Raw genomic sequence first — 57,671 nt, 5'->3', positions numbered from 1 at the left:
GAAGATCAGCTTGAAAAGGCAGAGCAAAAAGATATGACGTTAGATTTTGATATTGACGATTTAACGCCTGTAGTTTATGCTGCTGAAACAATGCAATTGGGACCACTGAAACGTTTTATTGAAAAAGAACAGATGCGAGGGTCTTCTAATATCAATACCTATCTTGTAGTATTGTATAAAAAATATAGTATTCCTGTTTCTGCATTTATCTTGACGATTATTGCTGTATCTGTATCTTCAATGAAGAGAAGAGGAGGAATGGGGGTTAACTTAGCAATTGGTATTGCTTTAGCCTTTATCTATGTGTTTTTTGACAAAATATTTGGTACGCTTGCAGAGGCGTCAAGTATTCCTCCATTATTTGCAGTTTGGTTTCCGAATATAGTATTTGGTATTTTAGCAATCTTTTTGTTACGCAATGCTCGCAGATAATATAAAAAGTTACATCTATCTTCATATAATCGTTTTTATATGGGGATTCACAGCAATTTTAGGGCATTTAATTACCTTAGAAGCGTTGCCATTAGTTTGGTATCGTATTTTAATAGCTGTCGTTACTTTAGGGATTATGTTTTTGTTTAAAAGACAAACACTTCAAGCTTCAAAAGGAAAGATACTTCAGTTTTTTGGAGCAGGATTAGTCATTGCGTTGCATTGGTTGACATTCTTTTGGGCAATTAAAGTTTCTAATATTTCTGTTACATTAGCTTGTTTATCCACAGGAGCTTTTTTTGCTTCTATATTGGAACCAATCTTTTTTAAACGAAGAATAATTGGATACGAAGTATTGTTTGGCTTTATCGTTATCTGTGCCTTAGCTTTAATATTTAGTGTAAGTGGAGAGTATGTAGAGGGGATAGTTTTAGGATTGTCATCTGCTTGTTTGTCAGCCACTTTTTCAATCATTAATAGCAAGTTAGTTAAACATACAGCAGCACCAATTATCACATTTTATGAGATGTTAGGAGGTCTGCTAATACTATCAGTATTTCTTCTTTTTACAGGGAGTTTTACAAGTGAATTTTTTACAGTAAGTTTGACGGATTGGTTTTGGCTTTTCATTTTAGGAGTTTTTTGTACAGCATTTGCTTTCTTAGGCTCTGTTTATATAATGAAGTTTTTAACGCCTTTTACCGTGATGTTGACTATTAATTTAGAACCCGTTTATGGTATTTTATTAGCGGTTTTATTGTTTAAGGATAGTGAAAAAATGAACTCCGAATTTTATGTTGGAGCCTTATTAATACTGAGTACTGTTGTGTTAAATGCGATAGTAAAAAATAGAAAAAAGAGAAAACTTAGTCTCAAATAGCTTATCTATTCGAGGATTGTTTTATCTTTGTAATTCGTAATTGAAATTAAAACTTAATCATAAATGGAATATTTAGATTTTGAACTTCCAATTAAAGAGCTTGAAGAGCAGTTGGGTAAATGTACGTTGATAGGAGAGGAATCTGATGTTGATGTATCAGCGACTTGCAAACAAATTGAGAAGAAATTAGAAGAAACCAAAAAGAGCATATATAAGAATCTAACGGCTTGGCAAAGAGTTCAATTGTCAAGACACCCAAATAGACCTTATACTATGGACTATATCAAAGCATTATGTGGAGATACATTTTTAGAACTTTTCGGAGATAGAAATGTAAAAGACGATAAAGCAATGGTAGGTGGTTTAGGTAAAATCGGTGATCAAAGTTTTATGTTCGTTGGTCAACAAAAAGGTTACAACACTAAAACGAGACAGTTTAGAAACTTCGGAATGGCAAATCCTGAAGGATATAGAAAAGCTCTACGTTTAATGCAAATGGCAGAGAAATTCAATATTCCAATCGTTGCTTTGATTGATACTCCTGGAGCATATCCTGGTTTAGAAGCAGAGGAAAGAGGACAAGGAGAAGCTATTGCACGTAATATTTTCGAAATGTTCCGTATTAAAGTGCCAATCATCTGTATTATTGTAGGTGAAGGTGCTTCAGGAGGAGCTTTAGGAATTGGTGTAGGAGACAAAGTAACGATGCTTGAAAATACTTGGTATTCTGTTATTTCACCAGAGTCATGTTCTTCAATTTTATGGAGAAGCTGGGAATATAAAGAGCAAGCAGCAGAGTCTTTAAAATTAACTTCTTTTGATATGAAGAAAAATAAGTTAGTTGACGATATTATTAAAGAACCTCTTGGAGGAGCTCATACTAATAGAGAAGAGACTTTTGCAAGTGTTAAGAAATACATTGTAGACACTTATGCTTCTTTACAGAAAGTACCAACAGAAAAGCTTTTAGCTAATCGTATGGAGAAATATTTTGAAATGGGAGAATACAGAGACTAATTCAAAATTTAGATAATAAAACTGAATCCGAGACATTGTCTCGGATTTTTTATTTTAATACCCTGACTATATAATTAACTATTTGATTTATATATTTGGGTTGAGTAATACTTAAAAAAGGTGTAATTTTGCGATATGGAGCAAGCTAAAGATTTTAGACCAATGAAGTCTTTTTCTAAGGAGATCGTTTCTCTGGAAAAAGGAAAGTTACCACCTCAAGCAGTTGATTTAGAGGAGGCTGTATTGGGTGCAATGATGATTGATAAAAAAGGTATTGATGAGGTAATTGATATTTTACAGCCAGATGCTTTTTATAAAGATGCTCATAAGCATATTTTTGAAGCGATTGATCAGTTATTCGTAGGTAACCAACCTATTGACTTGTTAACTGTTTCTACGCAACTTCGTAAAAATGGAAAACTTGATTTAGTAGGAGGGGATTACTATTTGGTTAGCTTAACTCAGAAAATTACGTCTTCAGCACATATCGAATTTCACTCACGTATCATTTTACAGAAGTTCATTCAGAGAAGTTTAATTCGCATTTCAAATGAAATTATTGAGAATGCATACGACGAGACAAGTGATGTGTTTGATTTATTAGATCAAGCAGAGTCTAAGTTGTATGAAGTTACTCAAGGAAATATTAAAAAGAGTTCAGAGACAGCTCAGTCTCTTGTTGCTCAGGCAAAAAAGAGAATTGAAGAAATTAGTACAAAAGAGGGGTTAAGTGGGCTTCCAACAGGATTCCATAAACTTGATGCACTTACATCTGGATGGCAACCAAGTGACTTGATCATTATTGCTGCTCGTCCTGGTATGGGTAAGACAGCTTTTGTCTTGTCTATGGCACGTAATATCGCGATTGATTCAGGAGCTGGTGTAGCTGTGTTTTCATTAGAGATGTCTTCTGTACAGTTGATTACTCGTTTGATTTCATCTGAAACAGGTCTTTCATCAGAAAAACTACGTACAGGTAAATTAGAAAAGCACGAGTGGGAACAATTAAACGTGAAGGTAAAGGACTTAGAACGTGCACCTTTATTTATTGATGATACGCCTTCATTGTCTATTTTCGATTTACGTGCAAAAGCAAGACGTTTAGCTTCACAACACGGTATTAAGTTGATTATTATTGACTATTTGCAGTTAATGACTGCAGGAGGTAATTCTAAAGGAGGAGGAAACCGTGAGCAAGAGATTTCTACTATTTCACGTACTTTGAAAGCATTAGCAAAAGAGCTTGATGTTCCTGTTATTGCCTTATCTCAGTTATCGCGTGCTGTGGAAACGCGTGGTACGTCAAAAAGACCTTTATTATCCGATTTAAGGGAGTCTGGGGCGATTGAGCAAGATGCGGATATTGTATCGTTTATTTATCGACCAGAGTACTATAAAATTGAAGAATGGGATGATGAAGAAAGAAGTCCAACTGCAGGACAAGCTGAATTTATTGTAGCAAAACACAGAAATGGTGGATTAGATAACATAAGACTGAAGTTCTTAGGACAATTTGGTAAGTTTGATAATCTTGAGGAAGATAGTTTTGGAACAGGCTTTATTTCATCAGCAATGAATGAAGAAGGGAACCAAGGTTATGGGCAAAACCTAACTAATACTCTCCCTCCAGCTTCACAAGTATTTAATAGTCCAGCGAACAATAATTTTAACGATGATGATGTTCCTTTTTAAAAGGAGTAATTATAATAGACTAAAAAAGGCAGATATCATATGATATCTGCCTTTTTTAGTTTGCTTCTGTTGATTCTACATCAACTATAAATTCTTTATTTGCTGTATCCCAATTGAAATATTTATAACAAGTTTCAATGTAAGATTTTTTGTCATTTTTATAAGTGTCAAAATAAGCATGCTCCCATAAATCTATTCCTAATAAAGGTTTACCTAATTGCAATTCAGGCATATTAGGACTATCATTGTTTAATGTGGTTACAACACTTAATTTTCCATTAGGTAAAATAGTAAGCCATATCCAACCTGATCCAACTAAAGCATTTCCTTTATTAACGAATTCGCTTTTTAATTCGTTTATTGAGCCAAAAGATTCAACAATCAGTTTAGCTAAGGTTTCATTCGGTTTACTTTCACTTTTTGGATTAATTGATTGCCAAAAAATATTGTGATTGTAATAAGCACCAGAAAAGTTTTTCAAATTAGAGTATCTACTATCGATACGCGTTATTAAAGTACTTATCTCATCTTTTTCAAAAGGAGTTCCGTGTACGGCTGTATTTAGTCGATTTGCATAGTCTAAATGAACTTTGTCAAAATGAATGAAAGCAGTTTCAGGTTTTACTATAACTTCAAAATCATTGAAGTTATATGGTAATCCGCGCATTTCAAAAGGACCTTGCTTAGTTTTGATAGTAGCAGGATCGGGGAAATCACTTTTCTGAATATTAAAAGCTTCTCTTTCTGGTATTTCAACTTCTGTTAGGTCGTTTTTATGTCCACAAGAAGAAAATAACAATAAGTTAGAACAAAATAAAATTGCAATATTTCGTTTAAGCTTAATCATTTTTAAATATCTCTTTAGCTATTTTAATATACTCCTCTTTAGCTTCAGTCATTGATAAATGACTTACTTGTGTCCACGCATTAAACTTAAAGGCCTTTTTAATGTCAAATGACATTTCTTCAAAGTCTTTATGACTTAATCCGTTTGTAGCTTGTTTGTAATAGGCATATATGCGTAACATTACATCAGCAGGAAGGTTTTTAGCTTCCTCTGAAATACGTTTATATGCTTCTTTAAATTCTATATCTAAATTGCTCATTATTTATTTTTGTGCAATTACTGTTTTATTTCCAACTGCTTTTTGATCTAAAGCTACTTCAATTTTTGTTCCAATAGGGAAGTATAAATCTACTCTTGAGCCAAATTTAATAAATCCAGCATCAGTACCTTGAACGACTTTCATACCTGGCTTAGCATAATTTACAATACGTCTTGCTAAAGCACCGGCGATTTGTCTATACATAATTTCTCCAAATACTGGGTTTTCTACTACAACAGTAGTGCGTTCGTTTTCTTCACTTGCTTTAGGATGCCAAGCAACTAAATATTTACCAGCGTGGTATTGACTGTATTTAATTAATCCACTCAGCCCATAACGCGTTACGTGTACGTTTAAAGGAGACATAAAGATAGAAACCATAAGTCTTTTTTCCTTAAAATATTCTGGTTCGTACACCTCTTCAATTACAACTACTTTTCCATCAACAGGTGCTAAAACAGTATTGTCATTTGGAGTAACACTTCTATTAGGGTTTCTGAAAAATTGAAGTATTAAGATTAAGAATATAAGTACAATTGATTGTACGATCATTCTTATCCAGTCGATATCAATTAATACATCAGCTAAAACGACTAATCCTACAGCTACTACTAATGAGTAAAAAATAATTTTCGTTCCTTCTTTGTGAAACATAGGTTATAATATTTGATAAATTAAATACAAAAATGGTGCTACAAATATAACACTGTCAAGGCGATCTAATATACCACCATGACCTGGCATTATTGAACCGCTATCTTTGACACCAGCTTCTCTTTTGAAGTGTGATTCTACTAAATCACCAATGGTTCCAAAAATGCTGACAAAAATAGCACTACTTATCCAAACTATCATACTAAAAAAGTCAAAAAATTGACTTAATATGATACTTGCTATGATACTGAACACTAAACCACCTACAAAACCCTCAATAGTTTTCTTTGGTGAAATTCTTTCAAATAGTTTATTTCTCCCAATTTTCTTTCCAACGATATAGGCAAATGTATCATTTGTCCATATTAAAATCATCATTCCAATTATAATATTAGGGGTATATTCACCTCTAACGAAAGGTAGATATAATATAGCTGTAAAAGTTGCTATAATGTAACCTAAAAAGATTATGATTTTAATAGGGAATGATCTATTAGGTTTTCGTGTAGTGAATAATTCCGCTAATAAGGCTAATAAGATTACTACAGCAAAGATTGCGATAGCATTTATAGGCATAATATCTCTGTCCCAAAACACACACGAAATAGCTATTAAAGCTATTATCATAGATAAGGACTTAGGTAACTTTATAAGTTTTGCAAATTCAAAAGAAGCAACAAACATAAAGAAACCGAAAAGGATTTCAAAAGTAAGGGGAGAGTATAGAGTTGCTCCTATCAATAGCGCAATGTAGATTACACCTGATATTGCACGAGTAACTGATTCTGACATATTATAAATCTTCTAAAAGTAATAGGTATAAATTTTTAGGCGATCTACCATAGCTAAGGAAATCCGCTTCAACAGGTGCTTCTTTAAAGCAGTTGAAGGCTGTGATATTGCTTGGTAGTGCACTTCCGTATTTTCGTTTTATTTCTCGCAGGCCATCACTTTTAGTTCTTGTTATTTGACTTGTTTTAGCTATTATAATCAAGTTTAAAGGTAAATGGTGTGCTTTGTTATCTTTTAATTGTTTACCAGAGAATAGTATAGAGCCATCTTCAGCAATTAAACTCTCGCACGTAGAGAAAAAGAATGTAGGTTGTTTAACGTTGATATACTTAACGTTATTTTCATCTAAAAGAGGATATAACTGTGTTTCATAGCTTAATGCTTCTGTTTCAAACCAGTCATTTTCTAAAAGTATATTTACAAAAGTTTCTGTTAAATCTTCATTTGATTCACAATAAAGAAACTTTCCACCATTTTCTTTAAAATTAACAGTAAATAGTTCATCTACCGGCATCTTCTCCTCTGGAAGATACTGACTTCTTTCTGGAGTAGACTGCTCTACTTCAGGAACTGAAGGCTGAAAAACTTTAATTAATTTCTTTAAAAAATTCATGTCAACTTTACTCCGATGAAATAATTTGGTTATAAGTATTCAAAGATAAAAAAAATCTTAACTTAAAGTTGCCTTTAGGTTAAGATTTTTAGTATTTGTGCTTTATGTAGAAGATTATTCTTCTGTTTGCTCGGGTTTGTTTTCTTCTGAGATATTTATTTCAACTGCCCCTTCTTTGTCAAATGGGCGTTTGCCAAATATATCTTCTAAGTCTTGTTTAAAGATTACTTCTTTTTCACAAAGTAAATCAGCTAATTGAATTAACTTTTCTCTGTTTTGAGATAAGATAGATTGTGCACGTTCGTACTGTCCTTCAATTAAAGATGAAATCTCTTGGTCAATGATTCTTGCAGTTTCTTCAGAATATGGTTTACCAAAACCGTATTCATTTTGTCCTGATGAATCATAGTAAGTAATATTTCCTAATTTTTCATTCAATCCGTAGATGGTAACCATTGCTTTTGCTTGTTTAGTTACTTTCTCTAAGTCGCTTAATGCACCAGTTGATATTTTATCAAAGATAATTTTTTCAGCAGCACGTCCTCCCATTGTAGCACACATCTCGTCTAACATTTGTTCTGTTCTAACGATTTGTCTTTCCGCAGGTAAGTACCAAGCAGCACCTAAACTTTGTCCACGAGGAACGATTGTTACTTTTACTAATGGAGCAGCATGTTCACACATCCAACTTACAGTAGCGTGTCCAGCCTCATGAATAGCGATAGCATATTTTTCTTCTGGAGAGATAATTTTGTTTTTCTTTTCTAAACCACCAATGATACGGTCAACTGCATCAAGGAAATCTTGCATATCAACTTGCTTTTTGTCTTTACGAGCAGCAGTTAATGCAGCCTCATTACAAACATTGGCAATATCAGCACCAGAGAATCCTGGAGTTTGTTTAGATAAGAAATCAATATCTAAGTTATCTACTTTTTTAATGTTTCTTAAGTGAACGTTGAAGATAGCTTCACGTTCTTTAACGTCTGGTAGATCAACATAAATTTGTCTGTCAAAACGTCCTGCTCTTAAAAGAGCTTTATCCAATATTTCAGCACGGTTAGTTGCAGCTAATACAATAACATTAGTATTAGAACCAAAACCATCCATTTCTGTTAATAATTGGTTTAATGTGTTTTCTCTTTCGTCGTTTGAACCAGAGAAGTTGCTTTTACCACGTGCACGACCAACAGCATCAATCTCATCAATAAAGATAATTGAAGGAGATTTTTCTTTCGCTTGTTTAAACAAGTCTCTTACACGAGAAGCACCAACTCCTACAAACATTTCAACGAAGTCAGAACCAGAAAGTGAAAAGAAAGGAACTTTCGCTTCACCTGCAACCGCTTTCGCTAATAATGTCTTACCAGTACCTGGAGGTCCTACTAAAAGAGCTCCTTTTGGAATTTTACCTCCAATAGAAGTATATTTTTCTGGGTTTTTAAGAAATTCTACAATTTCTACAATTTCTTCTTTAGCCCCTTCCAATCCTGCAACATCTTTAAAGCTTACTCTGATGTCGTTTTTCTCATCAAAAAGTTTTGCTTTAGATTTACCAATCGAAAAGATTTGGCCACCGCCACCAGCGCCACCGCCACCAGACATTCTTCTCATCATAAATAACCAGAAACCTATGATGATAACAATCGGCAAGAAGCTAATTAATAAGTCTCCCCAATTACTGTCAGGTTCTGATTTATATTCTACTAATTTATCTTCACTTTTAGCTTTGTCAAGCTTCGTTTGAAAAATCTCAGAATTACCAATGTCAGTTAGGAATTGTGGTCCTGTGTTTCCTTTACCAAGGATACTTTTCTTTTGTAAATCTTTGAATTCCTCTTGTTGTAACGCTTCTTCAGTTAAATAAACTTTTGCTACTGTGCGATTGAAATCAACTTTTTCTACATATCCCTGTTCTAAATAGTCATATAATTTTGATAAACCCAATTGTCTTGAGTCTCCAAAATTACTTCCATTAGTCAGGAAGTTAATTACAAGAATAATCACTAAGAGACTTCCATAAAGTATCCAAGGATTAAATCTTGATTTTTTTGGATTAGGTTTCATATTATCAGACATGAAAAATAATTTTAGTGATTAATATTGGCTTTCAACAGTGGTGATTTTAGCATCTCCCCATAGACTTTCGATGTTATAGTATTCACGTATATGTTTTTGAAATACATGAACTACAACATTTACATAATCCATTAATATCCACTCTGCTTGTACTTCACCTTCGATATGCCAAGGTTTGTCGTGAAGTTCTTTTGATACTATTTTTTGTGTAGCACCAGCTATGGCATTGACTTGTGTGTTTGAATTTCCCTCACAAATAATGAAATAATCACAAGGAGTATTGTCAATCTCTCTTAAGTCTAATATTTTAATGTTCTCTCCTTTAACTGATTCAATTCCTTTGATAATGTTTGCGATCAATTCGTCGTTGTTGATATTCTTGTCTGCCATTTATTTTATTTCTTATTTATTCGCGATTAAATGTAATGTTAGCTAAATTTGGTTCCAAATATAATGAAACCGTTCTGAATAGACTATAATAATTTTGTATGAATATTATCAAACTCGATGCCATAGGGTCTACTAATACCTATTTGAAAGACTTACTTACAGTTTCTAACTTAGAAAACCTCACCGTTGTTTCGGCAGAAAATCAATTCGCTGGTAAAGGACAAAGGGGAAGTACTTGGACTTCTGAAGTGGGTAGTAGTCTAAGCTTTAGTGTTTTAATGAAGGATATCTTGTCTTCTCCAGAATACGTTTTTGATTTAAACGTGATGGTCGCTTTGAGTGTTTATCAAGCTTTAAAAAAAACTTATAACCTGCCATTTTATATAAAATGGCCAAACGACATTTTGTCATATAATAAGAAAATATGTGGCATATTGATAGAGAACATCATTAAAGCTAATGGAGAGACTCAATCTATTGTCGGTATAGGTGTCAATGTTAATCAAGAAAGCTTTGATGATTTTCCACAAGCAAGTTCAATATTTAAGTTAACTGGTGATAAAACTGATAAAGATGTTCTCTTATATACTATAGTGAATGAATTGAAATATTATAGCGAACAATATCTTAGTAAAGGTGGTGACTTTTTATGGGACGAATACCATTCTCATTTATATCGTATAAATACGCCTACCGTATTTGAAAATATTGATAATACTCGTTTTATGGGTATTATAAAAGGAGTAACTAAATATGGATTGCTTTGTATTCAGTTAGAGGATGATAGCATTCAAGAATTTGGGATGAAAGAAATAAAAATGTTGTATTAAAGAGATTTTTAATTTCCTTTTGAGAGTTCTTCTCTTACTCTAAAGACTCAATAAAATACTTTTCTGTATTAATATAAAAGCATCATTTTTACATTGAAAAAAGTCAATACTTTATTTTGTAAGTGTGTATTTTAGTAAGGAAATTATAGTTTCGTTGGACAATGCTCTGAGTATTGTCCGACTATTGTTCGACAAAATGTTTCTCAGCTCAGTAATGTCGGACAATAGTCGGATGATTGTCAGACAATAGTGCTCTAAGCCTTGTAAATGTTAGGGTTAGTTATCTATCTGGATTTGAGGAGGTGTTTTTCTTTTAATTACGTAAGTTGTTGGTTTATAGTTTGTTATTTCTGTTTTTTATATAGCGATGATAAGTAAGTCTTTTTTACTACTTTTTTAGCTAAAATGAGTTGAAAAAAGGTTTTTTTAGACTGTTTTTAGTCAAAAAGAGAAAAGTTTTAATTAAAGAAAATAGATTATTCTTTAATTATCTAAGATAAATAGACTTGTGTATAATGTTTTTTACTTAGAAGAAATGTAGTGTAAAGAGCTTTAATAATCTTATGAGAAGAACGAAAGTTTGTATTTCTTATTTTGGTAATGATTTATAGTTAATCTCATTTACTAAGTAGATAATACAGTTATGATGCAAAAAAAACAGAGATTAATATAGTAGACTACTATATTAATCTCTGTTTTGTAAGAAATAATGTTATTTTTCTGAAACGAACTTTAAAGAAATTGAATTCATACAATATCTTTCGCCAGTTGTTTCTTGTGGACCATCAGGAAATACGTGACCTAAGTGCCCGTGGCAAGTAGAGCAGACAACTTCCGTTCTAATCATACCGTGAGTTGTATCTCTAATATATTCAACAGAACCTTTGATTGCTTTGTCAAATGAAGGCCAACCACAGTGACTATCAAATTTAGTGTCCGAATCAAAAAGTTTTTGATTACATCCAGCACAGTGATAGCTTCCTTTTTCAAATAAATCATTGTACTCTCCTGTAAAAGGTCTTTCTGTACCCTTTTGTCTTAATACATAGTATTGTTCTGGAGTCAATGCTTGTTGCCATTGTTCTTCAGTCGTAGTTGTATCTTTCTTCATAATTGGTGTATTTTGATACGTTGTGTTTTTACAAGCTATCAAAGATAATATCATAAATAAGAAAAGGTAATATTTCATTATTCTATATCTTGAATAAAGTCTTTAATTCTTTCTATTACTTTTTTATCACCAAGAATCTTTCTATGACCTAAAGTCTGTGTTACCATTAATTGTGCGTCAACAGCATTCTTTTTAATTTGATAAGCAGCCTTTACGGGTACATCTAAATCATCTTCGTCGTGTATGATCAATAGAGGTATTTTAATTGTTTTAGCAGCATTGTGTACGCAATAGCTTTCCATTGTTTGATTAAACTGTTTCTCAAAACGTTGTTTAATTAATTTAGAAATAACTGGTTTTAGTTTAATTTGTTCAACGAAGTCATCTATTACATCTTCAACCACGTCACCACTTCCAATGATTACTGCTTTTTTAGCTTTAAAGCCATCTTTTAAAGCATTCATAGTAGTCATTCCGCCAAGAGAGTGTCCGATTACTAAATCAAAGGGACCGAATTGTTTTTCTACTTCAAAGGCAGAAGCAATAAATTCAGTCATATTTGTTTTCGTTTTTGGCGATTTCCCGTGTCCAGGTGCATCAAAACTTACGATGTCATAGCCCTGTCTCATTAGCATATTAGCTATTGTGATTAATTGCGTACCTCTACCATTCCATCCGTGAATCAAAAGAGCTTTTTTCGTAGCAGCTTTATTTGTACCATATTGGTATACAAAAATATCTTTCTTTAATTTAGGTACAGCTATTTCAGTTACAACACTTTTATCAAGCATTTCCTTCTCTCTTTTTGGTGGTTTAAATTTAAGAGGAGTAATAAATAAATTTTGAGCAAAACGAGTTGCTAAATTATTTGAAAATAGTTGTAGTGTTTTTCCTATTACTATTATGCTTTTAGGTATTTCAAGCGATTGTTTTGTTTTTTGATTTTGCATTATAATAATCTTGTAATGCTGTAAAATTACAAAATTAAAGTACTATGCAAGCCTACTATTTGGTGATATTCTCATTTATTGCAGTTTAAAGCGTTATCATTTCCAAATTTGGATATTTATTATGTTATAAATGAATCAGTTTTGTTTAAATAAAGGTGTTTTAAAGATAATTATTTGCCGATATTGATATCATACTGAGTAAGTAAGACAATAATAAATGCGAAGTAAAAGTTTTTTATATTGCTAAATCCTATTATTTTTGACAAAAAAATAGGTGGTATGAAAAAAGTATTTTTTGTAGCAGGTAGTGCTTTATTATTGGCAGCTTGTGCTACTAATCCTTTTACAGGAAAAAAAACAATGGCGTTTCAGTCAAATGCAAATTTATTTCCTATGGCTTTCCAACAATATGATGATTTCTTGAAAGAGAATAAAGCTGTTAAAGGAACAAAAGATGCAAAACGTATTGAAGAAGTAGGAACAAGAATTAAAGCTGCAGCCGAGAAATGGTTAACAGCAAATGGTCATGGTTCTTATTTAAATGACTATCGTTGGGAATACAATTTGGTAGATAATAAAGAGTTAAACGCTTGGTGTATGCCTGGTGGTAAGATTGTATTTTATACAGGAATATTACCAGTCTGTAAAACAGATGCTGGTATTGCAACTGTAATGGGGCACGAAGTATCTCACGCATTAGCAAATCACGGACAACAACGTATGAGTGCAAGTATGCTTCAGCAAGGTGGTGCAATCGCACTTGATTTGTTAACTCAAAACTCAAGTCCTATTGCAAAACAAACTTGGGCAGCAGCTTATGGATATGGATCACAAGTAGGAGGAATGTTACCTTTTAGTCGTGCTAATGAAACAGAAGCTGATAAAATAGGATTAACATTAATGGCAATTGCGGGATATAATCCAGAAGAATCTGTAGAGTTTTGGTCTCGTATGGCTGCTAAAACAGGAGGAGATGGAGGTTCTTCATTTATGAGTACTCACCCGAGTAACCATGAGCGTATTGAAAACCTTAAAAAATTAATTCCAGAAGCAAAAGCAGAAGCTGCAAAATTTGGTGTATATTTCAACAAGTAATATTTTATTAAATAAGCTACCTAATTAGGTAGCTTATTTTTTTGTTAAGCACTTGTACTATGACTCAATTTGTAAAAGGAGATAAGAAGTTGTTAAATGCTTGGGCATTTTACGACTGGGCTAATTCTGTATATGCACTTGTTATTTCGTCATCTATTTTTCCCCTCTACTATGGAGCTTTGTTTAGGGAGAGAGAGTTAGATCGTTTTCTTATTTTCGGACTTGATATTAAAAGTGAGTCTATTATCAGTTATATCACAGCAATTGGTTTTTTAATTGTTTGTATCATCTCTCCATTTTTATCAGGAATAGCAGATTACCTTGGGAATAAGAAATTCTTTATGAAGCTTTTTTGTGGAATAGGATCTATTTCTTGTATGCTTCTCTATTTTTTTAGCTTAGACTATATTCTACTCAGTTTATTGTTTTATATGTTCGGACTTATCGGTTTTTGGGGGAGTCTTGTTTTTTACAACTCTTATTTACCTGATATAGCCTTTCAAAACCAACAAGATAATATTAGTGCTAAAGGCTATGCTATGGGGTATGTAGGAAGTGTCATTTTACTATTGCTCAATTTGTTGTTAATAATGAAACACGAAACTTTTGGTTTTGATTCAGCTATGACTGCAATGCGCTATTCTTTTTTATTAGTTGGAATTTGGTGGATAGGCTTTAGTATCTACACCTTTAAATACTTGCCAGATTTTAAGAATGATAAAAAAATAACTAAATCCGTTTTTTTTAAGGGCTTTAGAGAATTAAAGAAAGTATGGGAGGAGTTACGTGGGTATAGTTCGTTGAAACGATATTTAGTTGCTTTTTTTGTTTATAGTATGGCGGTACAGACAGTAATGGTTATTGCTGCTTATTTTGGAGAAAAAGAAATCGCTTGGGAGACAGATAGTCAGCGTACTACAGGGTTAATATTAAGTATTTTAGTAATTCAATTAGTGGCTATACTTGGAGCATATGCAACTTCGGGGATGTCAAAAAAAATAGGGAATATTTATACGCTTTGTGTTTTAAATGCGTTATGGATATTTATATGTGTTTATGCTTATACTATTGAAACGCCAAATGAGTTTTATGTTGCAGCAGGATTTGTTGGGCTTGTAATGGGAGGAATTCAATCATTATCTCGTTCTACATATTCTAAATTGCTTCCTGATACAACTGATACAACCTCTTTTTTTAGCTTTTATGATGTAACAGAAAAGTTAGGTATTGTATTAGGAATGGCAATGTATGGCTTGGTGAGTGATATAACTGGCAAAATGCAAAATGCGATATTATTCTTAATTGTTTTCTTTGCAATAGGCTTTGTTTTACTGTTAAGAGTGCCAAATAAGAGAATGATTTAATAGATGATAGTAATTTTATTGTAAATTTGTTAAAGTTTTTTATAAAAGAAAGAATTGAAAGATGAAAAAAGGATATAAATATATTGTAGCAAGTTGTTTATTAATAGCAGGTTTAGGTTTTGTTTCTTGTGATAATGAAAAGATAGACCCTTTGTTAGAAAACAATGTTATGGTAGGTAAACCATTAGTAAATCTAAATATCGAAGGAGAGAACTATATGGAGCGTGAGAAAATTATAGCTACTGTAGATAAAAATAGAGAATTTACTTTAAGAGTTGACAATTTAGGAGAAACAGGAGAGGATTACTTGATTGTGAATATTAAGAAGTTTGTACAAGGGAATTTTCCTACTAATGTAAATGAATCAACTTATTATTCAAAAAAAGATGATACTGAGTACACTACAAAAGATACACTTCGTCCTAATTGGGTAACAGGTATTATTTCTATGTCATATATTAATAAAAATGCAAGAGTAGTTAATGGAGGAATTGATATTAAAAGTATGATTCCATTGAATTCAGATAACCCTAATTTAAAGGCATTCCCTATTACGGGTGATTTTTCAAACATCCCGTATTCGAGATTAGAAAAAACATATTTTGATGCTTTTATTGGTGATGAGCCAATGCAAAATTCAAAAGAGAATATTGCGATAGATGATAATAGTCTTGTGATTTCAGGAACAGATGAAGTTGGTAAAACACAGTCTCTTTTTATTACGTTTACAAAGGGTTTGGCTTTAAAGTCTAATACTAAGTATGAACAAGATACTTTTAAGGCTGTATATACTTCACCTGAAGGAGTTAAATATGTTTCTTTAGAAGAAAATAGAAAGGATTCATATTTGATTGTTGAAGATGTTGAAAATGATACTCAAAATTTGGTAGAGCCTTTACGATTAAAAGGAACTTTTGATTTGGTTCTTTTTAAAGAAGATGATAAGGATGTGAGTATCAGGGTAACAGAAGGGGAATTCTCTTTTTTGAAGGTTGAAAAAACAAATGAAACGAAATAGCTTGTTTCCTAATAGGTTAAGTTGTTAAATCCTTACACTATTTGTAAGGATTTTTTTATGGCATAAAGATTGGAATGTTAAATAGAGATTATAACTTATAAATTAATTTTTTGTTGGTTATCAGTTAGTTACGTTGTATGGTGTAGGATTAATACACAATATTATATGGCTATAACTGACAAAATGACGTAAATATAAATATGGCGGATCAAAAAATAATAACACTGGACAATTTGTCGTTACAAGATTTTGTTGATGGAGATTCTGAATTTATTCCAATTATGACTTCAGAAGATGAAGAGGAAATGAATAATGAAGAAATGCCTTTAGAAATCCCTATTTTACCATTGAGAAATATGGTATTGTTTCCAGGGGTTGTAATTCCTATTACAGCAGGAAGAGATAAATCAATTGAATTACTGAATAAAGCAAACAAGGGAGATAAAATAATAGGTGTTGTAGCCCAGAAGGATGAAGATGTAGATGACCCTACGGTTAACGATATTTATCATACAGGAACAGTTGCACGTATCATCAAATTATTAAAGCTACCTGATGGAAATATCACTGTGATTTTACAAGGTAAAAAACGTTTTGATATTGTTGAAATGGTAGAAGAGGAGCCTTTTATGAAGGCAACTATCAAAGAACGAGTTGAAACTCAACCTAAAAAAGGAGATAAAGAGTTTGTAGCTATTGTAGATTCGATAAAAGAACTTTCGTTAGAAATCATAAAAGAGAATCCTAATATCCCTTCAGAAGCTTCATTTGCAATTAACAATATTGATAGTAAGTCTTTTTTAATCAATTTTATTTCTTCAAACATTAGTTTGACAGTTGAACAAAAGCAAAACTTATTGTGTATTGATAATTTGAAAGATAGAGGACTTGATACTTTAAAAGAAATGAATTTAGAATTGCAGAAACTTGTTTTACGCAATCATATTCAAAGTAAAGTTCGCATTGATCTTGATCAACAGCAAAAAGAGTATTTCTTACATCAACAAATGAAAACTATTCAAGAAGAGCTTGGAGGCTTTTCAAATGAAGAAGAGTTTGAGGAAATGCGTAAAAAAGCTAAGAATAAGAAATGGAGTAAAGAGGTAAAAGAACGCTTTGAGAAGGAATTAATGAAATTTCAAAGAATGAATCCTCAAGTTGCTGAGTTTGGTATTCAACGCAATTATTTAGAGTTGTTATTGGAGTTACCTTGGGGGGAGTATTCTAAAGATAACTTTGACTTAAAAAATGCAGATAAAGTTTTAAATAAAGACCATTACGGAATTGAAGACGTTAAAAAGCGTGTTCTTGAACATATGGCAGTTCTTAAATTAAGAAATGATTTAAAATCACCTATTTTATGTTTATACGGACCTCCGGGGGTTGGTAAAACATCTATCGGGCGTTCTATTGCGAATGCTTTAGGTAGGGAGTATGTTCGTATTTCTTTAGGTGGATTGAGAGATGAAGCTGAAATTAGAGGACACAGAAAGACGTATATTGGTGCTATGCCAGGACGTATTATACAAAGTATTAAAAAGGCTAAAACGTCAAACCCTGTTTTCTTATTAGATGAAATTGATAAATTGTCATCAAGTCATAATGGAGACCCTTCTTCTGCTTTGTTAGAAGTATTGGATCCTGAACAAAACTCTGATTTCTATGATAACTTCTTAGAAATGGGGTATGATTTGTCTAAAGTTATGTTTATTGCTACTTCTAATAACTTAGGAACTATTCAACCTGCATTGCGTGATCGTATGGAGATTATTGAAATGACAGGATATACGATTGAAGAGAAGGTAGAAATAGGGAAACAGCATTTGTTGCCAAAACAATTGAAAGAGCACGGTTTAACAACTAAAGACTTGTCAATTGGCAAGAAACAAATGGAGTTTATCGTTTCAAATTATACAAGAGAATCTGGTGTACGTGGTTTAGATAAACAGCTTGCACACGTTGCTCGTGGTGTTGCTAAGAGCATTGTAATGGAAGAAGAGTACAATGTAAAAATGACAGAAGCTGATATTCGTAAGATATTAGGAACACCTCGTTTTGAAAGCGATAAATATGAGAATAATGATGTAGCAGGAGTTGTAACTGGTTTAGCTTGGACAAGTGTTGGTGGTGATATTCTGTATATTGAGTCTATTGTTTCTAAAGGAAAAGGTGATTTGTCTATTACGGGTAATTTAGGAACCGTAATGAAAGAGTCTGCTACAATTGCACTTGAGTATATTAAGGCTCACGCAGATGAATTAGGTATTGCTCAAGAGACTCTTGATAATTATAAAATACATATTCACGTTCCTGAAGGAGCAACACCAAAAGATGGACCAAGTGCTGGTATTACAATGTTAACCTCTATGGTGTCTTCTTTTACACAGAAAAAAGTAAAGAAGAACTTAGCGATGACAGGAGAGATTACATTGAGAGGGAAAGTATTACCTGTAGGAGGAATAAAAGAAAAAATACTTGCAGCTAAAAGAGCTAATATCAAGGAAATTATCTTGTGTAAAGACAATAGAAAAGATATTGATGAAATAAAAGAAGAGTATTTAAAAGGATTAACATTCCACTATGTAGATCGTATGGAAGAAGTAATTGAATTAGCAATTACTGATCAAAAAGTAAAGAATGCAAAGAAGTTTGAAGCTGTAAAAGCAAAATAACCTCTTTATGCTATATATTTAAAAGCACCAGATAATTCATCTGGTGCTTTTTTTGTTTAATGAGCTGGTGTTATTCTCATATTTTAGTGCGTAATTTTTTATATTACTTTACCTTTGTAAACAATTGTCAAAATCTTTATTAGAAAGCATTAGTAGCAACTAAGAATATTGCATAAAATGAACTATTGTTTGTTTGTAGTTATATTGATATTAAAAGTGTGAAAACGTGATTTAATCTGTTATATTTGACATTAAGTAAAAACAGAAATTAATTTTAAATTTTTCAATTTGAAAAAGATCACCATAGCGATTGATGGCTTTTCATCTACGGGGAAAAGTACATTGGCAAAATCATTGGCAAAATCACTGAGTTACGTTTATATTGATACAGGAGCTATGTATCGTGCAGTAACTTTATACGCCATGAGAAAAGGCTTTATTAAAGAAGGTCATTTTGACAAAGAGGCATTGATAGATTCCCTTCATTTAATTGAACTTCATTTTGAATATAATCCAGAGCGTGGGTTTGCTGAAATTTATTTAAATCACAGTAATGTAGAGGACATCATTAGAACATTGGAAGTATCTAATTTTGTAAGTCAAATTGCTGAAATACCAGAAGTGCGTAGAAAATTAGTTGAACAACAACAAAACTTAGGTAAATCTAAAGGTGTTGTTATGGATGGTAGAGATATTGGTACTGTCGTTTTTCCAGATGCAGAATTAAAGATATTTATGACTGCTTCTCCTGAGATTAGGGCTCAACGTCGTTTTGATGAGTTAATTGTGAAAGATGAGACAATCAAATTTGAAGATGTTTTTAAAAATGTTGTAGAAAGAGATAAAATTGATACAACAAGAGCAGATTCTCCACTTGTAATGGCTGTAGATGCAGTTGAGGTTGATAACTCAAACCTTACTCGTGAGGAACAATTCGACTTAATTTTAGAATTAGCGCAAAATAAAATTAAGTAGAGAGTTGATTTAAAGTACTTTGTAAACTATAAATAAAAGTATTTTATCTTTAAATTTGTTAAGACTGATATAATAAAACAGAAATGAATATAAAAATTAAATTGACGTTTATGAGCTTCATGCAATTCTTTGTATGGGGAGCATGGTTAATCACAATAGGGAACTATTGGTTTGGAACAAAAGAGTGGAGTGGTAGTCAATTCGGTATCATTTTCGCAACAATGGGAATTGCTTCTATTTTTATGCCAACACTTGCAGGGATAGTAGCAGATAAATGGATTAATACGGAAAGATTATATGGTATCTTGCATATTCTTTATGGGGTTACTTTATTCGGTTTAGTTCAAGTTGACGATCCAGGAACGTTCTTTTGGGTGATGTTAGTAGCAATGTGTTGTTATATGCCTACTATTGCTTTGAGTAATTCTATTTCTTATGATGTATTAAAAGGAAATGGTTTTGACGTTGTTAAAGACTTCCCACCGATTCGTGTGTTTGGTACAATAGGATTTATTGCTGCAATGTGGATGACAAACCTTACAGGTAATAAAGCAACCGAGTATCAGTTTTATATAGCAGGTGTAGGAGCAATTCTTTTAGGATTGTATTCTTTTACATTACCTAAATGTGAACCAAAAGGAGAGAAAGAAAGTGGTTCATTAATGGAGATGTTAGGATTAAATGCTTTTAAATTGTTTGGAAACTACAAGATGGCATTGTTCTTCTTCTTCTCAATGTTCTTAGGAGCTGCTTTGCAACTAACAAATGCTTATGGAGATGTTTTCTTAGATGAGTTTAAGTTTTTCCCAAAGTATGCTGATTCATTGGTTGTAAAGTATTCTACAATCATTATGTCAATTTCTCAGGTTTCTGAAACGTTATTCATTTTAGCTATTCCTTTCTTCCTTAAAAAATATGGTATCAAAACAGTAATGTTGTTATCAATGTTTGCTTGGGTATTAAGATTCGGTTTCTTAGGATTAGGAGATCCAGGTACAGGATTATGGATGATTATTATGTCTTGTGTTGTCTATGGAATGGCATTTGACTTCTTTAATATATCAGGTTCTTTATTTGTTGAGGGATCTACTGATTCTTCAATGCGTTCATCGGCTCAAGGGTTATTTATGATGATGACTAATGGGTTTGGTGCTGTATTAGGTAACTTAGTAGCAGGACGTCTTATTGATGTATACTTCTTACAACGCTTTACAGATGTAAGTAGTTTAGCTACCTATTTAGATACAACAACAGATAATAAAACATTATTATCTATGATTGCAGAGAAGGGATCTTCTGTTTTAACTGACGGTACATTAAGTACAGTAATTGAAATTAGAGATTGGGAACATATCTGGTTGACTTTTGCTGCTTATGCGTTGACTATTGCAATTCTATTTGCAGTTACATTTAAACATAAACACAATCCTGAAGAGATTAATATGTAATCTTTATAGGAGTTTAGATATTGAAAAGGCTTGCTGATTTTTACAATTAGCAATCCTTTTTTAATGAGATAAAATAAAACTAAAAAGCCTCGTAAACTTATGTTTACGAGGCTTTTTTATGTGATAGAATCTACTATAGACCCTTGCGTTTAGCAGCTCTTTTAGCTTCAACAGCTCTATTTCTTGGTTTAGTTTTTCTTGGTTTACGTTTACCAGGACCTCCTAAGTTTACTTTTTGGTTTTTGTCTTTCTTTTCGTGGAAAGCAGCGCCTTTTTCAATAGGCTTTTTAACTTTTACAAGTTGCTTTGCTTTTAGTTTTGATTTTTCAAACTCCATTAATTTATCAGAGATCTCGACTTCCTCAGGAATTTCCATTTCTCTAAGTTCTCTTTCCATCAATTCTTCAGCAGCCAATCTCATTTCTTCCTCTTTAGGGTCAACGAATGAAATAGCGATACCTTCTTTGTCTGCACGACCTGTACGTCCAATACGGTGAATATATTGCTCAGGAGACTCTGTAAACTGTAAGTTAACAACGTGTGAGATATCAGAAATATCTAATCCACGCGCCATAATATCAGTTGTTAATAATCCTCTTAACTCACTTGCTTGGAATTCAGCCATAGAACGCATACGGAAGTTCTGAGACTTATTAGAGTGAATAACAGTAAATTCTTCAGGGAAAGCTTCTTCTAATTTCTCCATTACTACATCAGCAAGACGTTTACTGTTGATGAAAATAAGAACACGGTTATATACCTCTTTGTCACTTAATAGATGCATTAATAAATTCATCTTAGTAGTGAAGTTAGGAACTACATAAACTTGTTGGTCTATTTTTTCTAATGGAGTACCTGAAGCGGCTAAAGAAACTTCTTCAGGGAATTCAAAGTAGTCATCAAGAATTTCATCAACTTCTTCTGTCATTGTAGCAGAAAACAAGATGTTTTGTTTCTTGTTTTTCATCATTGCTAAAATAGATGTTAGCTGAGTACGGAAACCTAAGTTTAAGATCTCGTCAAATTCATCAATAACTAACTTCTGTAAGTTGTCAAAGCGAAGTACCCCGTCTAATGCAAGGTCCATCATACGTCCAGGTGTTCCTACAAGGATGTCCACCCCTTCGTAAACAGCTTTACGTTGTGTATTGATATTTGTACCTCCGTACACTCCAAGTGTACGAACTGACATATATTTAGTAAGTTTCTCTGTTTCTTCAACTACTTGCACCACTAACTCACGTGTAGGTACAATGATTACAACTCTTGGAGTTTCAAATTTGGCAAACTTCCATTGCTTTAAAATAGGTAATAAGTAAGCGAATGTCTTACCTGTACCAGTTTGTGCAATACCCATCATATCTCTACCTGATAATATAACAGGAAAAGATTTAGCTTGAATAGGGGTAGGAGATTTGAAATTTAGCTCGTTAAGGGCTTTATCTAAAGCTTTCGGTAGATTAAATTGCTCGAAAGTATTCATACATCTTTGATATTTGGGCAAAGATACATTTTATTTTTTTGCCATATCAAAAAGTTGCACAAGCAATTATAGTTAAAAATATCCTTTTATAACTGATTTAAGGGCTATTCGCAATTCTTTTTGTATTTGAAAACTGAAAACACAAGAAATCTCCCTTAAAGTTAAATAAAAGGGATACTGTGTTTTTATTGTAGAAATAAGATGTGTGATTAGATGATTTTCTTAATAACACGTAGTTTATGGGTATGTCTACCAGAGTCAATATTATAGATACCTAAATGGTCTAATCTATCAATGCGCACTTTTCCGTGTGCGTGAATGATATAATTGTTTTCCATAATAATTCCTACGTGAACGATATTACCTTCTGCATTGTCAAAGAAAGCTAAATCACCTATTTCGCTCTCTTCAATAAAGCTAAGAGCTTCACCAATAGCAGCTTGTTGAGAGGCATCACGTGGTATTTTATAACCGTTAATACGGTAAACCATTTGTGTAAAACCAGAACAGTCAATTCCAAAAGGAGTCTTTCCTCCCCATAAATAAGGGGAATTTAAGTACATAAACGCAGTTTTTAGGAACGTTTGTTTGGTAAACTGACCAGTGATAGTCATTCCTTCATATGAGAATTGGTCTGTATTGATATTGGTCTTTTTTAAGCCAGTAAGACAACTTCCTAAAGGAATCGCCATAAGTTGGCTATTTTGAGACGAAATGAAGTCTACCAAATCAGCAGAAAGAATAGGAGAGGTGTTTTGAAGATAGATAAAATCCTCTTCAGAAATCTCTTGATATTGTTTATTATCTATCCAACCTTGGTATTTGTCAAAGGCTAATTCTATTTTAGACCACTTTTCAGTAGTTTCTAAAATAGTAAAATGTTCTCCGAATAAAACTTGTGTAACCATTTCACTTCGGTCAGTTGGTTCTGAGCGAAGGGGTACGATAGCAAGGTTGCAATATGCAAACATATTTGTAATTTGAATTATTGTACAAAAATAAAAGATGAGTTTGAACAAATCAAACTCATCTTCGATATATTGTGAAAATATATTTTATGCTCTTTCAATAACTAAAGCAGAAGCACCACCACCACCATTACAAATAGCAGCTGCACCAACTTTAGCATTGTTTTGTTCTAATACGCTTAATAAAGTAACGATAATACGTGCACCTGAACATCCAAGAGGGTGTCCTAATGAAACAGCACCACCATTTACGTTTACTTTTTCTGGGTCGATATTAAGTAATTTTGTGTTTACAATACCAACAACAGAGAACGCCTCGTTAAATTCGAAGAAGTCAACATCTTCAACAGAAACGTTTGCTTTTTTAAGAGCAAGAGGTAAAGCTTTAGCAGGAGCAGTTGTAAACCACTCAGGCTCGTGAGCAGCATCAGCATATCCTTTGATATAAGCTAATGGTTTTAAACCTAAGCTCAATGCTTTTTCTTCACTCATAAGGACTACAGCAGCAGCTCCATCATTGATAGTAGAAGCATTTGCAGCAGTTACAGTACCTTCTTTAGTAAAAGCAGGACGTAAAGACGTTATTTTGTCAAGTTTCACATTTGTGTACTCCTCATCTTTAGAAACGATGATTGGTTCACCTCTGCGTTGAGGTACAGCAACAGGAACTATTTCATTGTCAAATTTACCAGCATCCCAAGCTTTAGCTGAGCGCTCGTATGATTTGATTGCAAAAGCATCTTGTTCTTCTCTTGAGATATTGTGAGTAGAAGCACATAAATCAGCAGAAACACCCATAGCGTTTTTGTCGTATGCATCTACAAGACCATCATTTTGTAATCCGTCAATTAAAGTAGCAGGACCAAATTTGTTTCCATTACGCATATGGATGTAATGAGGAATCATACTCATATTCTCCATACCACCAGCAACAACAACATCTGCATCACCTGCTAAGATAGCTTGAGTAGCTTGCATAATAGCCTTCATACCTGACGCACAAACTTTATTTATTGTAGTACAAGGTACTTCATTAGATAAACCGGCATTTAATGCAGCTTGACGAGCAGGTGCTTGACCTTCTCCTGCTTGCACTACGTTCCCCATAATTACTTCATCCACTAATTTAGGATCAAGATTAATCTTATCTAAAGCACCTTTTATAGCAGTTGCTCCTAATGTAGTAGCAGGAACAGTTGATAAACTTCCTAAGAAACTACCAAGCGGTGTTCTTGCAGCTGAAACAATAACTACTTTTTTACTCATAATTTTTAGTATTAATTAAGTTGATTTACAATTTTGGTTGTTTTGCCCTATTAAGTAGGGCGCAAAAAAGTTTTGGGAAAATACATAAAATTTCTCGATTAAGAGAAATAAAAAATTAAATAATAAAAAAATGTTTTTTTCTTTAAATCATATCCTGTTGATAATTAATTAGTTTGTTTTTTTATTGAAAAAAAATGCTTTTTTTTCTTGGTAAAGCTTGCATAGTATGAAAAGTAGTGCTAAGTTTGCATCCGCATTAGAGAAGTAATTATCTAAGCAACGGAGAGGTGCCGGAGTGGTAACGGAGCAGATTGCTAATCTGTCATCGGGTAACCGATGCCAGGGTTCGAGTCCCTGTCTCTCCGCTTATTTTCGGGGTGTAGCGTAGCCCGGTCATCGCGCCTGGTTTGGGACCAGGAGGTCGCAGGTTCGAATCCTGCCACCCCGACGAAATAACTTAGACAATAAAATATACTAAAGATGACCCAATCGGGGTGTAGCGTAGCCCGGTCATCGCGCCTGGTTTGGGACCAGGAGGTCGCAGGTTCGAATCCTGCCACCCCGACAAAAAATCCCAGTGATTTGGTAAGGTCCAATAGCTCAGCTGGATAGAGCAACTGCCTTCTAAGCAGTAGGTCTCAGGTTCGAATCCTGATTGGATCACAGTAAAAGCCCTTGTTTTCAAGGGCTTTTTTGTTTTTTATACTTTTCTATTTTATATCACTTTTATATCGTTAGGTTAACTACTTCCCTTAAAGTGACTATTGCTCCACGTCAATCTTAGCATTGTCTTTATTGTTACTATGCAGTAATTTTATTTTTGCCTTCCATAAAAATTGTCTTATTTAGCTTTCTAACAAATTGAGAATATGTACACCACAGAAGAAAAATATATCAAAGTAGGAGAGAAGAATGTATTTGTAAAACATCTTAAGCAAAGTACTCCTTCATCAGGACACTTTACTTTAGTTATGTTGCACGATTCGCTTGGATGTGTAACTCTGTGGAGAGATTGGCCAGAAATGCTTGCAAATAGCCTTAATTGTGATGTTGTTGCTTACGACCGTATTGGTTATGGACAATCGGATAAGATGGATACGCCTGTAAGATCGAAAGATTACTTAAAACAAGAAGCTGTATTCTTGAATTTAATGTTAGAAGAAATGAACTTGTCGCGCATCTGTACATTTGGACATAGTGATGGGGCTTCAGTAGCTTTATTATTTGCTGCTATGTATCCTACAAAAACAATGTGTACAGTAGCTGAAGCGGGACATATATTTGTTGAAGAACTTACTTTATCAGGAGTTAGAGCGGCACAAGTTGCTTATGAAACTACTAATTTAAAAGATAGGTTAGTGAAATATCACGGAGATAGAGTGGATGATATTATGAAAGCCTGGGTAGATACTTGGTTGTCTCCTTCTTATAAGGACTGGACAGTGGCTGAAGAAATGAAAGCAATTAGCTCCCCTTTATTGTTTATACAAGGTCGTGATGACGAGTATGGAACATTAGAGCAAGTCAATGTAACCATTGCGAATGCACAAGGACTGACAAGAACTAAAATATTTGATAATATAGGGCATACACCCCACAAAGAGTGTAAAGAAGAAACGTTAGAGGTTATTACTTCTTTTTTAAAAGAAGTAATAAATGGTAAGTTATAACGATTTTAATTGTTCTATTTTGTCGTGAAATAGTTTTTCTAATCGTGGGTCAACACTGTTTAGATATCCTTTTCGTAAGCTATTTAAGTACATTTCTAAATCTGTAACTTTACAACCATCAGCAATATAAAAAGGAGTTTCAATATTCTTTTTTCTGATTTGCTCAAAAGCAGTTGTTACATATTGTTGTTTGTCCATAGTCTTGTAAAATGAAATCTTATTCACCACAAATATACAGCAGTTTTATAAGACAATACAATAATTGAATGAATAAGCTTATAAGCTAATGAATCATAAAGGAAAAGGCACTTCTAAATGAAGTGCCTTTTGTTATTTTTAGATCCCTTTTGTAGGAATTTCAATATCGTATGTTTTACCTTTTACCTTTAAGTTTGTGTTCACTAACCAAGGATTGTATAGTTTAAGTAGTTTATAGTTGATTCCTTGTTCTTTTGCAAAAAGAGCTAAATCATCAATATCATAATCAACACTTACTTTTTTAGTAGGTACAATGTGGTATCTTTCATCAACAGGCACTTCAAAACCATATTTGATAGGATTACTCATAATCTCTTTCAATGCTAAAATTCTGAAAACGTAGCGAGATGTCTCTTGGTTTAAGAATAAATCATAGTAATTGTCTACGTATTGACTATCCATCGCACGTTGCATTCCCGCCATTCCTCTGTTATAAGCCGCCGCAACCATTGTCCAGTTTCCAAATCGTCTTTTCGCATCTTTGAAATACTGACAAGCCGCTTCAGTAGCTTTAATTAAGTCATATCTCTCGTCGATTGTTTCATCTACAAGCATTCCGTAGTCTTTAGCAGTACCTTTCATAAATTGCCAAAAACCACTTGCTCCAGCTGGTGAAACCGCATTTGCTAAAGCACTTTCAATAACACACAAGTATTTGAAATCGTCTGGAACTCCATTCTTTTTTAAGATTGGCTCAATGATAGGGAAGAATCTCTCTGCTCTTTTTATAGTGATGATAGTACTACCGTGTAGGTTTGTGTTTACTATCATTTCTCTGTCAAACCTTTCCTTAACATCTGTAATGTGTAGAGGAACTCTTTCGCCTGCAAACTCAGCGTTTTTAGGTAAGTTAAATACTTGCTCATTTCCATAAGCACTGTCTTCATTAGTAGTTAATTGTTTACCTAATGAAGTAGAAAATATAAACGTAGAGGAAACAATAACCACTGCCGCTAATGAAATTACTGTTCTAACTGTCTTATTCATTTATTTTAAATGTATTAGTTTGTCTAAATGTTCGTTAAACCATTTGTACTTGATGATAATCATTGCGTGATTACCATTGGGTATAGTAATGGCGTTTTTTATGTTTTTAATTGGAAAGACTTCATCTTTTGTACCGTGAATTTGAATGACATTTTCTAAAGGCTCTTTTTGCTTCCAATTTAGAATTTCTCTGATACACCATTTAAGATAGTCTTTATCTCTTAAAGGTAAGTATTTGTTATATAATTCCAATCGTTTTTTCTTTTTCTCAGGAACGAACTTTTTGTAAATAGCCAATGCATTGTCAGTGTAGCCGGTAGGTATTAACTTATAAAGTTTACTGTTCTTTAAAAAATGGAAAAATCTTGAAAATTCTGTATTAGAACGTACACTTGATATAATAATTGTTTTGTGTACAGAAATTATTTTACTTATTTCTTGAGCGATAATTCCGCCAAAGGACACACCAATTAGCACAGGATTTTCGTGTTTGATAAAAGGCAAATATCTTTTGACATAATCGTCTAAACTCTCACTCATTTCAATAGGTAACCATTCTAAAAAGATTAAATCGTATTTAGAATTATCTAAAGTTATTTTGTCGAAAATTACTGAGGTAGAGGACATACCAGGAAAGAAGTAAATAGGTATTTTGTTCATTTTAAACAAATTAAACGGAATTTACGAGGTATATTGGAATATATTCCCGAACTTTGCTAAATATAGAAATTATAGGGACTTTAAAAAAGAAATACGCCGTATTTATTTTTTTATTTTACTTCTCCACATATTACCTAATGGAATAAGTCGTCTATAATGGTTTTGGGAAACTTTAAAACTTACAGATATAATGGAAATCAAAGACAATGAGTTGCTACGTCAGTTCGAGTATGAATCTGAAAATGGGTTACTTAGTGTAGAGTATTCACTACAAGAAAGAAAAATTTTCCTTACGAAACTTAAAGGTTTGGAAAATGTAGTTCAAGGTCAGGCAGTTGACTTTTTAAAAGGAATTTTGGACTTAGTACGCGAGAAGAAGTTGAGAGTCGTACCTACGCATCCGAAGATTGTATCCTTCTTTAGAAAAAATCCAGTGTACAAAGAAATGTTACCTCCGGGGATTAGAATCTAATTATACAACCAAATAAAGATTAATTACACTTACATTTATAAATCCAGAGGATTAAAAAAGCCCTATATATACGTATATAGGGCTTTTTTAGTTATTGTTATTAGATGAAGTCTATTCTTACAATACCGTCATCATCTATTTTAGTCAATTTCACTTTGTGTAGTGTGTTTACCAATTCAGGGTTCCAAGGACACTTAACTTTTACATAGTTTTCTGTAAATCCGTGGATATATCCTTCTTTGTTTTCACTTTCAAAAAGAACCGTTTTCTCTTTTCCGATTTGTGATTCGTAAAAAGCACGTCTTTTCTTAACAGAAAGTCCGCGTAACATTTTACTTCTCTTATTACGTGCGTTCATTGGAACTACTTCTTCCATATCAACCGCTTCAGTGTTATCTCTTTCAGAGTACGTAAACACGTGTAAATAAGAAATATCAAGTTCGTTTAAGAAATTATATGTTTCTAAGAACTTCTCGTCTGTTTCACCAGGGAAACCAACAATTACGTCAACACCAATACAACAGTCTGGCATTACTTCTTTGATACGAGTAACACGCTCTACATATAACTCTCTTAAATAACGGCGTTTCATCTTTTTCAAGATATCATTACAACCCGATTGAAGAGGAATGTGGAAGTGAGGTACAAACGTTCTGCTTTGAGAAACGAAATCAATCGTTTCATTTTTCAATAAGTTTGGTTCAATAGATGAAATACGCAATCTTTCGATTCCTTCCACTTCATCCAAAGCTTGTACTAACTCAAGAAACGTATGTTCGTGTTTTTTATTTCCAAACTCACCTTTACCATAATCACCGATATTAACACCAGTAAGTACAATTTCTTTAATGTCTTGTGCTGCAATCTCACTCGCATTTTTCAAAACATTATCCATTGTATCACTTCTTGAGATACCTCTTGCTAAAGGAATAGTACAATAAGTACATTTATAATCACAACCGTCTTGTACCTTTAAGAAAGCTCTTGTTCTATCACCAATAGAATAACTACCTACATAAAAATCAGCTTCAGAGATTTCACAAGAGTGAACTTCTCCCATATCATTTTTAGAAAGGTCATTGATATAATCGGTAATTTTGAACTTCTCAGTAGCACCAAGCACTAAGTCAACTCCGTCTACAGCTACTAATTCCTCAGGTTTTAACTGAGCATAACATCCAACGGCAGCAACAAAGGCTTTGTTATTTTTCTTTTGAGCTTTTTTTACAATTTGTTTAAACTGTTTGTCTGCATTTTCTGTTACAGAACAAGTATTGATAACGTAGATATCTGCCACTTCATCAAACTCCACTCTGTCAAAACCTTCCTCTGCAAAGTTTCTTGCAATGGTAGATGTTTCAGAAAAGTTAAGTTTACAACCTAAGGTATAAAAAGCTACTTTTTTTCTATTTTCCATATTGATTACTTACTATAGTAGTAACTTTGAATTATATTTACTTTTTTCGATAATAAAAAGGTTTGCAAATTTACATACAAAATTCGGTTTGATGAAATCAATAATTTATTACGTTTCAATATTTTGTGTCGGTGTATTGGCTCTTTCGTGTCAAAATAAAACGACTAAAGATATAGATAAGGTAGTTTTTAGATATAATGAAAGTGCTAATATTCAAACATTAGACCCCGCTTTTGCACGCAGTATGGCCATAATTTGGCCTTGTAATCAATTGTTTAATGGGTTAGTACAATTAGATGATAGTCTGCACGTACAGCCCGATGTGGCTAAATCGTGGACAATTAGTGAAGACGGAAAAACATATCAGTTTACACTTCGAAAAGACGTTCGCTTTCACAAACATCCAAATTTTGGTGTAGATAGTACGCGTACAGTTACAGCTAATGACTTCGAATATAGCTTTTATCGTTTGTTAGACAGTAATGTCGTATCTCCAGGAGCGTGGATTTTTCAAAAGGTAGATTCGTTTAAAACAATTAACGATACTGTATTTCAAATTAACTTAAAAGAAGCATTTCCCGGATTTTTAGGGTTGCTGTCAATGCGTTACGCATCAGTTGTACCTAAAGAAGTGGTGGAAGATAAAAGTTATGATTTCCGATCACATCCTATTGGAACAGGTCCTTTCTATTTTAAGTTTTGGGAAGAGAATGTAAAACTTGTATTGCGTAAGAATACAGACTATTTTGAATATGATCAAGATGGCGTTAGATTACCTTATTTAGAGGCTGTTTCTGTTACTTTTTTACCAGACAAACAAAGTGGTTTTCTCCAGTTTATACAAGGTAATTTAGACTTTATTTCAGGATTAGACCCGTCGTATAAAGATGAGTTGATTACTGTAGATGGGAAGTTACAGGAGAAATACAATGAGCGAATTCAAATGGAAACTGGGCCATATTTGAATACAGAGTATCTTGGTTTTAACCTTGACGTACCTGGGCCGACACAAGATAAGCGTATTCGAAAAGCGTTAAACATTGGCTTTGACAGACATAAAATGCTGTTGTATTTGCGCAATGGTATGGGGGAGAGTAACGTTGGAGGTATTATTCCAACAGGACTTGAAGGAAATATAAAAGTAGATAAACTTTATGATGTAGCCCAAGCGAAGTTATTAGTGGACTCGTACAAAAAAGAAACAGGACAAAAAAGAGTAGAGGTTGTTTTATCAACTAACGCTACTTATATAGATATTGGTGAGTATTTACAGCGCGAGTGGAAGAAAATAGGCGTAGATGTAGTGGTAGATGTAACCCCACCTGCCACGTTAAGACAAGGAATGGCATCGGGTAAGGTAGCCTTTTTTAGAGGGAGTTGGATTGCCGATTATCCTGATGCGGAAAACTATTTGTCACTTTTTTATTCGCAAAACAAAGCTCCTAACGGACCTAATTATACGCGCTTTGCCAATATAGAATACGATAAATTATATGCAAGTGCTTTTAAAGAGGTTGATAATAGTAAAAGACAAGCTATTTATGAAAAAATGGATGCTATTGTAGCCGATGAGGTACCCGCTATTATTTTGTTTTACGACAAAGCAGCAAGGTTCTCTCAGCAAGATATAAAAGGACTGGGAATTAATCCGATGAATAATCTCTTTTTAAAGAAAGTTAGAAAGGATTAATAGAAGTGTTCACAACAATAGTGTTACTCTGAAAACAAGAAAGTAGTAGATTATAAGAAAATAGCATCCTATTCCATAGGGTGCTATTTTTGTTTTAAAGAGCTTATGTCGTATTGTTTTAGCTTGATTAACTGGGAATATAAGTAGTTTTATTCTTAAATAAAAGTGCTTGACCCGTCCTAAAATAACTGTACAGTTTTAAAACAGTTAAAAATGGAAAATAGTAATCAAACAAGACAAAAAAAGACAGATCGTTATCACTTGAAATTTATTGAAAAAGTAATTCAAGAAATAGAAAATGGAGCTACCCAAAGTTCAGTTACTCTCAAGTATGATTTAAGGCAACCAACGGTGAGTCGTTGGATCAAGAAATATGGAAGTATAGAGTTTCATCAAACACGCAGGAATAAAATTTATTCAGAAAGCTTAAAACGTCAAGTAGTTCATAGTATTACAGAACACAAAATGACTATAAAAGAAGCTTGTATAGCGTATGGAATCGAAAGTAAAAGTACAATAACAAATTGGTTGTTAGTTAATTACAATAAAAACAAAGATCTTTGTAAAGAAATTAACATTCCAATTCTTATGGAAGAAAAAACAACTAATTTAGAATCTTTAGAAGTAAAAGCTTTAAAAAAGGCTTTAGCTGAAGCACAATTTAAGATAGTAGCATTAAATACTTTGATTGATGTAGCAGAAAAAAAATTGGATATTGATATTAGAAAAAAGTCTGGTTCCAAGCAGTTGAAGAAGTAAAACTCTTATATCCTACCAAGGGAATAGACAAAATATGTAAACTGTTTGGGAAAACACGAAGTGCTTATTATCAGTCAATTAATAAATATGAGCGGCAATCAATAAAAGATGATATCATCTTACAAGAAGTATTGAAAATCAGAACCAGCCTTCCTAAGGTAGGTACTCGAAAACTTCAGTATATGCTCCAAGAACGCTTAGCTACACATAAGATAAGCATAGGCAGAGATTATTTATTTGATTTATTAGATAGTCAAAAAATGTTGATTAGGCAGCGCAAACGAAAAGCATACACAACAGATTCTAGAGCATGGAGAGGTCAATATTTGGACTTGTATAATGGTGTAAAGGTTATTAGACCAGAGCAATTTTGGGTAAGTGATATTACATATATACGACTAAATAATGCTTGGGGATATCTGAGTTTAATCACAGATGCTTATTCACATAAAATAATGGGATATAGTTTTAATCTAGATTTGACTACAAAAGGGTGTTTGAAAGCCTTAACAATGGCGTTAAAAAATAGAATGTATACAGAAAAACTTATTCATCATTCTGATAGAGGATGCCAATACTGTAGCGCTACTTACACTCAGTTATTAATAGATAACGATATATCAATAAGTACTACACAAAGTGGAGAGCCAAGAGATAACGCAATAGCAGAGCGAGTAAATGGCATAATTAAAGGAGAGTTTAATCTAAACTACTCAAGTTTAGGGTATCAAAAAACTAAGGAAAAAATAGGTAATAGCATAGAAGCTTATAATCAAATTAGACCTCACAATAGTTGTGATAGATTAACTCCTAATCAAGCGCACCTAAAAACAGGGGTGCTTCCTAAAAGATGGAAGAATTATTACAAGAATAAAACAGAGAAAAAAGAACTTGTACAGCAGTAATAGGATTACTGAAATAACTGTACAGTACAAAACAGGATTATCAACTATAGCTGTACAGCTATAGTAGGACGAGACAAATTTTATTTTGAGTGCTTGTATAGTGTATGTATAGTCTATGTATACCCAATGTATAGAAACTATGTTGAATTATAGATTGGATATACAAAAAATATAGATAGTATATAGAAGTACCTTGTATATGAACAAGAAAAAACAAGCTTGATAATAAGGGAGGAATTGTTTTGTAATATTTATCAAAAAGAGAGTGTTTTTTCTACATTTTTATAAATACGATATTATAGAACAAAGAAGGAATAATTCACCCATAATTAAATTCTCAAAACGAGAATACATATTTGATCAAAAATTGATATAAAGCCTAATGAAATTGCTTGAAAATAGGTTATAAATGGTGAATAGATGTCTTAAAATATATTTCAATTTCTTAAATTTGCAATTATCACTTCAGGTGATAACATCTTACAAACACCACAAACACCTTACGACAAATGAATAACGAATTAGTTGCTCTAATCGTTGATGACGAGCCAAAAGTAGCAGAAGTTTTAAAAACAATTATTGAAAAGAAAGTTAAGTATTATGAACGTATTGTAGTACATACAGTATCATCAGTTCAAGAAGCTGTAAAGGCAATTGATAATTATTCTCCGAATATAGTTTTTTTAGACATTCATATGCCAGAAGAAAATGGTTTTGAATTATTTAAGTATGTTAATAAAGACACTTTCCAAGTTGTTTTTACTACGGCTTATGAAAAGTATGCTATTGACGCTATTAATGAGTACAATTGCTTAAAGTATTTAATGAAACCAATTAATATTGCTGATGTTCAGAATGTTTTTGATAAATATAAAGAGATAGAGGGATTTCAGTTTTACTATAAAGTAGTGAAAAGTAATCAAAAAAGGCATATTGTTAAAGTTGAAGATATTGTTTATTGTAAAGCTTCGGATAACTATTGTGAAATTTACTTGAAAGATCAAAAACATTTGCTGTCAAAAACATTGAAAGCTATTGAAGTGAAGCTTAAACATAAAAACCTTGTTCGAGTAAATAGATCTTATATTGTTAACTTAGATAAGGTAGAGTATATAGATAAAAACGACAACAATAGAGTGTATTTTAAGGCTAATGCTTTTGTTAATAGTGATTTAGATGAAAATGAGGTTTCTGTTGCTGCTTCAGCAATGAAAGGGTTAGCTGCTTTTAACTTATGAGATTTTTTTTAGCTATTTATTTGTTTTTTGTTTCTATGATTTCTTTTGCTCAAGGAATTGTAACGAAACAGTACACAATTGATAATGGATTAATAGCTAATGATGTTAGAGCACTTTGTGTGGATTCAAAGGGAGTTTTATGGATTGGCTCGAGGTCTGGATTGGCACAAAAGATACAAGGAAACGTAAAACCTAATGAGGATGCTGCAGAATATCGCTATACCAATATATCGGATATTCTTGAGGATGCTGAAGGAAATATGTGGATTGGTAGTTATGGACAAGGGGTTTTATTTCGTGGAAAAACAGAGAAACGAATAATTACAAAAAAAGACGGATTATTATCTGATCGAATTAGGAAGATATTTTCGTATAAAAATGTCATCTATGTTGCTACTTCAGAAGGGGTATCTGTAATTTATAAAGGTAGTTTTAAAATAGTGAACCCTTCTTTTGAAAAGAGTTTGCAACATCCTTTTGAGGTAAGTGGTTTTTTTGAGTTTGATGATATAATTTATTTAACCACAATAAATGACGGTGTCTTTACAGTTAATAATAATAAACTAATAAAAGTAGATGATCAGCGAAGAATTTTTGCCGTTCATCAAAAAGATGGTTTAGTATTTTATGGGTGTCAGACTGGTTTGTTTGTAAAGGATTTTAAAAAGAAACAGTTAGTCGCTCAAATAGAAATACCAAGTATTCGTGACATACAGGAGGTTAATAATCAAGTGTATTTTGTAAGTGCAAATGTTTACGAAAGTGGTGGTGGTGTATTTCGATGGGACGGCGAGTCTTTAGAAGAGATTACAAAAGTATTTGGTATTGATGCTACAGATTTATATTCGATAAGTCTGGATAAGAAAAATGATTTTTTATACTTAGGAACAAAGAGTCAAGGTTTATTTCAAGTTGATTTGTTCTCACCTTTAATGCATAATAGTTCTGTAGGACACGTTATGGCTGTTGGTGAGTTAGATCGTCGTGTCTTTATTTTTTCAGATAGGGGGCTAATCATAACTCAAGATGACAAGGAAATTAAAAACGTAGCTTTAAATGTTTTTAAAAGTTATCAAGAACAACATTATAAAAAGTATAGTGATATTGCTACTATTTCAAATCACTTTTTTGAAATAGATTACAATTTGAAAGCTGAAAATATTGTCTTTTATAAAGCAGTCAAAAATAGAAGTGACTTGTGGGTAAGTACAAATATTGGAATCTTCAAGCTTGATCGCAATGGCTATATTATGTCTTATTATCCTATTCATACGTATGAGTATGGTTTTTATAAAAACAATTTAGTAGAAACAAATCCTTATGGAGGAGTTCGTGTATATCGAGATCTTGATAAGATGGATTATGATTACCATTTTAGGATAGAGAGTGTTGATATTCCTCGTGATGTAATTGATATTGCCCATACTACAAATAAAATGTTTTTTGCAGGTGCTTTAGATGGTTTATATGTATATGAAGAAGGTAAGTTTACTTCTCTAAAAGGAAAAGGACTGTTTGCAGAAAGTAGGCTTAAGGAATTAGCTGTAGGTGATAATGAAGTTTTGTATGTAGCTACTGATTTTAATGATATATATGGACTTGAGACAAAGAGTGGTAAATATGAAGTAGTGGAGTTTATTTCTAATAGTGAGATAAACGGGAGCAATATAAATTTATTAGAGTTTGCAGATAAAAAACTGTTAATAGGAACTAATAAAGGATTGACTGTTATAGAAAATGACAATAAGTTCTTCTTTAATAAAGAGCAGGGATTTGGTAGAGGAGAAATAACTTCAGATTTATTATTGGGTAATCTATTGTATATCGGTAGTGGAAAAGGACTTTCTACATTAGATGTTAGTTATTTTAAAAAGAAGAATATCAGCCTACAGGTTAGTATTTCTAAAATAGTAATAAATGGTGTTGAAAAATCAAAGGAAGGAAAGCCTTATTACGATATAAAAATGCTTGAATTAAAAGCTAATCAAAATAATTTACAAATCGGTTTTGATGTTTTAGGGGCTAAATTTCCAGATAAACTTCACTTTCAATATAGGTTAAAACCTTCTGAAAATTGGGTGAATGTAAAAAGTAATAGGTTAGATTTGCATTATCTACAGTCCGGAATTTATCCGATAGATATTAAAATATATGACTACGATAGTGGGAGTGAATTAATTTATCCCTTGTTGTTTTTAGATATTCAAGCGCCATTTTACACTAAACTTTGGTTTTATATTGTTGCTACACTTGTTGTAATTGGAATCTTTTTCCTTTTTTACAAAGCAAGATTAGTACAGATAAAGAAAGAAGAGGCAGTTAAAAGGAAGAAATATGAGTATGAAAAGCGTCTTGCTGAAGTGAAATTAATGTCAGTTAGAAGTCAGTTCAATTCCCATTTTATTTTCAATGTGCTGAGCTTTATTCAATATTATATAATAAAAGAAGAAGTTGATGATGCACTTTATTATTTAGATTGTTTTGCAAAATTAATTCGAAAAACATTAACGATTTCTTCAAAAGAGAGAATTACTTTAAAAGAAGAATGTGAGTATTTAAAAGACTATGTACTCATAGAGAATATGCGTTTGGATGGTAGGGTAACATTTAGTGTAGAGGAAGTTGATGAAGGGGTTAGTGATATTTTATTACCACCAATGTTATTACAACCATTCGTAGAGAATAGTTTAATTCACGCTTTTCCAAAGTCAATAGAATCACCTCTAATTAGAATTGTTATTACAAGACAAAATAAAGATGTGATAATTAATATAATTGACAATGGTATAGGTAGTGCTTCTCAGAAGAAGTCAACTCACGTATCTCACGGAATGACTATTGTTCGTGAGCGTATGTCCTTGATTCAAGAATATTTAGACGAAGATTTAACTGTAGAAAGAACAACAGAAGGAACTGTTGTGAAGTTAATATTGAAAGAAGTTATTATCTAAATGAAGAAATATATTTTTACAGCTATTTTATTGTTATACTTAATTGCGAATGTTTATGTGTTTTCAGGATATTCATCAATTTTAGTAGAATCTTCTCTTGCGGCTAAAGTGCTTTTTATGCTTATCGCAGTTTTCTTGACTTTTAGTATTCTATTGTTTTTTGCAATAGGAAAACGAATACCTGTTTATTTAGCTTCTACTTTGTATAAAGTTGGAACAGGTTGGTTTATGCTTATCATTCAAGCTTTTTTACTTACGGTTTTCTTTGATTTCGGGAGATTGATGAATGGGCTATTTATACATTCAAACCATTGGGTATTTGATAGTTTATCTCCCCAAAGAGGAATGTTACTAATAGGGGGAACGTTATTTATTGCTTTATTAGGACATATAAATTACTTACAAAAGAAGCGAGTTGAGCTTAATTTAGAGGTTGATAAAGAGTTGCCAAACGATTTAAAGATCGTTGTTTTGACAGATATGCATATGGGATATGCAATTGAAAATAAAGAATTAAGCAGCTGGGTAAAATTGGTTAATAAAGAAAAAGCTGATTTTATATTGGTGGCAGGTGATTTAATCGATGTGAGTTTACTTCCTTTACAGTATTATCAGCTTGACAACGTATTGAAACAGTTTAAAAGCAAATACGGAACCTTTGCTTGTGTTGGTAATCACGAGTATCTGTCAGGAATAGAAAGAAGCATAGAGTTTCTTAAATCGGCTAATATTACTGTTTTAAGAGATAGTGTTATTCATTTTGAGGATTTAAACCTTAATGTAATAGGTAGAGATGATAAAACAAATCTCAAAAGGAAGAAGATGTCAGTATTGGTTGAAAATATGCAAGATAATACCGTTAATATACTATTAGATCATCAGCCTTATCAGCTTGAAGAGGCTGCAGAGAATAAAATTGATTTACAATTTTCAGGACATACCCATAGAGGCCAAGTTTGGCCGATTTCTTGGATTACAGATCGTTTGTTTGAAAACTCTTATGGTTACTCTAAAAAGGATGATACACAATATTATGTTAGTTCAGGAATTGGCATTTGGGGAGGACGTTATAGAGTGGGGACAAGGTCTGAGTATGTTGTAGTAAATTTAAAAGGTAAAAACAGCAAGAAATAGGTGGAAAATAAGAGTTTTTCATTATCGTAAAATAAAAGCCTATTTTTGTAAAAAAATTAAAGATTGTGAATTATTTATCAGTTGAGAATATAGCGAAATCCTTTGGTGCACGTACACTTTTTGAGGATGTTTCTTTTGGAATTAACAAGGACCAGAAAATTGCGTTCGTTGCTAAAAATGGTACAGGAAAAACTACAATATTAAAAATATTGACTGGTGAAGACTTTCCAGATGCAGGACAAGTTGTGATGAGAAAAGGAATTCGTATGGAATTCTTGTCACAAGAGCCAAATTTACAAGATGAATTAACAATTGAAGAAAGTATTTTTGCTTCAGATAATGAGTCGCTAAAGGTAATCGAAGAGTATGAAAAGGCTTTAGAAAATCCAGACGATGCGGATGCTTATCAAAAAGCTTTTGAAAAGATGGAAGCGCATAATGCGTGGGACTTTGAAACACAGTATAAGCAAATATTGTTTAAACTGAAATTAGAGGACTTAAAAGCTAAGGTAAAGACCTTATCTGGAGGACAACGCAAGCGTTTAGCATTAGCTATAATCTTGATTAATAAACCAGATTTATTAATTTTAGATGAGCCTACCAACCACTTAGATCTTGAAATGATTGAATGGTTAGAGAATTACTTCGCTAAAGAGAATATTACTTTGTTTATGGTTACGCACGACCGTTTTTTCTTAGAGCGCGTGTGTAATGAGATTATTGAGTTAGACAATGGTAAGATTTATCAGTATAAAGGAAACTATTCGTACTATTTAGAGAAAAAAGATGAGCGTATTGCGGCTGAAAATGCAAGCATTGATAAAGCGCAAAACCTGTTTGTGAAAGAGTTATCTTGGATGAGAAGACAGCCAAAAGCACGTACAACAAAATCTAAATCTCGTATTGATGATTTCTTTGTAATTAAAGAAAAAGCACATAGTAGAAGAATAGAGCATCAGGTAGAGCTTGAAATCAATATGGAGCGTATGGGAAGTAAGATTGTAGAACTTCACAAGCTTCATAAGAAATTTAATGATAAAGTCATTTTAAATGATTTTAGTTATTCATTTCAAAAAGGAGATAGAATCGGTATCATTGGTAAGAATGGTTCAGGTAAATCAACGTTCCTTAATATATTGACACAAGGATTACAACCAGATGCAGGTAAAGTAGTTATTGGTGAAACAATAAAAATAGGATACTATACACAGGGAGGTATCGTAGCTAAACCAGAGCAAAAGGTTATTGATGTTATTAAAGAGTATGGAGAGTTTATTCCTCTTGCTAAAGGAAGAACTATTTCTGCAGGGCAATTGTTAGAACGCTTCCTATTTGATAGAAAAAAGCAGCACGATTTTGTAGAAAAGTTAAGTGGAGGAGAGTTAAAGCGACTTTATTTATGTACAGTTCTTATCCAGAACCCTAACTTTTTAATTCTGGATGAGCCTACAAATGATTTAGATATCGTTACATTAAACGTTTTAGAAAGTTTTTTATTAGATTATCCGGGGTGTTTAGTGGTTGTATCTCACGATAGATATTTCATGGATAAGATTGTAGATCATATGTTTGTCTTTAGAGGAGAAGGGGAGATTGAAGATTTTCCTGGTAACTACTCTGATTATCGTGCATACGAAGATAGTATAGAACCTTTAAAAGACGACGCTCCTAAAGAGAAAGTAAATTGGAAAGAAGCACAAGTTAAAAATGGTTTGACTTTTCAAGAGCAGAAAGAATACCAAAAATTAGAAAGAGAAATTGGTAATCTTGAAACTAAAAAAGCGAAAATAGAAGCATTGTTTTCAGAAGGAAAGGTAGACGAAAGTCAAATTGACGAGAAAGCAAATGAACTTCAAAAAGTTTTAAACGAATTAGAAGAAAAAGAAGAAAAATGGTTCGAACTTTCTGCTAAAATGGAAGGGTAAAAACACAAAGAAATAAAAATGTAAAAAGCGTGATAAAAATTGTTTATCACGCTTTTTTTTGTGCTTTTTACTAAAAAAAAGCGTTACTGCCTCCTTTAATTTAGGATATAATTGTGATTTAAACAAGAGTTTTTAATATAAAATTATTTAATATAAGTTATTGTTTTTCAGGTAGTTGTATTGTTTGTAAGTGTTAAAGTTTGGAAATAAGTGCTAAATAAATAGGTGCTTGGTAAAATAGAAGTAACTTTGCCCTCAGAAATTTCAAGTGGTGACAGGGCTTGAGAAATTAGTTTTAATGAGAAAAAAATGTTCTTTTTTTATCGGTCTTGTTTTATTAACAGGAGGTGTTGTATCAGGTTTCAAAAAGTATGAAACTATGTTATTAGAAGAGTACAAAATAGTACCTGAATCACCCTTATCATATGAGTTTCCAACAAGTGAAGAAGAGTCGGAAACTGCAAATGGAAAGTTAGTAGCAATACCGTTTATCGGAAAGAGTTATGTCGGTTTTAAACAGGCATTGGCAGTGCGAGAATCTTACGGATTATACAAAATTGTAAATTCTTATGGGTACATGGGAAAATATCAATTTGGAAAATTAGCACTACGTTCAATTGGTATTACTGATACAAGTGATTTTCTTGATAATCCTTTGAAACAAGAGAAAGCATTTGATGCTTTAGTTTCAAAAAATAAATGGATATTAAGAAAAGAGATTGAAAAATTTGACGGAAAACGTATAGGAGGAATCTCAATTACAGAATCAGGTATTTTAGCTGCGGCTCACTTAGGTGGGGCAGGTTCTGTAAAAAAGTTTTTAAACAGCAATGGTTTAAATAGCTTTGAAGATGGGTTCGGTACTTCAATACGTACTTATTTAAAAACTTTTAGTGGATATGATACATCTGAAATTACAGCAGTAAAAGATGCAATGGTTTCACTATAGTTTAACAAACAATATTTAAAAAGAGAGAGTTACAAATGTGATTTTCTCTTTTTTTTTGTTTTGTAAAAAAAACTTTTTACATTTGTCACTCAATACAAAGAGAAAAATGAATTTAATTCTTACAAATACTTGGTGGTGGACTAAACTTACGTCAGACGTCGTGAGCAGTCCTTGCTATGTATATATGAGTTAATAAGAAATAATATATATAATTGAAAAAGGCTTGTCGAACGACAAGCCTTTTTTTTTGCCTTAAACTGAAATTAAAAAAAATATAGAATATGAAATATCAAGTAGATCAAAACGGTTTTTATGGAAATTATGGTGGAGCATTTATTCCGGAAGCTTTAAATCCAATTATTACAAAGTTGCAAAATGAGTATGTGCAAATTATTCAAGAGCCAAGTTTTCAGAAAGAAATGGAGGAGTTGTTAAAAGATTATGTAGGGCGTCCGACTCCACTGTACTTTGCAAAGGGACTTTCAAAAAAATACAATACAAAAGTTTACCTTAAGCGTGAGGATTTATGTCATACTGGTGCTCATAAGATTAATAATACAATCGGACAGATTTTATTAGCTAAGAAACTTGGTAAAAATAAGATTGTAGCAGAAACAGGAGCAGGTCAACACGGTGTAGCAACAGCTACTGTATGTGCTTTGATGGGAATGGAGTGTATTGTTTATATGGGAGCTTTAGATATTGCAAGACAAGCACCTAATGTAGCGCGTATGAAAATGCTTGGAGCTGAGGTTCGTGCTGCGGAATCAGGGGCTAAAACATTAAAAGAAGCTGTTGATGAGGCATTAATGTACTGGGTAGAAAATCCAGATGATACGTTTTACCTAATTGGTTCGGCAGTAGGTCCACACCCTTATCCTGATATGGTAAGTCGTTTTCAATCTGTTATATCTAAAGAAATTCGCAAGCAATTATTAGAGAAAGAAGGCAAAGAAGAACCAGATTATATTATTGCTTGTGTTGGAGGAGGTAGTAACGCAGTTGGTGCTTTTTACCACTTCTTAGAAGATAGTAATGTTAAGCTGATTGTAGCTGAAGGTGGTGGAGAAGGTGCAGATACCGATAAAACAGCAGCAACGTCATTTGTAGGTAAAGCAGGTGTGTTACACGGAAGTAAAACATTGTTTATGCAAGATGAGCAAGGGGAGCCCTTAGAAGCATATTCTGTATCAGCTGGTTTAGACTATCCAGGATTTGGTCCGTTATATGCGCATATGAAAGAACAAAATAGAGCAGAGTTTTATGCTATTAAAGATGACGAAGCAATGCAAGCAGGTTTAAACTTATGTAAAGATGAAGGGATTATTCCGGCAATTGAAAGTTCACACGCCTTAGCTGTGTTAGAACAGAGAAAGTTTAAAGAAGATGATATTGTGGTAATTAACTTATCAGGTAGAGGAGATAAGGACTTAGATAATTATAGAAGTTACTTTAATTTTTAATAAGAGATACAATTATGACTTATTTAGAGATTAGTACTTGAAGAGTACACAGTCGTTGTTTACAAACATAAAAGCCAATATTTACGTAGTAGATATTGGCTTTTAAATTTTATAAATAGTAAAATTATAGTTTAATTTTTCCAACCATTAGTTTAGGGTCTACCCATTTGTCAAATTCTTCAGCAGTTACATAACCCAATCTAACAGCCTCTTCTTTTAGAGTACTACCATTTTTATGAGCCGTCTGTGCTATTTCAGCCGCTTTATAGTATCCTATTTTGGTATTTAGTGCTGTAACCAACATCAAAGAGTTGTTTAACAATTCTTGTATACGTGGTGTATTAGGTTCAATACCAGCGGCACAATGAATGTCGAAAGAAATACAAGCATCGCCTATTAGCTTAGCAGATTGTAAAAAGTTTGCAGCCATTACAGGTTTAAATACATTTAGTTCAAAATGACCTTGTGTACCACAAAAAGCTATAGTAGTATCGTTTCCTAAGACCTGAGCAGCTACCATTGTAAGAGCTTCACATTGTGTAGGATTTACTTTTCCTGGCATAATAGAAGAACCAGGTTCGTTAGCTGGAATTAAGATTTCTCCTATACCCGAACGAGGACCAGAAGCTAATAAGCGAATATCATTGGCAATTTTAAAAAGTGAAACAGCCAATTGTTTAAGTGCTCCGTGTGTTTCTACAATAGCATCATGAGCCGCTAACGCTTCAAATTTATTAGGAGCCGTTTTAAAAGGAAGTTTAGTGAAGTCAGCAATGTATTGTGCTACTTTTTGGTCGTATCCTTCAGGAGTATTCAATCCTGTTCCAACTGCGGTACCACCTAATGCTAATTCAGATAAGTGATCTAATGTGTTATTTAGAGCTTTTAACCCATAATCTAATTGAGCTACATATCCCGATAGTTCTTGTCCTAAAGTTAAAGGAGTAGCATCCATAAGATGAGTTCGTCCGATTTTTACAACATCTTTATACAAAATAGATCTGCTGTGTAATGTATTTCTCAATTGTGTAACTCCAGGTATTGTATGCTCAATCACCGCTTTATATGCAGCAATATGCATAGCGGTAGGATAAGTATCATTAGATGATTGGGATTTGTTTACATCATCATTAGCTTTAATTACAGTCTCTCCCTTTCCAATTTCAAAACCAGCTAATACTTGTGCGCGATTAGCAATAACTTCATTCACATTCATATTGGATTGTGTACCAGAACCTGTTTGCCAGATTACCAGGGGGAAGTGTTCGTTTAATTTATTAGCAATTATTTCATCACATACTTGTGCAATAGCGTCTCTTTTATTTTGAGTTAAAACTCCTAAATCAAAGTTTGCAAAAGCAGCCGCCTTTTTTAAAAAAGCAAAAGCTTCTATGATTTCGTGTGGCATAGATGCCTCAGGACCAATTTTAAAGTTGTTTTTAGAACGTTCTGTTTGCGCTCCCCAATATTTATCATTAGGAACATTAACCTCTCCAATCGTATCCTTTTCTATTCTGTAGTCCATAGTTGTAGTATTTAGAATGATTATGTATAAATGTAGTGATTTTATTTAGGATAATTCTAAAGAAGGATAAAAAATAAAGCTTGAATAGGTCATATTTATAAAAATAGTTATATTTGAAGCGTATATACAAAAATTAATTCTGAAAAACATGTTTGAATTTCAACAGTATTTAGGTTTCATTGTTGCCATGACTGTTATAACAATGGCATTTTGGCTTTTAATATTTTTAGTTGGATTTGCTAGCTATTGGGCAGTAGGTGGAACTAGAGAATTCTTAAAAGAAAAGAAAGCTAAAAGACAGCAATTAGAAGAAGGTCAGATGTAATCATCTGATTAAAAAAAATAAAGGCTCATAATATTTATATTATGAGCCTTTTTTATTTGTCTACCTTTATTGTAGAAGAGTATTAATAGGAATACATTTGAAAATAAAGCAAAAAAAAACCGAAGATTTAATCTTCGGTTAAAACAAATAGATTGAAAAATCAATTAGTTAGTCTTAAATAACATTTGTTTTTATTGTCTTTATTTATGCTTACATCATCATCATTTCTCCTTGATCACTTTCTCCTTCACCACCTCTTTGTTGCTTTTTACGATCATTTTTAGTTTGATTAAATCTATAAGTAAATGATAAGCTCACTTGACGACCTCTCCATTGCATTTCACTATGAGAGAAAGATTGTGGTAAGTTAATATCCATTTCTCTTTTTCTTGAGTTGAAGATATCACTTACATTTACAGTAATAGTTGCTTTTTCTTTTAAGAAATCCTTACTCAAAGAAGTATTCGCTGATAAATTACCTAATACTTTTCCTTGCGCTGTATTAAACGGTGATCTGTACATACCATTTGCTTGCCAATCAATTTTGTATGGTAGCGTTACTTTCGATGATATTCTTGTAAACCAAGCAAATGTATTTTTGTCAAAGTTTTGAGTTTGACTTGTACCATCTAAGTCAGTAAATGTATAATCTCCTTTTGTTTCAGAGTTGTATAAGTTGAAGTTACCATTAAGTCTCCACCATTTGTAAGGTGAATAATTTAAAGTAAAGTCTAAACCATATCTGTTTTCTGTAGCTAAGTTAATAGGAGAACTAACTGTAATAGGTGTTCCATTAGCTGTAGTTCCATTAATTCTCTTAACGAATTGGAACGTATCATCTGTTCTGTTGAAATAAGCAGAAGCACTTAATGTAAATCCACTCCATCTTGTTATAAATCCTAAATCAAAAGCATTTGTTTTTGCAGGATCTAAATCAGGGTTACCTTGGAAGTAGTTAATATCACTGGTATAGTTAGAGAAAGGATTTAAAAAGAATCCTCTTGGGCGCATAATACGTCTACTATAACTTGCACTAACACTACTTGATGGCGAGATTTCATAATTTAAAAATACACTTGGAAAGAAGTCATTGTATTTTTTATTGTTGTAATCATTGCTTGACAATTGGTTTACATCAATATTGCTTGATTCCCAACGAAGTCCAACCATATAGTTAATCTTGTCTGTAATCTTATTACCATACTGCGTATAAAATGCATTTACTTGCTCTTTATACTCTAATATGTTAGACATATTTTTAGTGTCAATCCATTGATTATTTACAAGATTTGTAAATTTATAGTCGTTTCTTGTATTTTTAAATGTACCTAAATATCCTGCTTCAAAATGCCCGTTTTCACCAACAGGAAGAGTATAGTCTAAACGTACAATACCAGATTTATATTTATCATCGTTAGAATTTCTTTCAAATGATGTTTTATTTAAAAACTCATTGATATCTGATATATGCGATGTGTCATCACTCTTATCTTGAGAGATAGTCCCTTCAACAGTTAATTTGTGGTCATCTTTTTTGAATTTCTTTTCAAATGAAGTTGTGTACTCAACACTGTTCCAAGTTGATTTAGTGTTTTGTAATCTCTCGCGATTATATTGTAGCTCGTGATTAGCATCGTAGTATTGATAATCTACACTATTAGGAGCAGTACCATTATTTCTACGTACACTAACGCTATTCGACCAAGTAAATGAAGGAGTGATGTAATAGTCTAAACCAAACATTCCGTTGTAAACTTGTCTTTCTTTTTTATTGTCTTTGTACTCATTAATGAATTGCGTAGTATTTCCGTTAGCGTCAAAATATTGGTTGTCGTTAACTCCATATCCTTTGCTTTTACTATCTCTATACCCAAGTGTTGTATAGAAGTTGTATTTTTCACCTCTAATATTTAAGTTTCCACTTAAACCATAGTTACGAGGATCTCCAACAGTTCCAGTAATATTACCATTTAAACCTTGCGCTTTTCCTTTTTTCAAGATGATATTAATAATACCAGCACCACCTTCTGCCTCATAACGAGCAGATGGATTAGTAATAACCTCTACTTTGTCAATAGACTCAGCAGACAGAATACGCATAGCTTCTTGAATGTTATTTGCAAGTCCTGTTGGCTTACCATCAATAAGTACCTTTACATTTTCGTTTCCACGTAAACTTACAGCACCCTCACTGTCAACAGTAATTGACGGCACATTGTCTAAAACATCTCCAGCAGTTCCTCCTTTGACAATCATATCTTGTCCAACATTATAAACTTTTTTGTCTAATTTAATGTCAACAGTAGATTTTTCCGCTATAACCACAACTTCACTAAGTAATTCTGTATCACCAGTTACTTTTTGTGTTCCCATATTTGTATTGCCATTGACAATAATATTATGAAGTTCGATAGTTTTAAATCCTAAGTACTCGATTTTTACAAAGTATGTACCATCAGGAACAGTAAAAGAATAGTTCCCTTTTGCATCTGTCATTCCACCAGATACAATATTTTCATTTTTCTCATTTTGAGCAAAAATACTGGCATACTCTAAAGGAAGGTTTGTTGCCGCTTCTACTACAGTACCAGATAAAGTACTTGATTTTGAGTTCTGCGCTAATGCTGTTATTCCTATAAACAGTGAAAACAGCATCAGGAGAACTTTTGTAGTTTTTAATCTTTTCATTATAGTCGATCGTTTAATACAACTTAGACTATAATTTGTGTTGAAGGTTTAACAGGTGTATTGTTAATTTTGTGTTAACAACACTAAAGTATTTCGTGAATCTTTTCTGTTGGTCGTGCTATTACAGCTTTTCCTCCATTAACAACAATAGGTCTTTCAATTAGTTTAGGATTGTTAACCATTGCTTCAATAATTTCTTCATCACTTAAGGTTTCATCTCCAAAAGTATCTTTCCATAAAGCGTCTTTTGTACGTACTAACTCAATTGGATTGTAGTTAAGTTTTTTAAGAATTGTCTTTACATCTGATTCTGTAAGGTCAGCTTCTAAATATTTTATAATTTTGTAAGCTACGCCTTGTTGTTCCATGAAAGCAATACTTTCGCGTGATTTGCTACAACGCGGATTGTGGTAAATTGTTATCATAAATAAGGAATTTATATCAAATATAGTACATTTTTTGAAATATGGGATTTATTGAGCAATTATTGAGAAAAAATAATAAACAAAAGTTATGGCATTATTTACCATTTTCTTTGTTTTTTTTGGGAATTATGTTTTTGAATTGGGTGTCAATTCGATTTTCTCGGGTTTCTACGAACGAAATTATAAAGATGAATATCGAAAAATATGGTAAAAACATTAATTTTTTGATAACAATAGGACCTTTGGTCTTTATGTTAGTGTTTCTTATTGTATGGGTATTAGCTGTTCATAAACAAAGTTTAAAAAGTTTAACCACCTCTCGTTTTAAAGTAGATTTGAAGAGAGTATTGTTTTCTTTTAGTTTATGGAGTTTGGTTATTATTGGTTTTTTTGTGTATTCCTTTATAGATAGTCCAGCTGATTTTGAGTTTAATTTAAAGATTGGACCCTTTTTAGTGTTCTTCATTTTTGCAATTATTTTAATTCCATTGCAAACGAGTTTTGAAGAATACTTTATGCGTGCTTATTTAATGCAGGGAATAGGATTGGCAACTCGCAGTAGAGCTATAGCTTTATTTGCTACATCTATTATTTTTGGATTAATGCATTTAGGAAATCCAGAAGTAGAGAAGGTAGGCTTGATTATAATGACTTATTATATCGGTACTGGTTTTTTCCTTGGTATTATAACCTTAATGGATGATGGTATAGAGTTGGCATTAGGATTCCATGCAGCAAATAATTTAATTGGAGTGTTATTAGTTACAGCAGATTGGACAGCTTTTCAAACTAATTCAATATTCGTTAATGTAAATCAGGATAATGAAATTGCAATATGGGAATATATTATACAATTAGGGGTAGTATTACCACTTGTTGTGTTCATTTTTGCTAAGAAGTATGGTTGGAAAAACTGGAAGCATCAGTTGTTTGGAAAGGTAATTGAACAGAATTAATTATGAGTTTAAATTATATACACCCAGAGTTTAGATTAAATGATCAATCTTATGGAATAGATGAACTATGTTCGTTGGCTAATAAGATGATTTTAAGTACAGAAGAATACTTAGTTGATTTAGGGAATCTGATCTTACAATGGTTTGATAATCGTGATTTTGTTATCTTAACAACTTCAGGAACGACGGGACCTCCAAAGCAGATTCAGTTAAAAAAGGAGGCAATGGTTTGCTCAGCCAAAGCAACTGGTACTTTTTTTGATATTAAATCTGGTGACACAGCACTTTTGTGTATGTCAACAAAGTTCGTAGGAGGAAAACTAATGTTTATCAGAGCTCTTTTATTAGGATGGCAGTTGGATGTGATAGCACCATCGTCTTCTCCTTTAAAGGGTAATGAAAAGGTTTATGATTTCGTTGCAATGGTTCCAATGCAGGTAGAAAACTCAATTGAAGAGTTGAGTAATGTAAAGAAGATAATTATTGGAGGAGCTAAAGTAAATGCAGCATTAACTGAGAAGTTAATACCACTAAGTACCCAAGTTTATGAAACGTATGGGATGACTGAAACGATTACTCATATTGCAGCTAAGCGAGTAGGAACTGAAGTGTTTTCTGTTTTATCACACGCAACTGTGATGCAAGATGACCGAGGTTGTTTAGTTATTGATGCGCCAGCTGTCAATTCTGAATTAGTGATTACCAATGATTTGGTTGAATTGATAGATAATTCTCATTTTAAATGGATGGGGAGAGCAGATAATGTAATTAATAGTGGGGGTGTGAAACTTTTTCCTGAGCAAATAGAAGAAAAGTTGTCAAAAAGAATTCCTTATCGTTTCTTTGTTATTGGAAAAGAGGATGATTATCTGGGAAATAAACTTGTGTTGGTGATTGAAAGTACACCTTATAACCTATCAGAAGATGTGTATAGTGAACTTTCAAAATTTGAAAAACCAAGAGAAGTTCAGTTTGTAGAGAAGTTTATTGAAACTGAATCAGGTAAAATCATCAGGAATAAGAATATTCATTAAATTCAATTACTAAATGAAGAGAAATAATGTGTGTAACCTTATCCTTAGTTGGGTAGTGGCTTGTATGGTGTCTTTCGGTGGAACAGCTTACGCAAAAAAGATTATTAGAACAGGAGATAATACTAATCAGATTTCAAAAGAAATGCTGACTCGTATTTTAGAGAAGAATAGAGTGTATAAAACAGAAGGTGTTGTAGCTGACTATATTCCAGAATTAGGAAAGATGAATCCAAACTTAATGGCGTTCTCTGTTGTTAAACCAAATGGAGAAGTAGTTAATGTTGGTGATGTATCTCAAAAATTCACGATGCAAAGTATTTCTAAGATTATTTCATTGATGATTGCAGTTCAAGAGAAAGGTGAGAGTGAAGTGTTTTCTCGTATGGGATATTACGGAACTGACAAGCCTTTTAATCACTATGCAAATTTAGAAACAAAAGGTAAACCATTAAACCCAATGATGAATGCAGGGGCTATTTTAACTACTGCTTTATTAGAAGGAGAGAAAGATGTACCGTTTCAAAAGATTCTTGATTTAGTACGCTATATAACTAAAAATGATAAAATAGACTATAGTCACGAAGTATTTATGTCTGAAAAGGAAACAGGACACCGCAATAGAGGTATTTTCTATTTACTAAAGAATAACGGACTGATTGAGGGAGAAGAGGATAAATTAGACAACTATTTCAAACAATGTTCTATTGAGGTTACAGCAGAGGACTTAGCTAAAATTGGTTATTTCTTTGCTAATCAGTGTACACGTTTTGACGGAGATGACAAGTATAAAGATTCGGCTATGTCTCGTTTAGTTCAATCGCAAATGCTTGTGGCTGGAATGTACGATTTTAGTGGAGAATATGCTCGTACTGTTGGTTTACCAAGTAAGTCTGGAGTTGGTGGAGGAATTTCAGTTAGTGTTCCAGGTAAGATAGGAATAGGTACTTTTAGTCCTGGCTTAGATAAACAAGGAAACTCAATCGTTGGTTACCATATGATTTTGGATTTAGTAAATGAGCTAAACTTAAATTTATTTCAATAGACAAAGAGAAGGCTTCTGTCTTTAGTTAAGAATATATAAGGCTGTATCAATTAATGATATAGCCTTTTTTTGTTTGTAAGAACAAGAGGTATAAATCTTGTACTTTAAATCTTCAACTACTCAATCTAAATAGGAGGTTGCTATAAAAGGATAAGATAAAGCTGTAACAATGATAATATAGCCTTTTGGGCTATTGAGTGATATCAGGACATAATGAGTTTAGGAATAGCTTATGTATGCTTTAATTCAACCTGTAGTTGAAACTTGTATTAGTAGCCGCTTATTAGCATAAGTATAATAAAACAATAAGGCTGTTTCATTCACTGAAACAGCCTTATTGTTTTTATAAGTTTTCAACTTGTATAAATTGCTATGGTGCAATTGTAGTAAACAAATACGTTGCAAATAATACCAATAAAACAATACCGTGTTGAATATTCGTTCTTCCTGAGCTAATAGAAATATAAACCGTTGCTAAAGAAGTAATCAATAGTAATGTTGATTTTGCATCAATCCCTAATGCAACTGTCATTCCTGAGATGTAGGCAACAATGGCTACAGCAGGAATTGTTAGTCCAATAGAAGCTAAAGCAGATCCAATAGCTAAGTTTAAACTTGTTTGTAGTTGATCTCTTTTAGCTGCTTTGTACGCTGCTAATCCTTCTGGTAATAAAATTACTCCCGCAATGATAATACCTACTAAAGAAATTGGCGCACCAGCATCAACAACAGCACTTTCAATAACTGGTGATAGCTTTTTAGAAAGTAAAACTACAGAAACTAAAGCAATAATAAGTACGATAAAGGCAACAACTGTTGTTGGAATATTTACATCTTCATGATGGTCATCGTTATCTTGATTTTCGTTATTGTTGTTAGTATTGTCTTCTTCAGCAACAAAGTAATTTCTGTGTCGAACAGTTTGTACTGCTAAGAAACCAGCGTAAAGAATAAGAGAAACTATAGCAACAAAGATTAACTGATTATTTGTATAACTATTTCCAGGTTGACTGGTAGTATAGTTTGGTAGAATTAACGTAAGAGTTGAAATAGCAATTAAGGTAATTAAACCAGTGCTCACCCCTTGCTTGATGAAATTTTGTTCTTTGTGGTGGTATCCTCCAACCCAAAAACAAATCCCCATTATACCTGTAAGAATAATCATTATTGCAGCGAATACTGTATCTCTTGCTAAGAACGAGGGTTCATCATTACCTTCACTTAGCATAATAGAAACAATAAGTGATACTTCAATTACTGTGATAGCTAATGCTAAAATAATAGTACCATAAGGTTCTCCAACTCTATGTGCAACAGTTTCTGCTTGGTGAACTGCAGACAAAACAGAACCAATTAAAAATACTCCTAATAGAATATCTGTAAAGACTGTATCTGGTAAAGAAGATTTAAAGAAGATTAATAATAGAGCAACTATTGGAACAATAATACTCCATAGAGGTACTTTAATAGATGAAAGTAATTTTTTTAAATTCATAGGCTAATTATATCAAATGTTTATTTTGAGGTAAAAATAATGTTTTTGATTTAAAAAGTCAATATTTTTATTTTAATATAAATAATATTTATTAATGATAGTTAAAAGAATTGAATTTGTGTTAATTCAATAATTATGCTAAAACCTTGCTTAATGGAATGTTTTTTTAAATACTATGGTTTTAGTATTATAGAAGCAGTAGAGGAGTATTCACATTATTTTTGAGGTTGAATTTCTGAATAGAGATAATGTTGTGTTAGTGTAGAAAATCAGATTGTAGAAGGTGAAGGAGTTTTCTAATGAGTTAATTTAGAAATTTGCTACGGAATCCAGTAGTGGTAAACAAGAGAGAAGGCTTGATATAATGTAGATCCGAATTCTTTTTTGCGAGGTACTATTTTGATTTATATAAAAGAAGGTTATGAATTATAGTAGAAAATACTTCATCAAGTGATTAAAGGAATATGTTCGGTATTATCAATTAAGTATTTCGTTTGTAAGGGAATGAACATAAAAAAAGGCTACCTCCTTTTGGAAGTAGCCTTTGGTATAAAGATATTAATCTTTTAATTCTTCTTAGAATTGCTCTCTACCTGAGAAGTGGAAAGCACCTTCGATAGCAGCGTTTTCGTCGCTATCAGAACCGTGTACTGCGTTCTCACCAATAGATTTAGCGTATTTTTTACGGATAGTACCTTCAGCAGCTTCAGCTGGGTTAGTAGCTCCGATTAATTTTCTGAAATCTTCAACAGCGTTGTCTTTTTCTAAGATAGCTGCTACGATTGGACCTCTAGACATGAATTCAACTAATTCACCGTAGAATGGTCTTTCTGCGTGTACTTCGTAGAATTTTTGAGCGTCTCTAACAGTTAATTGAGTTAACTTCATTGAAACGATTTTAAATCCTGCTTCTGTAATCATGTTTAAGATTCCTCCGATGTTACCTGCTTCAACTGCATCAGGTTTGATCATTGTAAAAGTTCTGTTCGTTGCCATTATTCTTTTTATTTAATTTGTTGCAAAAATAGTCTTTTAACCTTACAAGAGAAGATATTATTTATAAAAAACATCTCTTTTTTCAGGTTATTTTTATTTAACGATTGGAATATCCAATAAACGTTGGGCTAATTCAATCATTTCTGGTGTACCGGTGTGTTTTTTAGGCTCATCAGAAAGCTTTACTACATCTGTCCAATGTCCACCTTCTGGTAGCGCTTGTGTCATTTTAATCACAATATTCATCGCTTCTAAACCAACATCATTTGTAAAGTCAGTTCCAATTCCAAAAGACATTCCGATTCTTCCTTTACAGTGTTTAGCAATTCGTTCTACTTTTTCAGGATTTAATCCGTCAGAGAAAATGATTGTTTTTGAAGTTGGATCAATGTTTAAGCTTTGATAATGTGCAATTGTTTGGTCTGCAAAATCTAATGGATCACCACTATCGTGTCTAACCCCATCAAATAGCTTAGCAAACTTCTTGTCAAATTGTTCAAAGAATACAGTACTTGTGTATGTATCTGTTAACGCAATTCCAAGATCTCCTCTGTACGTATCTACCCAATGCTCTAATCCCATTGAATTAGCCATTTTGAATCCGTATTTAGCTGCGTGAAACATAAACCACTCGTGTGCGTGTGTACCGATTGGTTTAGTACCGTATTTCATTGCTAAGTGAACATTACTTGTTCCTATGAAAGAACCCTCTCCATATTTTTGAAGCGTTTCTACTACAACTTGGTGAACAGCATAAGAATGTCTTCTTCTTGTTCCAAACTCTGCAATTGTAACACCTAATTTTTTGTAGTTCTCTATTTTAGTACGCGTATTAGCAATAACCTTATCAGCAGAATCTCTCTCTCCGTCAGTCATATTGTAATAAAGCTCACAAATGATAGACATAAGAGGAACTTCCCATAAAATAGTTCTATACCAATACCCTTTGAAAGATACCTCTAAATCATCACCATCTTGTTTAATTTCAACTTCAGATGGGTCGTAGTGATAGCCTTGTAAGAAATCTAAATAGGTAGGATCTAAGTACGGACAGGTTTTTTGTAAGAAAGCTTTTTCTGCTTTAGTCAATTTTAACTTTGCCATTTCATCCACAGCTGCACGTAAAGCCTCTGCAAACCCTTTAGGGTATTTGTGTTTACCTCTATTAATAAAGATATAAGACGCCTTAGCAAATGGGAATTGTTTAATAGCAGCGTGCTGCATAGTAAACTTGTAAAAGTCATTATCTAAAATAGAAGTAATAACTTGATTAGTATGAGCTGTTTCCATTGTTGCTTCTTTGTTTAAATTAAAATATCACTTTCTAAATCAGATTTTTCAATGTCAAACTTGAAGTTAAGTTTGTGCATCAAGTCCAGTACTAATTTTTTGTACCAGTTTTCTGATTTAGGATGGATATAAATCTTTTCTATTAATTGTGCGATATCCACGTGAATCTTTACGCCCTCTTGAATGTTGAGGTTTAAAGGAGTAACATCTGAAATTACCCTAACTTCTTTTTCATATTGAAAACTCTTTCTCTTAAAAAGAAAAGGGAAGAAGTTATCTTCAAACGGGATATACTCTTTTTTATAATCTATATAGTGAACTTCACCAATGTGTTGAGGTACCCTTGTTTCCGCTTTTAGCGCTTCTTGCATTCTACCAATTGTAGATTGAATTGCTAAGCCTTCATTGTTTTTAGTAAAAATCTGCCACATTGCAAATGATTCGTATTCATTGATGTGCCAACTACTAATAACAACGTTTTTTCTCTTTTGTTTGTATTGATCTAAGAAAAAAGGCTTGTCTGCACTAATTCTTTTGATTTCTTCAAAAGTAGGTTCACTGAAAGTACCTTCAAATTGATCTTCAAACTTATCAGACCTCGACATAAACATTTTATTCGACAACAAGAGATCTAAGAATTTAGATAAATCCATATATTTCCAAATCACCGTATCCGGGTCTTCAGGCAATCGTATGTTCTTGTTCTCGATATACATATTAGTCTAATGTTTGTAGGGACACTAATTTTGAATATGTTCCTTTTAAGGATAGTAATTCTTCGTGTGTACCTTGTTCTACTATTTTTCCTTTTTGTAACACTACAATTAAGTCTGCACTTTGAATTGTAGATAACCTATGAGCAATAACGATAGAAGTTCTGTTTTTCATCATATTTTCTAACGCTACCTGTACTAACTTTTCGCTCTCAGTATCTAATGCTGAAGTAGCTTCGTCAAGTATCATAATAGGAGGATTTTTCAATACTGCTCGTGCAATTGAAATACGTTGTTTTTGTCCACCTGATAATTTGTTTCCAGAATCTCCAATGTTAGTATCAATACCATTTGGAAGGTCTTTTACAAACTCATAGGCATTAGCAATCTTTAATGCCTCTATGATTTCTTCATCAGTAGCATTTTCTTTTCCTAATTTAAGGTTATTTTTAATAGTATCATTAAACAAGATGCTGTCTTGTGTAACTAAACCAATCATTCCTCTTAAATCGTGAATATTCAAATCGCGAATGTCTTGTTCATCTATCTTTATAGCTCCTTCATTAATATCCCAGAAACGAGTCAATAAATTAGCCATTGTACTTTTTCCACTTCCAGATTGACCAACCAGGGCAACTGATTTTCCTTTAGGAATAGAAAGAGAAAAGTCTTTTAGCACATAATCCTCTTCATATTTAAAAGAGATATTATCTACTTTGATAGCCTTGTCAAAAGAAGATTTAGCAATAGCATTCGGTTTAGAGTCAATAGGGTTTTCTTCTTCTAATATTTCTAACACACGTTCTGCTGCTGCATTACCACGTTTTAAGCTATAAGAAGCTTTAGACATTGCTTTAGCAGGAGTTAGAATATTATAAGCCATACCAATGTATGCAATAAATGAAGCACCTGTTAAAGTACCTTCACCTAAAACTAAATGACCACCGTAAACTAATAAAACAGAAATAGTTACAATTCCTAAAAACTCACTCATAGGAGAAGAAAGGTTTTGACGATTTAATATTTTATTGTTTAATTCATAAAAAGTTTGTGTAGAACCTTGGAATTTATCGTTGAATCTCTTTTCTGCATTAAAGCTTTTAATCACTTTTAATCCAGCCAAAGATTCTTCAATAATAGATAAAAAGTATCCTTGTTCTTCAGAAGCTTTTTGTGAGCTTTTCTTTAAAGTTTTACCAACTTTAGAAATGATAATTCCTGAAATAGGTACAAAAATAAATACGAATATAGTCAACTCTGTACTGATGAAAAACATTGCTACAATTGTAAATACAATCGTTAATGGCTCACGTACCACTACTTCTAAAATAGAAAGGAATGAGTGTTGAATTTCTAATACGTCAGAGGTAATTCTTGAAATAACGTCACCTTTTCTTTTTTCAGAGAAGAAAGCAAGAGGTAAGTCAACTGCTTTTTTGTACATCGCATTACGGATGTCCTTTAATACACCATTACGCAAGAATGTAATAAAATACATTGCCCAATAGTTAAATAAGTTTTTCAATAAGAAAAGCGAGATGATAATTGCCGCTAACCACATCAATGTGTTTTGTGCTCCATGTTCAGCAGAGTACTGCGTAAGGTAAAACGACATTGAGTCTTGTAAATAGTTTTTAGCGTGTCCAAGCGTAGTATATACAGGTTTTTCAGTGATAGGTTTCTCATCACCAAATAGTACAGTAAGCATTGGAATTAGGGCAACAAAAGACAATGCACTGAAAAGTGCATATAGGATATTAAAGAATATATTTAAGTAAGCGTAGTTCTTATAAGGTTTCGCAAAGCGAATAATCTTTTTGAAATATTCGTTCATATATTGTTGTTGTATAAAGGGGAAATAAAAAGATA

General features: G+C 32.6%; 50 protein-coding genes and 4 tRNA genes (1 of these 54 only partly in view). 30 read left to right on the top strand and 24 right to left on the bottom strand.

The features are described from left to right. The 4 genes from GQS07_RS00720 to dnaB form a co-directional block, all read left to right on the top strand. Positions 1-432, top strand: the 3' portion of a protein-coding gene (locus GQS07_RS00720; protein ID WP_158209224.1) for an LptF/LptG family permease. It extends 642 nt beyond the left edge of the window; 432 of the gene's 1,074 nt are visible here — the last part of the coding sequence; the start codon falls outside the window, past its left edge; its stop codon occupies positions 430-432. After that, on the top strand, positions 419-1,312 hold the full coding sequence (locus tag GQS07_RS00715) for a DMT family transporter (protein ID WP_158209223.1): 894 nt from the start codon (positions 419-421) through the stop codon (positions 1,310-1,312). Before GQS07_RS00720 ends, GQS07_RS00715 begins: the two co-directional genes overlap by 14 nt. Positions 1,313-1,375: 63 nt before the next feature. Next, positions 1,376-2,329 carry an acetyl-CoA carboxylase carboxyltransferase subunit alpha gene (locus GQS07_RS00710; protein WP_090407450.1) on the top strand — a complete coding sequence of 318 codons (954 nt, stop codon included), beginning with the start codon at positions 1,376-1,378 and terminating at the stop codon, positions 2,327-2,329. A gap of 135 nt (positions 2,330-2,464) precedes the next feature. Further along, positions 2,465-4,021 (top strand): replicative DNA helicase, encoded by a 1,557-nt coding sequence (gene dnaB, locus GQS07_RS00705; protein ID WP_158209222.1) that lies wholly within the window; start codon positions 2,465-2,467, stop codon positions 4,019-4,021. 55 nt (positions 4,022-4,076) lie between these two features. Here the strand turns inward: dnaB and GQS07_RS00700 are convergent, their stop codons facing one another. The 7 genes from GQS07_RS00700 to rsfS all read right to left on the bottom strand — a co-directional run bounded on the left by GQS07_RS00700 (position 4,077) and on the right by rsfS (position 9,655). Continuing rightward, positions 4,077-4,868 (bottom strand): superoxide dismutase, encoded by a 792-nt coding sequence (locus GQS07_RS00700; RefSeq protein ID WP_158209221.1) that lies wholly within the window; start codon positions 4,866-4,868, stop codon positions 4,077-4,079. Then, positions 4,861-5,127, bottom strand: coding sequence for an acyl-CoA-binding protein (locus GQS07_RS00695; RefSeq protein ID WP_158209220.1), 267 nt, complete (start codon positions 5,125-5,127; stop codon positions 4,861-4,863). The genes GQS07_RS00700 and GQS07_RS00695 overlap by 8 nt, the downstream gene beginning before the upstream one ends. A 3-nt stretch (positions 5,128-5,130) precedes the next feature. Further along, positions 5,131-5,781, bottom strand: coding sequence for a phosphatidylserine decarboxylase family protein (locus tag GQS07_RS00690; RefSeq protein ID WP_158209219.1), 651 nt, complete (start codon positions 5,779-5,781; stop codon positions 5,131-5,133). A gap of 3 nt (positions 5,782-5,784) precedes the next feature. After that, positions 5,785-6,573, bottom strand: a complete 789-nt coding sequence (locus GQS07_RS00685; protein ID WP_158209218.1) for a phosphatidate cytidylyltransferase — start codon at positions 6,571-6,573, stop codon at positions 5,785-5,787. Position 6,574: 1 nt separating this feature from the next. Further along, positions 6,575-7,186 carry an LUD domain-containing protein gene (locus tag GQS07_RS00680; RefSeq protein ID WP_158209217.1) on the bottom strand — a complete coding sequence of 204 codons (612 nt, stop codon included), beginning with the start codon at positions 7,184-7,186 and terminating at the stop codon, positions 6,575-6,577. Positions 7,187-7,300: 114 nt separating this feature from the next. Further along, on the bottom strand, positions 7,301-9,265 hold the full coding sequence (gene ftsH / locus GQS07_RS00675) for an ATP-dependent zinc metalloprotease FtsH (RefSeq protein WP_158209216.1): 1,965 nt from the start codon (positions 9,263-9,265) through the stop codon (positions 7,301-7,303). A gap of 18 nt (positions 9,266-9,283) precedes the next feature. After that, on the bottom strand, positions 9,284-9,655 hold the full coding sequence (rsfS, locus tag GQS07_RS00670) for a ribosome silencing factor (protein WP_090407460.1): 372 nt from the start codon (positions 9,653-9,655) through the stop codon (positions 9,284-9,286). A 98-nt stretch (positions 9,656-9,753) separates the two neighbouring features. Between rsfS and GQS07_RS00665 the strand changes: the two genes are divergently transcribed. Next, positions 9,754-10,485 carry a biotin--[acetyl-CoA-carboxylase] ligase gene (locus tag GQS07_RS00665; RefSeq protein ID WP_158209215.1) on the top strand — a complete coding sequence of 244 codons (732 nt, stop codon included), beginning with the start codon at positions 9,754-9,756 and terminating at the stop codon, positions 10,483-10,485. A gap of 712 nt (positions 10,486-11,197) precedes the next feature. Here the strand turns inward: GQS07_RS00665 and msrB are convergent. Further along, positions 11,198-11,674 carry a peptide-methionine (R)-S-oxide reductase MsrB gene (msrB, locus tag GQS07_RS00660; protein ID WP_158209214.1) on the bottom strand — a complete coding sequence of 159 codons (477 nt, stop codon included), beginning with the start codon at positions 11,672-11,674 and terminating at the stop codon, positions 11,198-11,200. Next, a complete protein-coding gene (locus GQS07_RS00655) occupies positions 11,674-12,546 on the bottom strand; it encodes an alpha/beta hydrolase (protein WP_158209213.1) in 873 nt (290 codons plus the stop codon). The genes msrB and GQS07_RS00655 overlap by 1 nt, the downstream gene beginning before the upstream one ends. A 279-nt stretch (positions 12,547-12,825) precedes the next feature. On the opposite strand from GQS07_RS00655, the gene GQS07_RS00650 reads away from it, so the two are divergent. The 6 genes from GQS07_RS00650 (at position 12,826) to GQS07_RS00625 (ending at position 21,118) form a co-directional block, all read left to right on the top strand. Then, positions 12,826-13,641, top strand: a complete 816-nt coding sequence (locus GQS07_RS00650) for a M48 family metallopeptidase (protein WP_158209212.1) — start codon at positions 12,826-12,828, stop codon at positions 13,639-13,641. A gap of 59 nt (positions 13,642-13,700) precedes the next feature. Further along, positions 13,701-15,005: an MFS transporter gene (locus GQS07_RS00645; protein ID WP_158209211.1), complete on the top strand. Its 1,305-nt coding sequence runs from the start codon at positions 13,701-13,703 to the stop codon at positions 15,003-15,005. A 61-nt stretch (positions 15,006-15,066) separates the two neighbouring features. Beyond that, positions 15,067-16,023 (top strand): hypothetical protein, encoded by a 957-nt coding sequence (locus tag GQS07_RS00640; RefSeq protein ID WP_158209210.1) that lies wholly within the window; start codon positions 15,067-15,069, stop codon positions 16,021-16,023. Positions 16,024-16,223: 200 nt separating this feature from the next. After that, complete coding sequence (lon, locus tag GQS07_RS00635) at positions 16,224-18,695, top strand: endopeptidase La (RefSeq protein ID WP_158209209.1); 2,472 nt, start codon at positions 16,224-16,226, stop codon at positions 18,693-18,695. 288 nt (positions 18,696-18,983) lie between these two features. Further along, complete coding sequence (gene cmk, locus GQS07_RS00630) at positions 18,984-19,670, top strand: (d)CMP kinase (protein ID WP_158209208.1); 687 nt, start codon at positions 18,984-18,986, stop codon at positions 19,668-19,670. 83 nt (positions 19,671-19,753) lie between these two features. Then, the gene (locus GQS07_RS00625) at positions 19,754-21,118 is read left to right on the top strand and encodes a nucleoside permease (RefSeq protein WP_158209207.1); all 1,365 of its coding nucleotides are present in this window, start codon (positions 19,754-19,756) and stop codon (positions 21,116-21,118) included. Positions 21,119-21,251: 133 nt separating this feature from the next. Here the strand turns inward: GQS07_RS00625 and GQS07_RS00620 are convergent, their stop codons facing one another. From GQS07_RS00620 to GQS07_RS00610, 3 genes are all read right to left on the bottom strand, one after another. Further along, positions 21,252-22,601, bottom strand: a complete 1,350-nt coding sequence (locus GQS07_RS00620) for a DEAD/DEAH box helicase (RefSeq protein ID WP_158209206.1) — start codon at positions 22,599-22,601, stop codon at positions 21,252-21,254. A gap of 209 nt (positions 22,602-22,810) precedes the next feature. Further along, positions 22,811-23,572: a C40 family peptidase gene (locus GQS07_RS00615; protein WP_090407510.1), complete on the bottom strand. Its 762-nt coding sequence runs from the start codon at positions 23,570-23,572 to the stop codon at positions 22,811-22,813. Between the two features lie 84 nt (positions 23,573-23,656). Beyond that, positions 23,657-24,835 carry an acetyl-CoA C-acyltransferase gene (locus tag GQS07_RS00610; protein WP_158209205.1) on the bottom strand — a complete coding sequence of 393 codons (1,179 nt, stop codon included), beginning with the start codon at positions 24,833-24,835 and terminating at the stop codon, positions 23,657-23,659. 281 nt (positions 24,836-25,116) lie between these two features. On the opposite strand from GQS07_RS00610, the gene GQS07_RS00605 reads away from it, so the two are divergent. The 5 genes from GQS07_RS00605 (at position 25,117) to GQS07_RS00585 (ending at position 26,505) form a co-directional block, all read left to right on the top strand. Further along, positions 25,117-25,200 (top strand) — tRNA-Ser (locus GQS07_RS00605). A gap of 8 nt (positions 25,201-25,208) precedes the next feature. Continuing rightward, positions 25,209-25,283, top strand: a tRNA-Pro gene (locus GQS07_RS00600). A 42-nt stretch (positions 25,284-25,325) separates the two neighbouring features. Next, positions 25,326-25,400: transfer RNA gene (locus GQS07_RS00595), tRNA-Pro, on the top strand. Between the two features lie 24 nt (positions 25,401-25,424). After that, positions 25,425-25,498, top strand: a tRNA-Arg gene (locus GQS07_RS00590). 206 nt (positions 25,499-25,704) lie between these two features. Beyond that, the gene (locus GQS07_RS00585; protein ID WP_158209204.1) at positions 25,705-26,505 is read left to right on the top strand and encodes an alpha/beta fold hydrolase; all 801 of its coding nucleotides are present in this window, start codon (positions 25,705-25,707) and stop codon (positions 26,503-26,505) included. Here GQS07_RS00585 and GQS07_RS00580 read toward each other — a convergent pair. The 3 genes from GQS07_RS00580 to GQS07_RS00570 all read right to left on the bottom strand — a co-directional run bounded on the left by GQS07_RS00580 (position 26,500) and on the right by GQS07_RS00570 (position 28,410). Next, positions 26,500-26,703 carry a hypothetical protein gene (locus GQS07_RS00580; RefSeq protein ID WP_158209203.1) on the bottom strand — a complete coding sequence of 68 codons (204 nt, stop codon included), beginning with the start codon at positions 26,701-26,703 and terminating at the stop codon, positions 26,500-26,502. The genes GQS07_RS00585 and GQS07_RS00580 overlap by 6 nt on opposite strands. Before the next feature lie 138 nt (positions 26,704-26,841). After that, positions 26,842-27,750, bottom strand: coding sequence for a lytic transglycosylase domain-containing protein (locus GQS07_RS00575; protein ID WP_158209202.1), 909 nt, complete (start codon positions 27,748-27,750; stop codon positions 26,842-26,844). Then, a complete protein-coding gene (locus GQS07_RS00570; RefSeq protein WP_158209201.1) occupies positions 27,751-28,410 on the bottom strand; it encodes an alpha/beta hydrolase in 660 nt (219 codons plus the stop codon). Positions 28,411-28,600: 190 nt separating this feature from the next. Here GQS07_RS00570 and GQS07_RS00565 point away from each other — a divergent pair, with 190 nt between their 5' ends. Beyond that, entirely contained in the window at positions 28,601-28,882 is a 282-nt protein-coding gene (locus GQS07_RS00565) for a GNAT family N-acetyltransferase (protein ID WP_158209200.1), read from the top strand. 100 nt (positions 28,883-28,982) lie between these two features. On the opposite strand, the gene mtaB is transcribed toward GQS07_RS00565, so the two are convergent. Continuing rightward, positions 28,983-30,299 carry a tRNA (N(6)-L-threonylcarbamoyladenosine(37)-C(2))-methylthiotransferase MtaB gene (gene mtaB / locus GQS07_RS00560; protein ID WP_158209199.1) on the bottom strand — a complete coding sequence of 439 codons (1,317 nt, stop codon included), beginning with the start codon at positions 30,297-30,299 and terminating at the stop codon, positions 28,983-28,985. 91 nt (positions 30,300-30,390) lie between these two features. Here mtaB and GQS07_RS00555 point away from each other — a divergent pair, with 91 nt between their 5' ends. The 9 genes from GQS07_RS00555 (at position 30,391) to trpB (ending at position 43,313) form a co-directional block, all read left to right on the top strand. Beyond that, on the top strand, positions 30,391-31,989 hold the full coding sequence (locus GQS07_RS00555) for an ABC transporter substrate-binding protein (protein ID WP_158209198.1): 1,599 nt from the start codon (positions 30,391-30,393) through the stop codon (positions 31,987-31,989). A 213-nt stretch (positions 31,990-32,202) separates the two neighbouring features. Continuing rightward, positions 32,203-32,748, top strand: coding sequence for a hypothetical protein (locus GQS07_RS00550; RefSeq protein WP_158209197.1), 546 nt, complete (start codon positions 32,203-32,205; stop codon positions 32,746-32,748). Positions 32,749-32,771: 23 nt separating this feature from the next. Further along, positions 32,772-33,653, top strand: coding sequence for an IS3 family transposase (locus tag GQS07_RS00545; protein ID WP_158211301.1), 882 nt, complete (start codon positions 32,772-32,774; stop codon positions 33,651-33,653). Positions 33,654-34,162: 509 nt separating this feature from the next. Further along, positions 34,163-34,891 (top strand): LytR/AlgR family response regulator transcription factor, encoded by a 729-nt coding sequence (locus tag GQS07_RS00540; protein WP_158209196.1) that lies wholly within the window; start codon positions 34,163-34,165, stop codon positions 34,889-34,891. Further along, positions 34,888-37,842 (top strand): histidine kinase, encoded by a 2,955-nt coding sequence (locus GQS07_RS00535; RefSeq protein ID WP_158209195.1) that lies wholly within the window; start codon positions 34,888-34,890, stop codon positions 37,840-37,842. Before GQS07_RS00540 ends, GQS07_RS00535 begins: the two co-directional genes overlap by 4 nt. After that, positions 37,843-38,976: a metallophosphoesterase gene (locus tag GQS07_RS00530; protein WP_158209194.1), complete on the top strand. Its 1,134-nt coding sequence runs from the start codon at positions 37,843-37,845 to the stop codon at positions 38,974-38,976. 65 nt (positions 38,977-39,041) lie between these two features. Further along, positions 39,042-40,901 carry an ABC-F family ATP-binding cassette domain-containing protein gene (locus GQS07_RS00525; protein WP_158209193.1) on the top strand — a complete coding sequence of 620 codons (1,860 nt, stop codon included), beginning with the start codon at positions 39,042-39,044 and terminating at the stop codon, positions 40,899-40,901. A gap of 298 nt (positions 40,902-41,199) precedes the next feature. Continuing rightward, positions 41,200-41,850, top strand: coding sequence for a peptidoglycan-binding protein LysM (locus GQS07_RS00520; RefSeq protein ID WP_176770734.1), 651 nt, complete (start codon positions 41,200-41,202; stop codon positions 41,848-41,850). Between the two features lie 281 nt (positions 41,851-42,131). Continuing rightward, positions 42,132-43,313, top strand: coding sequence for a tryptophan synthase subunit beta (trpB, locus tag GQS07_RS00515; protein WP_158209192.1), 1,182 nt, complete (start codon positions 42,132-42,134; stop codon positions 43,311-43,313). Between the two features lie 124 nt (positions 43,314-43,437). Here trpB and fumC read toward each other — a convergent pair whose 3' ends face one another. Next, positions 43,438-44,838: a class II fumarate hydratase gene (fumC, locus tag GQS07_RS00510; protein ID WP_158209191.1), complete on the bottom strand. Its 1,401-nt coding sequence runs from the start codon at positions 44,836-44,838 to the stop codon at positions 43,438-43,440. A gap of 148 nt (positions 44,839-44,986) precedes the next feature. Here fumC and GQS07_RS13660 point away from each other — a divergent pair, with 148 nt between their 5' ends. Then, the gene (locus tag GQS07_RS13660; protein WP_199269101.1) at positions 44,987-45,163 is read left to right on the top strand and encodes a hypothetical protein; all 177 of its coding nucleotides are present in this window, start codon (positions 44,987-44,989) and stop codon (positions 45,161-45,163) included. Between the two features lie 210 nt (positions 45,164-45,373). Here the strand turns inward: GQS07_RS13660 and GQS07_RS00505 are convergent, their stop codons facing one another. Beyond that, positions 45,374-47,851: a TonB-dependent receptor domain-containing protein gene (locus GQS07_RS00505; protein WP_158209190.1), complete on the bottom strand. Its 2,478-nt coding sequence runs from the start codon at positions 47,849-47,851 to the stop codon at positions 45,374-45,376. An 83-nt stretch (positions 47,852-47,934) separates the two neighbouring features. Beyond that, positions 47,935-48,276: an arsenate reductase (glutaredoxin) gene (gene arsC, locus GQS07_RS00500; protein WP_158209189.1), complete on the bottom strand. Its 342-nt coding sequence runs from the start codon at positions 48,274-48,276 to the stop codon at positions 47,935-47,937. Positions 48,277-48,317: 41 nt separating this feature from the next. On the opposite strand from arsC, the gene GQS07_RS00495 reads away from it, so the two are divergent. From GQS07_RS00495 to glsA, 3 genes are read left to right on the top strand one after another with little or no spacing between them, the layout of a single operon-like run. Continuing rightward, on the top strand, positions 48,318-49,232 hold the full coding sequence (locus GQS07_RS00495; RefSeq protein WP_158209188.1) for a CPBP family intramembrane glutamic endopeptidase: 915 nt from the start codon (positions 48,318-48,320) through the stop codon (positions 49,230-49,232). 2 nt (positions 49,233-49,234) lie between these two features. Then, positions 49,235-50,266 carry an AMP-binding protein gene (locus GQS07_RS00490; protein WP_158209187.1) on the top strand — a complete coding sequence of 344 codons (1,032 nt, stop codon included), beginning with the start codon at positions 49,235-49,237 and terminating at the stop codon, positions 50,264-50,266. A 13-nt stretch (positions 50,267-50,279) separates the two neighbouring features. Then, entirely contained in the window at positions 50,280-51,308 is a 1,029-nt protein-coding gene (gene glsA, locus GQS07_RS00485) for a glutaminase A (protein WP_158209186.1), read from the top strand. A 370-nt stretch (positions 51,309-51,678) separates the two neighbouring features. Here the strand turns inward: glsA and GQS07_RS00480 are convergent, their stop codons facing one another. The 5 genes from GQS07_RS00480 to GQS07_RS00460 form a co-directional block, all read right to left on the bottom strand. After that, positions 51,679-52,803 (bottom strand): calcium:proton antiporter, encoded by a 1,125-nt coding sequence (locus tag GQS07_RS00480; protein ID WP_158209185.1) that lies wholly within the window; start codon positions 52,801-52,803, stop codon positions 51,679-51,681. 576 nt (positions 52,804-53,379) lie between these two features. Continuing rightward, positions 53,380-53,799 (bottom strand): nucleoside-diphosphate kinase, encoded by a 420-nt coding sequence (locus tag GQS07_RS00475; protein WP_090407574.1) that lies wholly within the window; start codon positions 53,797-53,799, stop codon positions 53,380-53,382. A gap of 93 nt (positions 53,800-53,892) precedes the next feature. Beyond that, on the bottom strand, positions 53,893-55,089 hold the full coding sequence (gene pncB, locus GQS07_RS00470) for a nicotinate phosphoribosyltransferase (protein ID WP_090407577.1): 1,197 nt from the start codon (positions 55,087-55,089) through the stop codon (positions 53,893-53,895). A 14-nt stretch (positions 55,090-55,103) separates the two neighbouring features. After that, positions 55,104-55,805: a hypothetical protein gene (locus GQS07_RS00465; RefSeq protein ID WP_158209184.1), complete on the bottom strand. Its 702-nt coding sequence runs from the start codon at positions 55,803-55,805 to the stop codon at positions 55,104-55,106. 1 nt (position 55,806) lies between these two features. Continuing rightward, a complete protein-coding gene (locus tag GQS07_RS00460) occupies positions 55,807-57,636 on the bottom strand; it encodes an ABC transporter ATP-binding protein (protein ID WP_158209183.1) in 1,830 nt (609 codons plus the stop codon). Positions 57,637-57,671 lie beyond the last annotated feature (35 nt).

It is taken from the genome of Myroides phaeus, from assembly GCF_009799805.1.
GTDB classification, from domain to species: domain Bacteria; phylum Bacteroidota; class Bacteroidia; order Flavobacteriales; family Flavobacteriaceae; genus Flavobacterium; species Flavobacterium phaeum_A.
The sequence above is the reverse complement of the archived record's forward strand: the minus strand, read 5'-3'. Positions and strand labels throughout refer to the sequence as shown.

Excerpts from the sequence above, each read along its gene's own strand:
- GQS07_RS00715 (WP_158209223.1), top strand. The coding sequence starts at position 419 with ATGCTCGCAGATAATATAAAAAGTTACATCTATCTTCATATAATCGTT.
- GQS07_RS00710 (WP_090407450.1), top strand. The coding sequence starts at position 1,376 with ATGGAATATTTAGATTTTGAACTTCCAATTAAAGAGCTTGAAGAGCAG.
- dnaB (WP_158209222.1), top strand. The coding sequence starts at position 2,465 with ATGGAGCAAGCTAAAGATTTTAGACCAATGAAGTCTTTTTCTAAGGAG.
- GQS07_RS00700 (WP_158209221.1), bottom strand. The coding sequence starts at position 4,868 with ATGATTAAGCTTAAACGAAATATTGCAATTTTATTTTGTTCTAACTTA.
- GQS07_RS00695 (WP_158209220.1), bottom strand. The coding sequence starts at position 5,127 with ATGAGCAATTTAGATATAGAATTTAAAGAAGCATATAAACGTATTTCA.
- GQS07_RS00690 (WP_158209219.1), bottom strand. The coding sequence starts at position 5,781 with ATGTTTCACAAAGAAGGAACGAAAATTATTTTTTACTCATTAGTAGTA.
- GQS07_RS00685 (WP_158209218.1), bottom strand. The coding sequence starts at position 6,573 with ATGTCAGAATCAGTTACTCGTGCAATATCAGGTGTAATCTACATTGCG.
- GQS07_RS00680 (WP_158209217.1), bottom strand. The coding sequence starts at position 7,186 with ATGAATTTTTTAAAGAAATTAATTAAAGTTTTTCAGCCTTCAGTTCCT.
- ftsH (WP_158209216.1), bottom strand. The coding sequence starts at position 9,265 with ATGTCTGATAATATGAAACCTAATCCAAAAAAATCAAGATTTAATCCT.
- rsfS (WP_090407460.1), bottom strand. The coding sequence starts at position 9,655 with ATGGCAGACAAGAATATCAACAACGACGAATTGATCGCAAACATTATC.
- GQS07_RS00665 (WP_158209215.1), top strand. The coding sequence starts at position 9,754 with ATGAATATTATCAAACTCGATGCCATAGGGTCTACTAATACCTATTTG.
- msrB (WP_158209214.1), bottom strand. The coding sequence starts at position 11,674 with ATGAAATATTACCTTTTCTTATTTATGATATTATCTTTGATAGCTTGT.
- GQS07_RS00655 (WP_158209213.1), bottom strand. The coding sequence starts at position 12,546 with ATGCAAAATCAAAAAACAAAACAATCGCTTGAAATACCTAAAAGCATA.
- GQS07_RS00650 (WP_158209212.1), top strand. The coding sequence starts at position 12,826 with ATGAAAAAAGTATTTTTTGTAGCAGGTAGTGCTTTATTATTGGCAGCT.
- GQS07_RS00645 (WP_158209211.1), top strand. The coding sequence starts at position 13,701 with ATGACTCAATTTGTAAAAGGAGATAAGAAGTTGTTAAATGCTTGGGCA.
- GQS07_RS00640 (WP_158209210.1), top strand. The coding sequence starts at position 15,067 with ATGAAAAAAGGATATAAATATATTGTAGCAAGTTGTTTATTAATAGCA.
- lon (WP_158209209.1), top strand. The coding sequence starts at position 16,224 with ATGGCGGATCAAAAAATAATAACACTGGACAATTTGTCGTTACAAGAT.
- GQS07_RS00625 (WP_158209207.1), top strand. The coding sequence starts at position 19,754 with ATGAATATAAAAATTAAATTGACGTTTATGAGCTTCATGCAATTCTTT.
- GQS07_RS00620 (WP_158209206.1), bottom strand. The coding sequence starts at position 22,601 with ATGAATACTTTCGAGCAATTTAATCTACCGAAAGCTTTAGATAAAGCC.
- GQS07_RS00615 (WP_090407510.1), bottom strand. The coding sequence starts at position 23,572 with ATGTTTGCATATTGCAACCTTGCTATCGTACCCCTTCGCTCAGAACCA.
- GQS07_RS00610 (WP_158209205.1), bottom strand. The coding sequence starts at position 24,835 with ATGAGTAAAAAAGTAGTTATTGTTTCAGCTGCAAGAACACCGCTTGGT.
- GQS07_RS00585 (WP_158209204.1), top strand. The coding sequence starts at position 25,705 with ATGTACACCACAGAAGAAAAATATATCAAAGTAGGAGAGAAGAATGTA.
- GQS07_RS00580 (WP_158209203.1), bottom strand. The coding sequence starts at position 26,703 with ATGGACAAACAACAATATGTAACAACTGCTTTTGAGCAAATCAGAAAA.
- GQS07_RS00575 (WP_158209202.1), bottom strand. The coding sequence starts at position 27,750 with ATGAATAAGACAGTTAGAACAGTAATTTCATTAGCGGCAGTGGTTATT.
- GQS07_RS00570 (WP_158209201.1), bottom strand. The coding sequence starts at position 28,410 with ATGAACAAAATACCTATTTACTTCTTTCCTGGTATGTCCTCTACCTCA.
- GQS07_RS00565 (WP_158209200.1), top strand. The coding sequence starts at position 28,601 with ATGGAAATCAAAGACAATGAGTTGCTACGTCAGTTCGAGTATGAATCT.
- mtaB (WP_158209199.1), bottom strand. The coding sequence starts at position 30,299 with ATGGAAAATAGAAAAAAAGTAGCTTTTTATACCTTAGGTTGTAAACTT.
- GQS07_RS00555 (WP_158209198.1), top strand. The coding sequence starts at position 30,391 with ATGAAATCAATAATTTATTACGTTTCAATATTTTGTGTCGGTGTATTG.
- GQS07_RS00550 (WP_158209197.1), top strand. The coding sequence starts at position 32,203 with ATGGAAAATAGTAATCAAACAAGACAAAAAAAGACAGATCGTTATCAC.
- GQS07_RS00540 (WP_158209196.1), top strand. The coding sequence starts at position 34,163 with ATGAATAACGAATTAGTTGCTCTAATCGTTGATGACGAGCCAAAAGTA.
- GQS07_RS00535 (WP_158209195.1), top strand. The coding sequence starts at position 34,888 with ATGAGATTTTTTTTAGCTATTTATTTGTTTTTTGTTTCTATGATTTCT.
- GQS07_RS00530 (WP_158209194.1), top strand. The coding sequence starts at position 37,843 with ATGAAGAAATATATTTTTACAGCTATTTTATTGTTATACTTAATTGCG.
- GQS07_RS00520 (WP_176770734.1), top strand. The coding sequence starts at position 41,200 with ATGAGAAAAAAATGTTCTTTTTTTATCGGTCTTGTTTTATTAACAGGA.
- trpB (WP_158209192.1), top strand. The coding sequence starts at position 42,132 with ATGAAATATCAAGTAGATCAAAACGGTTTTTATGGAAATTATGGTGGA.
- fumC (WP_158209191.1), bottom strand. The coding sequence starts at position 44,838 with ATGGACTACAGAATAGAAAAGGATACGATTGGAGAGGTTAATGTTCCT.
- GQS07_RS13660 (WP_199269101.1), top strand. The coding sequence starts at position 44,987 with ATGTTTGAATTTCAACAGTATTTAGGTTTCATTGTTGCCATGACTGTT.
- GQS07_RS00505 (WP_158209190.1), bottom strand. The coding sequence starts at position 47,851 with ATGAAAAGATTAAAAACTACAAAAGTTCTCCTGATGCTGTTTTCACTG.
- arsC (WP_158209189.1), bottom strand. The coding sequence starts at position 48,276 with ATGATAACAATTTACCACAATCCGCGTTGTAGCAAATCACGCGAAAGT.
- GQS07_RS00495 (WP_158209188.1), top strand. The coding sequence starts at position 48,318 with ATGGGATTTATTGAGCAATTATTGAGAAAAAATAATAAACAAAAGTTA.
- GQS07_RS00490 (WP_158209187.1), top strand. The coding sequence starts at position 49,235 with ATGAGTTTAAATTATATACACCCAGAGTTTAGATTAAATGATCAATCT.
- glsA (WP_158209186.1), top strand. The coding sequence starts at position 50,280 with ATGAAGAGAAATAATGTGTGTAACCTTATCCTTAGTTGGGTAGTGGCT.
- GQS07_RS00480 (WP_158209185.1), bottom strand. The coding sequence starts at position 52,803 with ATGAATTTAAAAAAATTACTTTCATCTATTAAAGTACCTCTATGGAGT.
- GQS07_RS00475 (WP_090407574.1), bottom strand. The coding sequence starts at position 53,799 with ATGGCAACGAACAGAACTTTTACAATGATCAAACCTGATGCAGTTGAA.
- pncB (WP_090407577.1), bottom strand. The coding sequence starts at position 55,089 with ATGGAAACAGCTCATACTAATCAAGTTATTACTTCTATTTTAGATAAT.
- GQS07_RS00465 (WP_158209184.1), bottom strand. The coding sequence starts at position 55,805 with ATGTATATCGAGAACAAGAACATACGATTGCCTGAAGACCCGGATACG.
- GQS07_RS00460 (WP_158209183.1), bottom strand. The coding sequence starts at position 57,636 with ATGAACGAATATTTCAAAAAGATTATTCGCTTTGCGAAACCTTATAAG.